The sequence below is a fragment of the Burkholderia sp. APQ4-4ca genome, assembly GCF_057837105.1.
In genome coordinates this window covers 1-55,304 of the sequence record NZ_JBYQCG010000111.1, presented here as the reverse complement: position 1 = coordinate 55,304, position 55,304 = coordinate 1, and the positions used below count along the sequence as shown (strand labels likewise).

The following is a 55,304-nucleotide window of genomic DNA, read 5'->3' as shown; positions in this document are numbered from 1 at the left end:
GCTCGCGCTCAGCACGCCCGCGTAGCGCGGGTTGTTCTTCAGCAGGTTCGCGTAATCGGTCATCGCGTGCTCGTACGAGTCGTACGCACGGAACTTCGCGACCACGCGGCGCGGCGTGCCGTTCACGTATTCGGTGGTCAGCGCCGACACGGTGCGGCCGGTCCAGCCCTTGTTCGCCTTGATGCCGAACACGTTGTAGCTGGTCGAGCCGTCCGTCGCGCGGATCTCGCGCTTGCCCCAGCCCGATTCGAGCGCGGCCTGGCCGACGATGAAACGCGCCGGGATGCCGGTCGTCGCACTGGCCGCCTGCGCGGGGCCCGCGAGCCGGTCGACGAACGCGTCCGCGCCCTGCACGCCGCGCGCGCCCTTGAGCGGCGGCGTCAGCGCGCTGTCGGCCGAGTAGCCGCGCGCGCCGGCAAGGCCGCCGTTGTTCGCCGCGTTCGCATAGGCCTTCGCCATCGCGTTCATCGCGGCGAGGCTGCCTTCGTTGCCGGCCGTGCCGAGGCCGCCGGCGCCCATGCCGCCCGCGCCGACGTCGGCCGCCGTGTCGCTGCCCGCGCCGGCGCCCGCATTGCGCAGCAACTGCTTCATCAGCGCATCGGCGACGCCGATTCCGTGCTTCGACATCTGCTGCGCGAGCTGCTGGTCGAGCATCGACGTGTACATCTTCGACGTATGCGAATCGAACAGCCCGCCGTCGGGCGACGCGTCGCGCATGCTCTTGAGCATCATCTGCGTGAACATCGCGTCGAACTGGCCGGCGACCGCCTTCGCGCCGGCCTGCGGCGATTGCTTCGCCTGCGCGCGCAGCGCGTCGAAACCCTGCACGTCGAGCGCGAAGCGCTGCGTGAGGTCGTTTGCGTTGGGGAGCGTGGCTGCCATTTAGATCACCTCCAGGTCGGCGCGCAGCGCGCCGGCCGCCTTCATCGCCTGCAGGATCGACATCAGGTCCGCGGGCGTCGCGCCGAGCGTGTTCAGCGCCTTCACGACGTCGGCGAGATTCGCGCCGGCCGTCACCATCTTCAGCGCGCCGTTGTCCTGCTTCAGCTGGATCTGCGACTGCTGCGCGACCACCGTCTGCCCGTTCGAGAACGGCCCCGGCTGCGACACCACCGGCTGCGTGTTGACGACCACCGACAGGTTGCCGTGCGCGACCGCGCAGCTTTGCAGCGTGACCATCTGGTTCATCACGATCGAGCCGGTGCGCGCGTTCAGGATCACCTTCGCCGCGGCCTTGTCCGGGCTCACGTCGAGGTTCTCCAGGCGCGCCATGAACGCGACCTGCTGCGCGGAATCGGCCGGCGCGGCGAGCTGGATCGTGCGGCCGTCGAGCGCCGTCGCGGTGCCCGGGCCGAAGCTCGCGTTGACCGCGGACACGATCCGCTGCGCGGTGCCGTAGTCCATGTCGTTCAGTTGCAGCTGCAGGACGCCGTTCATCTGCGCGACCGCGTTCGGCACCGAACGCTCGACGATCGCGCCGCCGACGATCCGGCCGGCCGCGAGCTGGTTCACCTGCACGCGGCTGCCGTTCGCGCTGGCGCCCGCGCCGCCCACCGCCATGTTGCCCTGCGCGAGCGCGTACACCTGGCCGTCCGCGCCCTTCAGCGGCGTGAGCAGCAGCGTGCCGCCGCGCAGGCTCTTCGCGTTGCCGAGCGACGACACGGTCACGTCGAGCGCCTCGCCCGGCCGCGCGAACGGCGGCAGCGTGGCCGTCACCATCACGGCCGCGACGTTCTTCAACTGCATGTTGTTCAGCGACGACGGGCCGCCGTTGGCCGAACCGTTGTTGATCGAGATGCCGAGGTTCGCGAGCATGTTCGCGAGCGTCTGCGTCGTAAACGGCGTCTGCATCGTCTGGTCGCCGGTGCCGTCGAGGCCGACGACGAGGCCATAGCCGATCAGCGGGTTGTCGCGCACGCCCTGGATCTGCGCGAGATCCTTCAGGCGTTCCGCGTGCGCGGGCGCGGCGCCGAGCGCGCACGCGGCCAGCACGCAGGCGAGTGCACGAAACGACAGGCGGAGGAAAAGAGGCAGCTGCATCGTCATCACCACGGCGCGATGTTGAGGAAGAAGCGCTGCAGCCAGCCCATCGTCTCGGCTTCGTTGATGTAGCCCTTCGACGAGTATTCGATCTTCGCGTCGGCGACCTGCGTCGAGTAGACGGAGTTCGCGCCGGAGATCGTGTTCGGGTTGACGACCCCCGAGAAGCGCACGAATTCGTTGCCCTGGTTGATCAGCATCTGCTTCTCGCCGCTGACCACGAGGTTGCCGTTCGGCAGCACGTTGGTGACGGTCACCGTGATCGTGCCGTTGAACGTGTTCGCCGCGCTCGCGCCGCCGGTGGCCGCGAACTTGTTCGCGCCGGTCGCCGACAGGTTCGCCTTCGCGAACAGCCCGCCGAGGAAGCCAGCCGTCGGCACGTTGAAGTCGGTGTTGCCCTGCCGGTTCGTGTTCGCGCCCGACGACTTGGTCGCGTTGATGTTCTCCGCGATCATGATCGTCAGGATGTCGCCGATGTTGCGCGGGCGCTGATCCTCGAACAGCGGCCGCCCCGCGTAGCCGGGGTTGTAGATCGAGCCGGGCGCCTGCATCGACATCGGCATCGGCGGCTGCGCCGTCATCGGCTGCTGGATGATCGGATCGCGCGGAATCTGCGCGCAACCGGCGAGCGCCGCCACCGCGACCGCGCAGGCGGCGCGGACGGTGGCTGACGAGGGGAGGCGAACCTGCTTCATGGCTGCGACGGGACGTTCCGGTTAGCTCTTCATCTGCGTGACGGTCTGCAGCATCTGGTCGGACGTCGTCACGGCCTTGCTGTTGATCTCGTAGGCACGCTGCGTCTGGATCATGTTGACGAGTTCCTGCACGACGTTCACGTTCGACGCCTCGACGTAGCCCTGGTTGAGCACGCCCGCGCCGTTCAGCCCCGGCTGCGACACGTTCGGCGCACCCGACGACGTCGTTTCCGCGAACAGGTTCTCGCCCTTCGCCTCGAGGCCGGTCGGGTTGATGAAGGTCGCGATCTGCAGCGAGCCGATCTGCACCGCGTTGCTCGAGCCCGGCTGCGTGACCGACACGACGCCGTCCTTGCCGATCGTCAGCGACTGCGCGTTCTGCGGCACGGTGATCGCCGGCAGGACCTGGTAGCCGCTCGACGTGACGAGCTGGCCCTGCGCGTTGGTCTGGAACGAGCCGTCGCGCGTGTACGCGTTGGTGCCGTCCGGCATCAGCACCTGGAAGAAGCCCGCGCCGTTGATCGCGACGTCCTTCGAGTTGCCGGTCTGCGTGAGGCCGCCCTGCGTGTACAGGCGCTCGGTCGCGACCTGCTGCACGCCGGTGCCGAGCTGCAGGCCCGACGGCAGCTCGGTCTGCTGCGTCGAGTTCGCGCCGGGCTGGCGGATGGTCTGGTACAGCAGATCCTCGAACACCGCGCGCGACGCCTTGAAGCCGTTCGTGCTGGTGTTCGCGAGGTTGTTCGAAATCACGTCCATCTGCGCCTGCTGCGCATTCATGCCGGTCGCGGCGATGTAGAGCGAACGATTCACTTGTCAGGTCTCCTGCGTGGGCTGGCGCGGGCGCTCAGCTGAAGTTGAGCAGCTGGTTGGCCGTCTGCTCGTTCTGGTCGGCCGTCTGGATCAGCTTCGACTGCAGCTGAAACGCCCGTGCGTTGTCGATCATCGCGACCATCGCGGTCACCGGGTTCACGTTGCTGCCTTCGATCGAATTCGGCGTGACGACCACGTTCGGGTCGGCGTCGGCCGGATTGCCGTCGGCGGTGCGGAACAGCCCGTCGTTGCCGCGCGTGAGCGTGGCCGGATCCGGATTGACGAGCTTCATCTGATCGACGATCGCGACCGCGGTCGGCGGGTCGCCCGGCATCAGCGCGGACACCGTGCCGTCCTTGCCGATCGTCACCTCCGCGTTCGGCGGCACCGAGATCGGGCCGCCGTTGCCGACCACCGGCAGGTTGCTCGCGTTGACGAGCTGGCCGTTCTCGTCGACGTGCAGATTGCCGGCGCGCGTGTACGCCTCGCCGCCGTCGGCCGTCTGCACCGACAGCCAGCCCGCGCCCTGCACCGCGACGTCGAGCGGATTGCCGGTGCGCGTGATCGGACCCGGCGCGTAATCGGCGCCGGGCGTCGACGCGAGCACGTAGGTGCGCGTCGTCGTCGGGTCGATGTTGCTGCCGTCGCCGAAATTCATCGGCACCGCGCGATACGTCGCGAGCTGCGCGCGAAAACCCGTCGTCGACGCGTTCGCGAGGTTGTTCGCGACGATCGCCTGCTGGTCGAGCGACTGCGACGCGCCCGTCATCGCCGTATAGATCAGTCGGTCCATGGCTGCCGGTTGTCCGCGCTTACAGGTTGATGAGCGTCTGGTCGACGGTCTGCTGCGTCTTGATCGTCTGCGCGTTCGCCTGGTAGTTGCGCTGCGCGGTGATCAGGTTGACGAGCTGCGAGGTCAGGTCGACGTTCGAGTTCTCGAGCGCGCTGCCCTGCAGCGTGCCGTGGTTCGTGCTGCCCGGCGCCGACACCTGCGGCACGCCCGACGCCGCCGATTCGGCGTACTGGTTGCCGCCGAGGTTCACCAGCCCGTTCGGGTTGTTGAAGTTCGCGAGCGCGATCAGGCCGAGCACGGCGGTCTGGCCGTTCGAGTAGTTGCCGGTCAGCTTGCCGTCGGAGCCGATCGAGTAGGTGGTGAGCGTGCCGCTCGCGTAGCCGTCCTGCGCGAGATTGTTCACGCCGTCCTTGCCGCCGTACTGCGTCGTGCCGGTCAGGTCGAGCGTGAGCGCCTGCGGCGTCGCCGAGCCGTCGGTGTTCGGCACGGTGAACTGGAACTGGCCGAGCGACGCGGTCGGCGCGGCCGGCGTGCCCGTCGTCGTGCTCTTGATCGCACCCGACGTATCGAACGTGATCGTGCCCAGATCGGTCGTCGTGCCGCCCTGGACGCCCGCGTACGCTTCCCACGTGCCGGCCGCCGACTTCACGAAGTACATGTTGACCGCCTGCGAGCCGCCGAGCGAGTCGTACACCTGGATCGCCGTCGAGTAGTTGTACGTCGTGTTGTCGGTCGCGTTGAACGGCGTCTTGGCCGGCACCGTGTCCTGCGAGTTCAGGTTGAACTGGCCGGTGATCTTGGTCGTCGCGGTCGGCGCGATGTTGTTGGTCGGCGCCTGCAGCGGCACGGTCTGCGCGGTGTTGATCACGCCGCCCGCGTTGGCCGCGTAGCCCATCAGGTTACGGCCCTGCGCGTCCACGATGAAACCGTTCTTGTCGCGCTGGAACGTGCCGTCGCGCGAGTACGTCGTCACGCCGTTGTTCGACATCTGGAAGAAGCCGTTGCCGTTGATCGCGACGTCGAGCGACGAGTTCGTCGTATTGATCGTGCCCTGCCCGAAGCTCTGCTGCACCGAATTCAGCGCCGTGCCGATGCCGATCTGCGTGTTGACCGTCGTCGCGACCGAGTTCGCGTACATGTCGGCGAACTGCGCGGTGCTCGACTTGAAGCCGACCGTGTTCGCGTTGGCGATGTTGTTGCCGATCACGTCCAGCGCGTTCGATGCGCCGGCGAGGCCGCTCAGACCCTGTTGATAACCCATTTCGTTCTCCGTGACGAGAAAGCTCGATCAGTTGGTGGTGGTGTCGCCGGTCGAGGACGACTTCGTGTTCGGGAAGATCGACGCAACCTGGGTGAGCCCCACCGTCGTGCCGTTCGACAGCACGAGCCCCGCGGTGCCGTCCGCCTGCTTGACCACGCTCTGCACCTGCGCGGCCGCGAGCGTCGCGGCCGCCTGCGGCGTGCCGTTGCTGTCGGTATACGACGCGCTGACCGTGTACTTGCCGTCCGGCAGCGCGTTGCCGGCCGCGTCGGTCGGCGTCCAGTTGAACGGCACGGTGCCGGCCGACTGCGCGCCCGCGTTGATCGTGTTGACGACGGCGCCCGCCGAGTTCTTCACGGTGATCGTCAGGTTCGACACCGAGCTCGCGAGCGACACGCCGAACGGCGACGCCGCGCCGCTCTTCACCGCGACGCCGTTGCCCGGCGCGAGCACGTTCGTGCCGATCAGCAGCGCGGCCTGCGTCTGCTGGCCGGCCGCGAGCTGCGACGACAGCGACGTGAGCGACGTGTTCAGTTGCGCGATGCCGCTCACCGTGTTGATCTGCGCGAGCTGCGACGTCATCTGCGAGCTGTCCACCGGGCTGGTCGGATCCTGGTTCTGCAACTGCGTGACGAGCAGCTTCAGGAACGTCGCCTGCAGGTCGCTCGCCGACGTGCCGTTGGTCGACGACACGTTGTTGGTGTTCATCGTGTCGGTCGGCAGCGTCGACACGTTGGTGCCGTTGCCGCCGATCGTCGTGTTGGAGGAAGTCATCCTGGGTGGCCTTCTGTCGGAACTGTCGGTCCGGGTCTCGGTAGGGAAAGGTCGGGCGGCGCGCGGCTTACGAGCCGATCGTCAGCGTCTTGAGCATCAGCGTCTTCGCGGTGTTCAGCGTCTCGACGTTGGCCTGGTACGAGCGCGACGCCGAGATCATGTTCACCATCTCCTGCACCGGATCGACGTTCGGCATCTGCACGTAGCCGTTCGCGTCGGCGGCCGGGTTCGCCGGGTCGTAGGTCGATTTCATCGGCGACGGGTCGTCCATCACCTTGGTCACGCGCACGCCGCCCACGCCCTGGCCGGACGCGGTGCGCGCGCCGCCGATCGGGTCGGTCGCGAACACGACCTGCTTGGCCTTGTACGGCTTGCCGTCGGGGCCGGTCGCACTGTCGGCGTTCGCGAGGTTCGACGCGGTCACGTTCAGGCGCTGCGATTGCGCGGACAGCGCCGAACCGGCGACGCCGAAGATGTTCATCAACGAAGGCATGGAGGCTCCTTGTGCTGGGTTCCGGATTCGGACGCGGCGCTTACGCGTGCGTTACGAGTTCGTCGTGATCGCGGCGATCATCGCCTTGATCTGCTGGGTCATCACGGTCATCCCGGTTTCGTAGTGCAGCGCGTTGTTCGCGAACTGCACGCGCTCGACGTCGAGATCGACCGTGTTGCCGTCGAGCGAAGGCTGCAGCGGCATCCGGTATTGCGCGCGGCCGTAGTCGTCCGACGGGCCGCCGGTCGGGATCAGCTTCACGGTGCCCGCCATGTGGCCCGGCTCCGTCGACACCATCGACATGCCGCTCGTCACGCCGGCCGGCTGCGCCATCGGCAGTTGGCCGGCGTTGCTGGGCGCGAGCCCGCCGCCCGCCTGCTTCAGCGAGCGCGCGAGCGTCGACGCGAAATCGACGTCGCGGGCCTGGTAGCCGGGCGTATCGGCGTTCGCGATGTTCGACGACAGCAGTTCCTGCCGATAGGCGCGCACGTCGAGCGCCTGTCGGCCGAACGCGAATTCCGCATCGAGTTTGTCCAGCATGTGTGCGTCTCTCCGTATGAAGCGCTGCACGCCCCTCGCACCGGATGGCGACCCGAGAGGCTTTTTTCCATGACAGCGATGGTAGGCGCGGGACGCAACCGGCAATCGGGCGAATAACGCGGCAAAGGCCCCCTCTATTCATCGTTTGCGCGACGCCCCGGCTCCCTAGAATGCGAAGCGGATCAACGGATCGGGGGCATGGCGATGACAGGCGGCGCACTTCGCGACAGCAACGGGCGGCTCACGCAGGTGCGGCGTGCGTTCGCGCTCGCCGCGGCGCTGTGGATCGCCGCGCCCGCCGCGCATGCCGCCGACGGGATGATCGTGATTCCCGGGCGCGGCGAGACGGCCGAAACCGCGCTCGCGCACGCCAATGCGGCGAGCGGTGGGCAGTTCGGCAGGAATGCGGGGATGGCTTCGGCTTCGGGCGGACAGCGCGCGGTCGGCACGGCGAGCGCCGCGACCGGCGACGGCTATGCGGCGCAACCGGCCGGCCAGATGGTCGTGACGAGCGTCCCGCCGCCGGCCGCCGCGCCGCTCCCGACCTACGCAGCCGCCCGCGCGAACGCCGGATACGGCGCGACGCCGCGCGCGGCGGACCCCGCCGCCATCGCGACGGTCATCGCCGGCACGGCCGAGCCTGCATCGGCTTTCGCGCGGCCGGCGCCGCAATCAGCGGCCTCGGCCCGCCTCGCGGCGGCCCGTGCCGCGTCGGTCGCGGCGGCCCCGCGCACGGCGGCCGCTTCCGCCAACCCGACGGCGGCCCCGGCCCAGCCGGCGACGCCGCCCGGCCAGCAAGACCCCGAAACCATCCAGCGCGCGGCGCTCACGTTCCTGCAGCAGCAGATCGCCGGCCTGCCCGGCAAGACCACCGCGACGGTCACGACCGCCTTTCCGCGCGGGCTCGCCGCGTGCACGACGCTCGAACCGTTCCTGCCGACCGGCGCGCGCCTGTGGGGCCGCACGACGGTCGGCGTGCGCTGCGCCGGCGCGCGACCGTGGACCGTCTACCTGCAGGCGAAGGTCGCCGTGCAGGCCACCTATTACGTCGCCGCGCGCCAGATCGCGCCCGGCGAGCCGCTCTCCGCGGCCGACCTGGTCGCGCGCGACGGCGACCTGACGGTGCTGCCGCTCGCGGTGATCACCGATCCCGCGCAGGCCGTCGGCGCGACCGCGCTCGCGCGCATCTCGGCCGGGCTGCCGCTGCGGCAGGACATGCTGAAGAGCGCGGCGTCGGTGTCGGCCGGCCAGACGGTGCGGGTCGTCGCGGCCGGCCCCGGTTTCACGATTTCGGCCGAGGGCAGCGTGCTCGCGAACGCGGCGCCCGGCCAGTCGGTACGCGTGCGGATGGCGGCCGGGCAGATCGTCACGGCGATCGTCAAGGACGCCGGCACCGTCGAAATTCCGCTGTAGGGACGGATCGGCCGCAAAAATGTAAAGAATTGTTTATTCGGAGCATTTCGGGTTCGCGATGCTAAAGTTCGGGCCGACCCGGCCGTTATCTGGGTCAAACCGTACAGGAAACCCATCGTGAAAATCGATTCCACTCCGAAACCGAGCCCCCTCGCGCCGTCCGGCAACGGCGCGGCCCGTGCGCCGTCCGGCACGGCCGAGTCGTCCACGCAGGCAGCCGATGCAGGATCGAGCGGCGGCGACACGACCGTGAACCTGTCGGGTCTGTCCGGCCAGCTGCGTTCGGTATCCGCGTCGGGCGGTGCCGATATCGACACGGGCCTCGTCCAGTCGATCAAGGACGCGTTGAACGACGGCACGCTGACGATCGACGCGAACAAGATTGCCGACGGCGTATTGAACACCGCCCGCGAACTGCTGCAGCAGCAGCGCCCGCAGGGCAGCTAAGCCCCGGCCTCGTGGCCGGGTCACCCGGTTTGCCGGCGCGCGCGACACCGCACGCACCGGCGCGACGAGCATGACGCGATGAGAGAAGAGCTGCTGGCCACGGTCAACGACGAACACGCGACGGTCGAGGCGTTCGCGTCCCTGCTCGTCTACGAGGAAAAGGCGCTGACGACGGCCGAGCCGCTCGAGATGCTGCCCGGCATCGTCGAGAAGAAAAGCGAACTGATCGACCGGCTCGCGCAGCTCGAACGCACGCGCGACACGCAGCTTTCCGCACTCGGCTTCCCGGTCGGCAAGAAAGGCATGGATCAGGCGGCCGAGCGCGATGCGCGCCTCGCCAGCCGCTGGCAACTGCTGCAGCAGGCCGCCGAACGCGCGCGCCAAGCCAATGCGAACAACGGGATGCTGATCCGGATCCGGATGGACTACAACGAGCGCGCGCTCGCGGTGCTGCGCTCGGCGCCCGCGCCGGCCGGCGTGTACGGCCCCGACGGACGCGTATCGGCGCTCACGCGCTGACCGGCTGACGTCGCCGCGCGGCCGCCCGGCGGCCGCGCCCCCGCCCTTCCCTTCGTTACAGCAGCGGACACGCGGTGACTTGCGTGCCGCGTTCCACGCACAGCCGCTCGTAGTCGCGCAGATACGCGCGCTCGGCATCGTCCAGCAGATCCAGATCGATCAGGTCCCAGTCGTAGCCGACCGTCACGATGTTCTCGAACGTCACGGTGTCGGGCTGCGCGTCGTCCGGCCGCACGATCACGATGTTCTCGATCCGCACGCCGCCCTTGCCCGGCAGGTAGATGCCGGGCTCGACCGAAATCACCGCATTCGGCACCAGCCCGTACTGCGCGCCCGGCGCGAACCGCACGCCACCCTCGTGCACGTGAATCCCGACGCCGTGCCCGGTGCCGTGGCCGAAATCGTGGCCATGATCGCGGCACACCTGCCGCACCAGCGCATCGACGTCGCCGCCCGTCGCGCTCGCCGGAAAGCGCGTGACGAGCCCCTTGATGCAGGCCTTCAGCGCGACCGTGTAGATTTCGCGCTGCCACGGCTGCGCGACCGTGTCCGGCTGCGTGCGGCGCAGCACGACGCGCGTGCAGTCCGTCGCGAAGCCGGCTTCGTAGTACGCGCCGCTGTCGAGCAGCACGAGCTCGCCTTCGGTCAGCTCGACGTCGGCGCTCGCCGCCGTGTAATGCGCGAACGCGCTGTTCGCGCCGTTCGCCGCGATCGACGGAAACGACAGCGCGACCGCCGAACGGGCGCCGTATGCATCGTTGATGGTGCGCGCGAGGTCGTACTCGGTGTGGTGCACGCCCGGCTCGCCGGTCTTCGCCCAGCGCATCGTCTCGGCGATCGCCGCGGAGCTGCGCACGAACGCGTCGCGGAACTGATCGAGCACCGCCGGCGTCTTGCTCGCCCGCATCGCCTCGACCGGGTTGAAATCGGCATGCCGCGCGTGCGGCCACACGCGGTTCACCGCGTCGACGAGCGCGCAGTTCACCGATTCGAAGCCGTAGCACACGTGCTCGACCGCGAACTGCGCAAGGAAGCGCTCGAGCGCCGCGACGTCGCGCCGGATCACGTGCAGCGCCGGATACGAATCGAGCGCGACCTCGCAGCGGTCGCACCCTTCCGGCAAAAACAGCGCCATCTGCGCGCCGATCGCGAACAGGAAGCCGAGGTGCGACGACGCATTCGGGATGTGATAGCCGCGGCTGTTCAGCAGATACGCGAGATCGTCCGACGCGCAGGTGAAGAACGCGGTCTTGCCGTCCGCCGCGCCGGTATGCGCGGCGAGTTGCCGGTTCAGCGCGTCGAGGTTCTGCGCGACGCTCAGGCCGGTCATCGTGGCGGAAATCTCGAAGATCGGCCGCTCGACGTTCCAGCCCGGCAGCGCGATCGCGTGGTCGATCTCGCGATCGGCGAGGCTCGCCCAGTCGAGCGTCGCGGCCCGCGTCTGCTCGAACAGCCGGTTGCGCTGCGCGACGCTGATCCGCCGCGCGTCGTAGCCGACCCGCGCGAGCCGGTTCGCGTGCGCGACGAGCCAGTCGGCCATCGCCTGCCAGATCGTCGTGTCGATGCCGAGCTTCTCGACGCGCACGCGCGCCGGATCGCACTGCTCGTCGGCCTGGAAGTGATAGCGGCCGTCGACAAACAGCACGAACGGCGGCACGCCGAGCGCCTGCGCGGTCGCCGCGCTCAGGAAGATCCCGCAGCCGGCCGAACCGTCGAAGCCGGACACCGCGTAGCGCGGGTTGTTGCCGCGCGGCAGGTACTCGGTCACGTAGTCGTCCTGCGACGTGATCACCACCGCGTCGAGTCGCGCGGCATCGAGCAGGCGCGACAGGCCGGCCTGGGTCTCGGCGACGGACGCGTCGTACGGGGGAAGGCCGGAGAAGCTGTATTTCAGTCGATCGATCATCGGATGCCCGTTATTCATTGTTGTCGGCGGCCGGCGGCGTGTCGCGGCATCGCGCCTGCCCGCCCCCCGCACGTCGGTGCGACGCGCGGCCCGGCCGCACCGCCGTTCCAGCGGCCGCCCTCGGGAAATTTTCGTCTCACTTAACTTTGTTTGATGCGCGACAGAATCTAGAGCAGGCCGAAATCGAGGTCAAGCCAAAATTTTCGTAGGACTAAAATCGGCGCGCAGCCTGCGGATCCCGGCACAGCGCCGCTTCGCCCGGCGGTGCCGCGCGGTACAATGCGCCGGCCTCCGCTCCGGCGACCGCATCGCCGCCGCGCCCGCGCCCCGACTCGTTGCCACGAAAGAGATTCATGGATTCAGACCTCATGCGTATCGGCCAGCGCATTCGCCGCCTGCGCCGGGAAGCAAAGAAGACGCTGCTGGAAGTGGCGACCGAAGCGAAACTGTCGGTCGGGTTCCTGTCGCAGGTCGAGCGTCATCTGACGGGCATCTCGCTGTCGTCGCTCGTCAACGTCGCGAAAGCGCTGGGCGTGCCCCTCGGCACGCTGATCGAGCAGCCGCGCCAGCCGCAGCCCGATTCGCACGAGGGCAGCCGCAAGCCGTATGCGCTCGACGCCGCGTCGCAGTGGTACGAGCGGCTGTCCACCACGTTCGACGGCAGCCAGATCAATGCGCTGAAGGTGCAGATGATGAAGGGCTACCGGTCGGAATGGGTCGCGCACGGCGGCGACGAATTCGTGTACGTGCTGGCCGGCCGCGTCTGCTACACGGTCGGCAAGAAGAATTACCCGCTGGCGCCCGGCGACTCGCTGCATTTCGACGCGCGCAAGCGGCATCGCGTGGCCAATGTCGGCGACGGGCCGGCCGAGCTGATCAGCGTCAGCACGCTGCCGCTGTTCGACGACAGTTCGGCGGAATTCGCGGCCGCGACGACGGAAAGCACGCAGTCGACGCCCGGCGAGCCGCGCGTGAGCCGCCGCGCGCCGGCGCCCGGAAGGAATGATCGCGACGGCGCCGCGGCACGGCCGTCCAAGGTCGACGCAGCCCCAAAGAAAGGTGCGGCGAAGCCGCGCGCGGCCGCCGGCAAACGTCCGGCGGCGGCGACTCCGGCGCGCAGGAAGAAACCGTAACGGCCGACGGGCGCCCCTGCCGCGCGCCCGGTTCCGCGCCGACGACTCGCCGACTATTCGCCGATCGCGAGCGCCTGCGCGACGGCCTGGATCCGCGCGCGATGCACGGCTTCCTTGATCTTCTCCGTGTCGCTGCCGATGCCGCGCGCGATCGCGCCGGCATCGACGCTGCGCGCGGCCGCGAGCGCGACACGGAGCCGCTCGGCCTGCGGATACGGCTGCGCATCGAGCCCGAGCCGGCCGCGTGCGTCCGATTCGCACGCCTGCAGCAACTCGGCGAAGCGCGCCGGCTTGCGCAGCGCGTCGCTGCGCTCGAAGAGCCGCACCAGCGCGGCCGCGCCCATCTCCATCACGCGATGCAGGTTGCCGTGCTCGCGCGCGACCACCAGCGCGAGATCGCGGCACTCGTTCGGCACGCGCAACCGCTCGCACAACGGCTTGAGCAGCTCGACGCTGCGGCTTTCGTGGCCGACGTGGCGCGGCAGCACGTCCTCGGGCGTGGTTCCCTTGCCGAGATCGTGCGTGAGCGCCGCGAAGCGCACCGCCAGCGAATAGCCCTGCTTCGCCGCGTAGTCGACGACCATCATCACGTGCACGCCGGTATCGACTTCCGGGTGGTAATCGGCGCGCTGCGGCACGCCCCACAGCGCGTCGACCTCGGGCAGGATGCGCGCGAGCGCGCCGCAGTCGCGCAGCACCGCGAACATCCGCGACGGCTTCGCCTCCATCAGCCCGCGCGCGATTTCCTGCCACACGCGCTCGGGCACGAGCGCATCGACCTCGCCCGCGTCGACCATCCGCCGCATCAGCGCGAGGGTTTCGTCCGCGACCGTGAAATCCGCGAAGCGCGCGGCGAAACGCGCGACGCGCAGGATCCGCACCGGATCCTCGACGAACGCGTCGCTCACGTGCCGGAACACGCGTGCGCGCAAATCGGCCTGCCCGTCGAACGGATCGATCACGGGGCCGACCAGCGTGCCTTCCGGGCTCACCTCGCGCGCCATCGCGTTGATCGTCAGGTCGCGCCGCGCGAGATCCTCGTCGAGCGTCACGTCCGGCGCGAAATGAAACTGGAAGCCGTGATAGCCGGCCGCCGTCTTGCGCTCGGTGCGCGCGAGCGCGTATTCCTCCTGCGTCTGCGGATGCAGGAACACCGGGAAATCCTTGCCGACCGGCCGGAAGCCCTGCGCGGCCATCTGCTCGGGCGTCGCGCCGACCACCACGTAGTCGCGGTCCTGCACCGGCACGCCGAGCAATGCGTCGCGGATCGCTCCGCCTACTGCGTAGATGTTCATGGGTTGGGTTCGTATTCGGCAATGACGTTGGTTTCGCGGCGCGCGGCATCGATCCACCGCTGCACGGCCGGCAGCGCCGTCACGCGCGCCGCATAGCCGGCCGCCTCCGGCGACAGCGCCGGCGCATACGTGTTGAAGCGCATCACGACCGGCGCATACATCGCATCGGCGATCCCGAATTCGCCGAACAGGAACGGCCCGCCCGACGCCTCGGTGCATTCGCTCCACAGCGCGTCGATGCGCGCGACGTCGGCGAGCGCCTCGGGCGTCGCGCCGCGCCCCGGCATCGACGCGCGGATGTTCATGCCCATCTGCGTGCGCAGCGCCATGAAGCCCGAATGCATCTCGGCGGACACGCAGCGCGCCTGCGCACGCGCGAGCGGGTCGGCCGGCCACATCGGAAACTGCGGATAGCGCTCGGCGAGCGTCTCGGCGATCGCGAGCGAATCCCAGATCGCCGCGCCGTGATCGTCGACGAGGCACGGCACCTTGCCGGTCGGCGAGTATTCGCGGATGCGCGCGGCCGAGTCGTCGCGGCGCAGTTCGACCACGATCTCGTCGAACGGGATGCCGAAATGCGCGAGCAGCAGCCACGGCCGCATCGACCACGACGAATAGTTCTTGTCTCCAATCACGAGCTTCATGGCGAAATTCCGGAAAACGCGAAAAAAAAGAGCCGACCGACGGCGGGGCGCTAGCGACGCGAGCGGAACCAGTCGAATCGCGAGCGCTGCGTCGCGTCGCCGAGATACGCGGGCGCAATGCTTTCGAGACTCGCGGGCGAGAGCCCGAGTTCCGGCGCGAGCGGCCCCGACAGCACGTTCGGCACCGACATCGTCGCGAGATTGTCGCGCGTGAGCACGGGCTCGCCCGGCAGGCATTCGAACACGCTCGCCTGCAGCCGCGCAAGCGCGTCGGGCAGCCGCACGATGCGTGCCTGCCGGCCGACCAGCGTGCCACAATAGCGCACCAGTTGCTCCAGTGTGTAGACGGTCGGGCCGCCGAGTTCGTAGGTCTTGCCGTGCGCGCCCGCGAGATCGAGCGTGTTGACGAACGCGCGCACGACGTCGCCGACGAACACCGGCTGAAAGCGCGCGTCGGGCATCGCGAGCGGCAGCACGGGCACCGTGCGCTGCAGGTTCGCGAACGTATTGAGGAAGGCGTCGCCGGGGCCGAACACGACCGACGGCCGGAAGATCGTCAGCGCGAGCGAATCGGTGGCCGCGATCGCATGCAGCGCGGCTTCGCCGTCGCCCTTCGAGCGCTGGTACATGCTCGCGCCGTGCGAATCGGCGCCGAGCGCGCTCATGTGCAGCAGGCGCCGCACGCCGACCTCGGTGCAGGCGGTCGCGAGCGCGGCCGGCAGCGCGACGTGCGCGCGCTCGAAGCCGGGTCCGTACGGCGTGCCGCGGCCGCCGTGCAGCACGCCGACCAGGTTGATCGCCGCGTGCGCGCCGGCGACGAAGCGCGCGAGCGTGCGCGTATCGAGCGCATCGAGTTCGACGATGTCGATCGGCAGCATCTGCAGGTGGCGCGCGTGGTCGCGCCGCCGCGTGCCGATCCGCACGTGCTTGCCGGCGTCGATCAGCGCATTGACGAGCCGGCTGCCGATGAAGCCGGTGCCGCCCAGCAGCGCGACGGTCTGGCGATCCATGTTCCGAACCTCAAAAGAACACTGCCGCGTCTCGCGCGGCAGTTCGGTGTATCAGGGCGAGATCATGCCTAGACGTTTCTTCAACGACTGCGGTTTGCCCTCGAAGAGCGCCGCGTAGTAGACGGTGTTCGACAGCACGTTCTTCACGTAGTCGCGCGTCTCGTTGAACGGAATCGTCTCCGCGAAGATCGCGCCTTCGACCGGTCGCGTCAACACCTGGCGCCACTGGCGCGGCCGGCCCGGGCCCGCGTTGTAGCCGGCGGTGGCGAGCACCGGCGAGCTGTCGAAGTTGTTGTAGATGTCCGCGAGATACCAGGTGCCGAGCTGGATGTTGGTGTCGATGTCGTGCATCTGCGCACGCGAGATCGTGCCCATGCCGAGCTTCTTCGCGACCATCTGGGCCGTCGCCGGCATCAGCTGCATCAGGCCGCCCGCACCCACCGACGAACGCGCGCTGATGATGAAACGCGATTCCTGGCGGATCAGCCCGTACGCCCATTCGACGTCGAGGCCGGTCGATTGCGCGTAGCGCTCGACGGTCGTGCGGTACGGCGACGGATAGCGCAGCGTGAAATCGTGCTCGGCCTTCGTGCGGTCGGCCGTGTTGACCGTGCGGTCGAGCAGCTCGACGCGCTTGCCGTATTCGGCGGCCGCGAGCAGTTGGCGATCGGTCATCCCGCGCAGCGGCCAGTTCCATTCGCGATTGCCTTCGAGGCGCAGGTTCAGCGCGTAGAAGCGTTGCGCGAGCGCGAAGCCCGGAATCTTGCCCATCGCGTCGATCTCGGCGTCGCTCACCTTCGTGCGCGGCGGAATCGTCGTGCGCTGGCCGAGCTCTTCGCCGGCCAACTGCCCGTAGAAGTTGAACTGGCCGGCGACCTGCTCGAATTCCTGGTTCGCCTGCAGCGTGTCGCCGCTCTGCTTGAGCGCGCGCGCATGCCAGTAGATCCACGCCGGATCGTTGCGCAGCGACGGCGGCATCTGCTCGATCGACCAGCGCACCATCGGCCAGTTGCCGGCGAGCAGCGCGGCGCGCGTGCGCCATTCGTAGCTCGGGTTCGACAGCGGCGCGTTCGCCGATTTCGCATACCAGACCGACGCCATCGGCGAGCGCTTGATCGCGCCCTGGTAGCCGATCGCGCCCCACGCGATCGCCTGTTCCTGCTTGGTCAGCGAAGGCGCGAGCGTCGTCAGCATCCCGGCGGCGGCGTCCGGATCGTTGCGCGCCATGCGGCCGAGCGCGATCAGCGCGAGCTGATGCGATGCGGCGTCAGCCCCGACGCCGCGCGCGAGATACAGCGGCGGCGCGCTCGTCGCCTGGTCGAAGCCCGCGGGGCGCGGGCCGAGCGCGTCGACGATCTTGCCGCCGAGCGTCGTGTAGTTCTGCTCGTACGCGAGGCGCGCCTGCTGCCACACGTCGTCGCTCGTGAACTGCTGGTTGACGGCGAGCGCGGTGATCAGGTCGACGCACGCATCGCCGTAGTTCTTCGGCTCGACGAGCAGCGCGCGCGCCGCGTCGGCGACGTTCTCGTTGCGCGCCGCGCGCGATTCGAGCGCATAGCACTTGACCTGCGTGTCGTCGTCGAGCACGAAGCGCTTGTACTGGTCGTCGAAATTTCGCCAGTCGTGGCGCGCGCCGAGCACGAGCAGGTAGTCGTTGCGCAGGCGATCGGCGATCGCCTGGCCGTCGTAGCGCTGCAGGAACGACTGCACGAGCGCGTCCGGCGCATCGACGCGCGCGCGGCCCGTCGAATCGAACAACTGCGGCTTGATCTGGAAATACTCGACGTAGGACGGCACCGGATAGTTCGGGATCATCGACGCGAGCTGCGCGGCCTTCGCGGCGTCGTTGCGGCGTGCGGCTTCGCGAAGCTGCACGAAGATCTGGTCATCGCCGGGGAGCGTGTCGTCGTTCGGTGCGGCGCATGCGGTCGTGCCGGCGACGAGCGCGGCGGCCGAAAGCGCGAGCGCGACCGCGCGATATACTCGGAAAAGGCTGTTAGACATCGTTTTGAATGGAGCACGAAGTGAGCGAAAGCATAGCATGCAACCCTGTGCCGAACCCGAAGGTTGCGCTGCGCAAAACGCTGTCCGGCGCCCGTCGCGACGCCGCGTCGCAGCCCGCCGCGAACGCCGCGCTCGATGCGCGGCTGCGCACGCTGCTCGATCGCCTGGCGCCGTGCACGGTCGGGTTCTACTGGCCGCTGCCGGGTGAATTCGATGCGCGCGAGGCCGTGCTCGCATGGTGCGCGACGGGCGCCGGCCGGTGCGCCGCGTTGCCGGTGATCGGCGAGCGTCACACGCCGCTCGCGTTTCATGCGTGGGACGCGCACACGCCGATGCGCGAAGGCCATCACCGGATTCCCGAACCGGCGTCGGGCATCGTCGTCGTGCCCGATCTTTTGCTGATTCCGTGCGTGGGATTCGATGCGCAGCGCTACCGGCTCGGCTACGGCGGCGGCTACTACGACCGCACGCTCGCCGCATGGCCGGGCGACACGCCGCCCGTGACGGTCGGCATCGCGTACGAAGCGTGCCGCGTCGATGCGCTGCCGGCCGAGGCGCACGATCTCGCGCTGCGCTGGATCGTCACCGACGGTGCGCTTTACCCGGCCGCCGAATGATGGCGCGCGCGGCGCGGCTTGCCGCGAGCGCGTCGCGGCGACCGACCGTTTCCGCGATCGTTTACAGCGACGCCGCCGCGCGCGCGGCCGTGTCGTAGAGGCCCGATGCGTTGCGCAGCAACTGCGCCGCGTCGCCGATCTGCTCGTTGGTGAGCCCGCTTTCCTTCAGCGTCTCGATCAGGCAATGCTCGCGCACCTCGCGGTACTTCAGGCACAGCTCGCGGCCCGCGTCGGTCGCGAAGAAGAACGCTTCCTTGCCGCTCTTCTCGCTTTTCACATAGCCGCGGGCGATCAGTTTTTTCAGCGCATAGGTCGCGACGTGCGTATCCTCGATATTGAGCACGAAGCAGATGTCGGCGAGCTTCTTCTTGCGTTCGCGATGGCTGACGTGATGCAGCAGCGAGACCTCGACCGCCGTCATGTCCTTCGCACCCGCCGCCGACATGCAGCGCACCATCCAGCGGTTGAACGCGTTGCCGGCCATGATGAGCCCGTATTCGAGCTCCGACAGCTCCGCGCTCGAATCGGAAACGAGGTGTTCGGATGACACGATCTTGGTCGCAGGACGCTTCATGGAAAGGCGGCGCAAGCCGGATGACAGGATGTGCCCGAGTGTACGCCAGAAGCCCCGGCCGACGAGCTAGGCGAAAACGCTTATTGAGAAGTTGTCGATATTTTATTGACAATGTGCGCTAACATTGCCGTCCGAACCGTGCCAGTCCGATGACGCCACCCCGCATTTATCCGCTCGGCGATGCCGCCCTCGTCTGCGAGGTCCCGCCGCCCGCCACGCTCGATTGCCAGCGCCGCGTCTGGGCCGTGGCCGCGGCCGCGCGCGCATGGCCCGACGTGATCGACGTCGTCCCCGGCATGAATAACCTGACCATCGTGTTCGACCCGCTCGCCGCGACGGCCGACTCGCTCACGCCCGCGCTGCGCGACGCGTGGGAGACGGCCGACGTCGAGCACGCGGACGGCCGCGAGGTCGAAATCCCGGTCGAGTACGGCGGGGCCGCCGGCCCCGATCTCGCCGCCGTCGCCGCGCACACGGGCCTGTCGGCCGACGAGGTCGTCGCGCGCCACGCGGCCGGCGCCTACGTCGTGTTCTTCGTCGGATTCCAGCCGGGCTTCGCGTATCTGGGCGGCCTCGACGCGTCGCTGCATACGCCGCGCCGCGCGGCGCCGCGGCTCGAGGTGCCAGCGGGCTCGGTCGGCATCGGCGGCGCGCAGACGGGCATCTACCCGGCCACGTCGCCCGGCGGCTGGCAACTGATCGGCCGCACGTCGCACCGGCTGTTCGATCCGGCGCGGCCGCAGCCGACGCTGCTGCTGCCCGGCGACCGCGTACGCTTCACCATTGCGGGAGTCGACGCACGATGACCCAGAGCAACGCACCGGGCACCGTCGAGGTCGTGCGGGCCGGCCCGCTGTCGACCGTGCAGGATCTCGGGCGCCGCGGCATGCGCCATCTCGGCGTCGCGCAAGGCGGCGCGCTCGACGGCCTCGCGCTCGAAGTCGGCAACCGGCTCGTCGGCAACCGCCCCGACGCGGCGGCCGTCGAAATCACGATCGGCCCCGCCACGTTCCGCTTCACGCGCGCCACGCGCATCGCGATCACCGGCACCGAATTCGGCGCGACGCTCGACGGCAAGCCCGTGTATTCGTGGTGGAGCCTGCCGGTCGACGCCGGCCAGACGCTCGTGCTGCCGGCCGCGAAGCGCGGCATGCGCGGCTATCTTTGTATTGCGGGCGGCATCGACGTGCTGCCGATGCTCGGCTCGCGCAGCACCGATCTCGCGTCGCGCTTCGGCGGCCTCGGCGGCCGCACGCTGCGCGACGGCGACCGGCTGCCGGTCGGCGTGCCGCCGGCCGGCGCGGGCTGCCTCGCGGCCGACGCGCCCGAATTCGGCGTGAAGGCGCCGGCGTGGTGCGCGTTCGTGCGCGTCGACGAGCCGCCGCGCCGTCACCGCCCCGCCCATGCGCCGTGGGCGATGCCGGTGCGCGTGCTGCCGGGCCCCGACTACGCGTCGTTCGCGGCCGATTCGCAGCAGGCGTTCTGGGACGAGGAATGGCTCGTCACCGCGAACAGCAACCGGATGGGCTATCGCCTCGCCGGCGCCGAGCTCGTGCGCGAGCGGCCGGTCGAGCTGCTGTCGCACGCGGTGCTGCCGGGCACGATCCAGGTGCCGCCGAACGGCCAGCCGATCGTGCTGATGCACGACGCGCAGACCACCGGCGGCTACCCGAAGATCGGCACGGTGATCCGCGCCGACCTGTGGAAGCTCGCGCAGGCGCGCCTCAACCTGCCGATCCGCTTCGTGCGCACGACGGCCGACGCCGCGCGCGCCGCCCTCGTCGCGGAACGGGCGTACCTGCGGCAGATCGACGTCGCGATCGAGATGCGCGAGGAAGCGCGCCGCCGCGCCCAATCGCGCGCGGCGTGACAATGGCGGAAGCCGGAGAAGGACGGGCCACGCAACCAGTGGACGAGGAACATATGGAAATCGATCTGAATGCCGATCTCGGCGAAGGATGCGGATCGGACGAGGCGCTGCTCGACCTCGTCACGTCGGCGAACATCGCATGCGGCTGGCATGCAGGCGGCGCGAATGCGATGCGCGACTGCGTGCGCTGGGCCGTGCAGAAAGGCGTGTCGATCGGCGCGCACCCGAGCTTTCACGATCCGGAGAATTTCGGCCGCAAGGAAATGCAGCTGCCGGCCGGCGACATCTATGCGGGCGTGCTGTACCAGCTCGGCGCGCTGTCGGCGATCGCGCAGGCCGAGGGCGGGCGCATCGCGCACGTGAAACCGCACGGCGCGCTGTACAACCAGGCCGCGCGCGACCCGCTGATCGCCGACGCGGTGGTGTCCGCGATCCACGACTTCGATCCGTCGCTCGCGGTGTTCGGGCTCGCGAACAGCGTGTTCGTCGCGGCCGCGCGGCAGGCGGGGCTCGCCGCGGTGGAGGAAGTGTTCGCCGATCGCGGCTACCGCGCGGACGGCTCGCTGGTGCCGCGCAGCCAGCCGGGCGCGTTGATCGACGACGAAGACGCGGTGCTCGCGCGCACGCTCGACATGGTGCGCAACCGGCAGGTGCGCGCGCTGAGCGGCGAATGGGTGCCGCTCAATGCGCAGACCGTCTGCCTGCACGGCGACGGGCCGCATGCGCTGGCGTTCGCGAAGCGGATCCGCGCGGCGCTCGAGGCCGCCGGCGTCGACGTGGTTGCGCCCGGGGCGGTGCAGGCCGACGAAGGCGCGTAGCGAAGCAGTCGGCACCTGCCTGCGCGCCGCCCGTTTTCGTCGCACCAAAGAAAAAAGCGCCCTCGTGGCGCTTTTACGTTGATGCAATCGCCGCGGCTTCGCCGTCTGTCGATTCATCCCCCGAAACCGTCTTTCGACGGTGACCGGAAAAATATTCCGGATTAAAAAACGTCCGCCGCCGCCCGATCACTGCCTTCCCCGGTCAGACGACGGAACGTCGCTTATGTGCAAGTCGACCTGCATGCATGTGTTGTTCGACGACGATTGGCCCCGCCGTGCATGCAGACTCTCCGCGGCCGGCACGTGCTTCACGTGCCGGCGACGCTCACCCCGCGCTTTATTTCTGCTACCCCGTAGAACTTATCTATTCTTTTCATTTTTTCAACTTGTGGGATGAAGAATAGATATCGGCCGAACGGGATGTCAATCGTTTTAAACGCTATTTTCCGAAGTTTCGAGGGTTTTCCTTATCGACCGCTGCCCGCGCGCAAGCGCTTCGCGCGTGGCGCGCGACGTCGATCAAACAGGGGACGATCGGTGCGGGCGGACGGACGCGATCAGTTCGCGTCGACCCGGTATCCTTGCTGGCGCAACAATTCGAGCACGCCGCGCGAGCCACCCAGATGCAGCGCGCCGATCGCGACGAACAGCGGCCGGTTCGGCGCGGCGATTGCCGTCATCCGTGCAACGAAGCGCCGGTTGCGCTCGTACACGATCTTGTTGTCGAGCGACGCCGACAACGCCTTCGAACGCGCGAGCCGTTCGCTCTTCGCGACGGCCCACGCGGCGATCGCATCGGCGTCGCCAATTCGCCACAGTCGATGCAGCGCCTTGATGTCGTCGGCGTTCTGCGCGGGCGTTTGCACCATGTCCTGCGCGAGCATCTCGCGCTGCTCGGCGAGCGTCAGCCCGGTGAACGCGCGCATCTGTTCCGCGAGCGTCTCGAGCCCGATCACGCGGCCGCCCTTGCGCTTCAGGAACACGTTCTGCAGTTGCGCCTCGGTGCCGTATTCGGTCTGCAGCCCGGCCGACAGCGAATCGTAGGTCTCGACGACGAGCGCCGCGAGCCACGGCCTCATCTTGCGGATCTCGGCGAGCGCGGCCGGGTTGCCGCGCAGGCGCGCCGCGAGCTGCTGCCACAGCGGCTCGGAAAGCAGGCGCTGCAGGCACGGGTAGCGGCACACGCCGTACTTCGACACGTCGTCCTGCGATTCGAGCAGATCGTCGGGCGACAGTTCGAGCGCGAGCGTCGGCGATGCGGCGAGCGCCGCGAGGATACGCGGCCGGAACGGTTGCGCGCTGGGGTAATCGGACGGATCGCCCGTATGCAGCGTGCCGAGCACGTAGAGCGTGACCTTGCCCTTGGTCGCGACGTAGAACGGCATGCGCGCCGGCTGCACGCGCACGGTGCCGCGCGACACCGTGCCGTCGGACACGGCCGGCGCATGGAAGCCCGGCAGGCTCATGCCGGGCGGCGGCACCTGCGACGGATGAATCGGCGAAGTGGCCGGCGCACGCCCGTCGGCGCGCGCCGGTTCGACGGGAACCACGACGCTGGCCGCCACGCACGCGCCGGCCAGCGCCGCGCCCGTGACGGTACGCACGCTCCAGCGCCGCGCGTAGCGATACGCGCGCATCGCGCGCGCGCCGCCGGCTCCCGCACGGCGCACGCCGGACACGCGCGCCGCCAACGCTTCAGGCATTCTCCTCCCCGACCTCCTCGGCGCGATGGCAGGCCACGCGCCGGCCGTCGACTTCGCGCAATGGCGGCTCCTCGACGCGGCACCGCTCGACCGCGTACGGGCAGCGCTGGTGGAACGCGCAGCCCGACGGCGGATTGAGCGGCGACGGCAACTCGCCCTGCAGCTTGATCTGCACGCGGCGATCTTCCTCGAAGATCGCCGGCGTTGCCGACATCAGCGCCCGCGTGTACGGATGGCGCGGCCGCGCGTAGATCGTCGCCTTGTCGCCGAGCTCGGCGACGCTGCCGAAGTACATCACCATCACGTCGTCCGCGACGTGCTCGACCACCGACAGGTTGTGCGAGATGAACACGTAGCTCGTCTTGAACTGCTCCTGCAGATCCATGAACAGGTTCAGGATCTGCGCCTGGATCGACACGTCGAGCGCGGACACCGGCTCGTCGGCGACGACGATGCGCGGATCGAGGATCATCGCGCGCGCGATCGCGACCCGCTGGCGCTGGCCGCCCGAGAACATGTGCGGATAGCGCTTCGCGTGCTCGGGGCGCAGACCGACCGTGCGCATGATCTGCGCGATGCGCGCGGCGCGCTCGGCGGCCGTCAGGTTCACGTTGATCTCGAGCGGCTCGGCGAGCGTCTGCTCGACGGTCTTGCGCGGGTTCAGCGACGCGAACGGGTTCTGGAACACCATCTGCACGCGGCGGCGCAGATCGGCGACCGTCTCGCGGTTCGCGCCGGCGACGTTCTTGCCGTCGATCACGAGGCTGCCCGCGGTGGGCGTCTCGATCATCGTCAACTGGCGCGCGAGCGTCGACTTCCCGCAGCCCGACTCGCCGACGACGGCGAGCGTCTTGCCGCGCTTCAGCGAGAACGACACGCCGTTCAGCGCCTTCACCGTGCCCTGCCCGAACATCCCGCGCTTCACCGTGTAGTGCTTCGCGAGGCCGTCGGCCACCAGTACCGCTTCCTCGTCGTGCGATGCGCGAGGCGTTTCGTTGACAATATTCATCGTGCGCCTCCCGTCAGGTCGAGGTTGGAAAGATTGAGCGGCTTGATGCAGCGCGCGCGCATCGCGTCGTTGCCCGACACCAGCGCGTCGAGCGCCGGCCGCGCCTTGCGGCAATCGTCGACGACGTACTTGCAGCGCGGCGCGAACAGACACCCGGACGGGCGATCATCGCGGCCCGGCACCATGCCCGGCAATGCGGCAAGGCGACGCGCCCCCTGATTGTGCTCGGGAATCGCCGCGAGCAGCGCTTCGGTGTACGGATGATGCGGCGCGCGGAAGATGTCGGGCACGCGATTGGTCTCGATGACTTCGCCCGCGTACATCACCGCGACGCGATGCGCGACCTCCGACACCACGGCCAGATCGTGCGAGATCAGCACGAGCGCCATCCCGCGTTCCTTCTGCAGCTTCACGAGCAGATCCATGATCTGCGCCTGGATCGTCACGTCGAGCGCGGTGGTCGGCTCGTCGGCGATCAGGAGCTTCGGGTTGCACGCGACGGCCATCGCGATCATCACGCGCTGGTTCATCCCGCCCGACATCTGGTGCGGGAACGACGCGATGCGGTTCTTCGCATCGGGAATGCCGACCTGGTCGAGCAGTTCGAGCGCGCGCCGGTGCAGCGCGTCGCCGCGCAGCCCTTCGTGCAGCTTCAGCACTTCCTTGATCTGGTAGCCGACCGTGTAGCTCGGGTTCAGGCTCGTCAGCGCGTCCTGGAACACCATCGCGATGTCCTTGCCGACGATCTTGCGGCGCGCCTTCGGCGATGCCTTCAGGAGATCGACGCCGTCGAACGTGACCTCGTCGGCCGTCACCTTGCCGGGCGCGTCGATCAGGCCCATCAGCGCCATCATCGTCACGCTCTTGCCCGAGCCCGATTCGCCGACGACGCCCACCACCTCGCCCGGCGCGACCGACAGGTTGATCCGGTCGACCGCGGGCAGGCCGTTGAAGTTCACCGCGAGATTGCGGATGGTCAGTAGATTCTGGGTCATGTCGTCCTCCGCCGGGCCGCCCCAAGGAGGATGACCGCCCCCTTGGGGGGCAACGAACGAAGAGAGTGTGGGGGTCGTTTCATATCACGCCATCCGCTTCAGTTTGGGATCGAGCGCGTCGCGCAGCCCGTCGCCGAGCAGGTTGATCGCGAGCACCGAAATCAGGATCGACAGGCCGGGCATCGTCACGATCCACCACGCGTTGTCGATGTAGTCGCGCGCGGACGCGAGCATCGCGCCCCACTCGGCGGTCGGCGGCTGCACGCCGAGGCCGAGGAAGCCGAGCGCGGCCGCGTCGAGAATCGCCGACGAGAAGCCGAGCGTCGCCTGCACGATCAGCGGCGCCGTGCAGTTCGGCAGCACCTGCGAGAACATCAGGCGCAGCGTGCCGGCGCCGGCCACGCGCGACGCGGTCACGTATTCCTTCTGCAGCTCGCCGAGCGCCGATGCGCGCGTGAGACGCACGTAGGCCGGCAGCGCGACGATCGCGATCGCGAACATCGTGTTGGTGAGGCCCGGGCCGATGATCGCGACGACCGCGACCGCGAGCAGCAGCGACGGCAGCGCGAGCAGCACGTCCATGATGCGCATCACCGGCGTGTCGGCCCACTTCTGGAAGAACGCGGCGACGAGCCCGAGCACGATGCCGGGGATCAGCGCGAGCACGACCGACACGAAGCCGATCCAGAACGACATCCGCGCGCCGAACATCAGCCGCGAAAGGATGTCGCGGCCCGCTTCGTCGGTGCCGAGGATGAATTGCCAGTTGCCGCCGGCGAGCCACGCGGGCGGAATCTTCACGTAGTCGCGATATTGCTCGACCGGGCTGTGCGGTGCGATCAGCGGCGCGAGCAAGGCGACCGCGATCAGCACGATCACGACGATGCCCGCGCCGACGGCGCCGCGATTGCGCGAGAAGTTGGCCCAGAACTCGCGCAGCGCGAGCGCACGGCCGCCGGCCGGCGCGGATTCGGTCGGCAGGGTGTTTTGCAGATTGCTCATGGGATTACCTCGTGTGGCGGATGCGCGGATTCAGCACGCCGTACAGCAGGTCGACGACCAGGTTCACGACGATCACGAGCGTCGCGATCAGCAGGATGCCGCCCTGGACGACCGGATAGTCGCGGCGGCCGATCGCATCGATCAGCCACTTGCCGACGCCGGGCCACGAAAAGAGCGTCTCGGTCAGCACGGCGCCAGCAAGCAGCGTGCCGATCTGCAGGCCGATCACGGTGACGACCGGGATCAGCGCATTGCGCAGCGCATGCACGACGACCACGCGCACGGGCGACAGCCCTTTCGCGCGGGCGGTGCGGATGTAGTCCTCGCGCAGCACTTCGAGCATCGACGAGCGCGTCATCCGCGCGATCACCGCGAGCGGGATCGTGCCGAGCACGATCGCGGGCAGGATCAGGTGGCTCACCGCCGACTTGAACGAGCCTTCGTCCGGCGCGAGCAGCGCGTCGATCAGCATGAAGCCGGTCGGGTGCGGGAAATCGTATTCGACCGCGATGCGCCCGGACACGGGCGTCCAGCCGAGATATGACGAGAACACCATGATGAGGATCAGCCCCCACCAGAAGATCGGCATCGAATAGCCGGTGAGCGCGGTGCCCATCACGCCGTGATCGACGACCGAGCCGCGCCGCAGCGCGGCGATCACGCCGGCCGGCAGCCCGACCGCGAGCGCGAACACGAGCGCGCACAGCGACAGCTCGACCGTCGCCGGGAAGCGCGCGAAGAACTCGCCCGCGACACTCGTGTTGGTGATGATCGACATGCCGAGGTCGCCATGCAGCGCCCGGCCGATGTAGTGGAGATACTGCAGGGGCAGCGGCTGGTCGAGCCCGAGGCGTTTCATCGCCTCCGCGTGCATCGCGGGATCGACGCCGCGCTCGCCCATCATCACTTCGATGGGGTCGCCCGGTATCAGGTGAATCAGCGCAAACGCCAGGATGGTGATGCCGATGAAAGTCGGGATCACCATCCCCACGCGGCGCAACACGAATCTGAACATGATGCGTCTCGTATTTTCTTGTGGGAAATGTGCGACCGGCGACGAAGGGCTTCTGGCCCCTCGCCGCCGGATGATTTCAAGCCGGTTTTCTCAATGACGACAGCTTACGCCAGCCCGGTTACTTCACGCTGACACCGTCGAAACGCGCATAGCCGAGCGGTTCGATACGCATGTCGACCACGTTCTTGCGCACCGGCTGGTAGACGGTCGAGTTCGCGATCGGCGAGAACGGCAGCTGTTGCGCGAAGATCTGCTGCGCCTGCGTGTAGAGCTTCGTGCGCGCGTCCTGGCCCGTCGTCGTGCGGCCCTTCTGGACCAGTTCGTCGAACGGCTTGTAGCACCAGTGCGAGAAGTTGTTGCCCTTGATCGCTTCGCAGCCGAGCAGCGTGCCGAGCCAGTTGTCGGGGTCGCCGTTGTCGCCCGTCCAGCCGATCAGCATCGTGTCCTGCTCGCCCGAGTGCGCGCGCTTGATGTACTCGCCCCATTCATACGTGACGATCTTCGCCTTCACGCCGATCTTCGCCCAGTCGGCCTGGATCATCTCGGCCATCAGGCGGGCGTTCGGGTTGTACGCGCGCTGCACGGGCATCGCCCACAGCGTGATCTCGAAACCGTTCGGGAAGCCTGCCTTCGCGAGCAGCGCCTTCGCCTTCGCGGTGTCGTAGGGCGGCAGCTTCAGGTTCTTGTCGTACGACCATTGGGTCGGCGGCATCGGCGCGTTCGCGGCCTGGCCGGCGCCCTGGTAGACGGACTCGAGGATCGCCTTCTTGTTGATCGCCATGTCGAGCGCCTGACGCACTTCGAGCTTGTCGACCGGCTTGTGCTCGACGTTGTACGCGAGGTAGCCGAGGTTGAAGCCGGCCTGCGACGGCATGTCGACGTTCGAATCGGCCTTCAGCGTCGCGATGTCGGCCGGGCGCGGATAGCTCATCACCTGGCATTCGTTGCGCTTGATCTTCTGCACGCGCACGCCCGGATCCGGCGTGATCGAGAAGATCAGCTTCGAGAGCTTCACTTCGCCCTTCTTCCAGTAATCGGGATTGCCGTCGAAGCGGATCGTCGCATCCTTCGTGTAGCTGCGGAAGATGAACGGGCCCGTGCCGATCGGCTTCTGGTTGATGTCGGCGGCCTTGCCGGCCTTCATCAGCTGCTCGCCGTATTCGGCCGACAGGATCGACGCGAATTCCATCGCCATGTTCTGGATGAACGGCGCGTTCGGCTCGGCCAGCGTGAACTTCACGGTGTACGGGTCGACCTTCTCGACCTTCGTGATCAGCTTGTCGAGGCCCATGTCGGTGAAGTACGGGAACGACACCGGGTACGCCTTGCGGAACGCATTGTTCGGGTCGAGCATGCGCTGGAACGTGAACAGCACGTCGTCCGCGTTGAATTCACGCGTCGGCTTGAAGAAGTCGGTCGTGTGGAACTTCACGCCGTGGCGCAGGTGGAACGTGTACACCTTGCCGTCGGACGACACGTCCCACTTCTCGGCGAGGCCGGGCTCGACCTTCGTGCCGCCGCGCTCGAATTCGACGAGGCGGTTGTAGACGGTGAACGTGGCGGCGGTGAAATCGACGCCGGTCGTAAATTGCGCGGAATCGAAACCCGCCGGGCTGCCTTCTGAGCAGTAGACGAGCGTTTTGTTCGGGATCTGTGCGAATGCAGAGCCCGCGACGCCGAGCGATGCCGCTGCCACGCCTGCCATGGCGGTAACACGCAGGGTGTGCAACAGACGGTTGTATTCCATGTTTCCTCCAGGTCTCCAGATCGGAACCGGTCCCGCCAGGGTCCGGCGTACGCGGATATTACTTGAGCTAACGATGCGGCAACAAGCTGGAGAAAAAACTCTTCCATATGCGCGCCGGGTTTTTGCCGATTTTTAGTGGGGGTAAAAAATGCGACAACGCGCGCGAGCGCCGATTCCGTGCATTTCGCGCCTGTTTCGTTCGACGACTAAACAATTCGGGTGCGAACACGATGGGGCGACGCACGATGTCCCCGCGTTCTGCAGTACATCATTGCGTTTCGCGAAACGATGGGATGAGCGTCTTCAAATCGTCATGTCGTCACGCCGGCGCGTCGAGGTCGGCGCTGCGGGCGGGCACGAACGCGACCGCGACGATCGACAGCGCGATTCCCGCCATCACGTAGTAGGTCGGCGCGAGCGGCGTGCCGGTCGCCTTGATCAGCCACGTGACGATGAACTGGCCGAAGCCGCCGAACAGCATCACCGCGACGTTGTACGCGATCGACAGCCCGGTCGAGCGCACGTTGGCCGGGAACAGCTCGGCGATCATCGCGCCGAACGGCCCGTAGTAGCCCGCGAGCGTCACCGACAGCACGGCCTGCACCGCGATCAGCCGCCCGATGCTCGGCGCCGCGTCGAGCCACGCGAACAGCGGATACATCAGCGCGAACGTCAGCACCAGCGACCACAGCGACAGCCCCTTGCGGCCGATGCGATCCGACCACGCGCCCGCGATCGGCGACAGCACCATCAGCAGCAGGTTGCCGACGATCACCGCGTAGAACGATTCCGCATAGGGCAGCTTCAGCTGCTTCACCGCGAAGGTCGGCAGATAGCTGATCAGCACGTAGATCGTCACGGTGAGCGCGATCACCGAGCCGAGCCCGCACAGCACCTCGCGCGGGTGGCGCGTGAACACTTCGCCGAGCGTCGCGCGGCGCGCGCTCTGCTGCGCATGCAGGAATGCTTCGGAATCGGCGAGATGGCGGCGGATGTAGAAGCCGATCGGGCCGATCACGAGCCCGAGGATGAACGGCACGCGCCAGCCCCAGCTGCGCAGCGCGTCGTGCGACAGCCCGCGCGTGACGGCCGCGCCGACGAGCGCGCCGATCAGCAGCGCGCCCGCCTGGCTCGCCATCTGCCAGCTGCCGTAGAAACCGCGTTTCGAGAACGGCGCCGCCTCGATCAGCAGCGCCGTCGCGCTGCCGAATTCGCCGCCCGCGGAGAAGCCCTGCAGCAGGCGGCCGAGCACGATCAGGATCGGGCCGCCGATGCCGATCGCCGCATAGGGCGGTGCGATCGCAAGCAGGAAGATGCCGGCCGTCATCAGCAGGATCACGAGCGACAGCGCGGCCTTGCGGCCCGCGCGATCCGCGTACAGCCCGAACACGATGCCGCCGATCGGGCGCATGAAGAACGCGACGCCGAACGTCGCGGTGGTGAGCAGCAGCGACGAGTATTCGCTGGAAGTGGGGAAGAACAGCTCGGCGATCACGACGGTCATGAAGCCGAACACCGTGAAGTCGTACCACTCGAGCGCATTGCCGATCACGGCGGCCACGACGGCGCGCCGGTTCAGCGCGCGCTCGGGCCGGGCCGTTTTCGTTGAATTCGCAATCGTCGCCATGCGTGCCTCGTCCTCGTGAATTCGCCGTGTCGGGCGGTTCGGCGCGCGGGATGCCGCGGCGCGCTGGTGTGCAGCGAGTGTAGAAAGCGACGGAACCGTTTTCAAGCAATAAAAAACGCCCGCCATCGAACGACGGCGAGCGTGTTGCGGTTTTCGCCGCATTGCGGCATCGCACGATGCCGCACGGGCCTCAACCCATCTTCGAGAAGGCGCTGCACCAGCCCTTCGCCGACACCTGCTTGCCGGGGAACGCGCCGCACGGGCCCGACGCCGAGCCCTTCTTGCCCTGGTACAGCATGCAGGCCGCGCAATCCTGGCCCGCTGCGAATTTCGGGTACTTCGTCTTGTCGACCTTCGTGGCATCGGCCTTGTAGCCGAGCGCCACCGCGGTCGGATCGGTTTCCGACAGCATCGGCGCATCGGCCAGCGCTTCGCGCGACAGCGCCAGCGCGGACACCGCACCGATGCTCGTGATCAGGAAACTCCGACGGGATGTTTTCATGGGGACTCGCTCCAACGTTATCGGTTTGAAAGCCGTTCTGGCGACGGCGTTCAACAGAATAACCGCCAAGCGAATAAATGTGCGCGCCGAAATGCCGGAGATAAGGGATTCCACACGGGCGTCACGCGGCCCGCACGCACGGCGGCGGGCCGTGCGTCACGCGCGCGACACCATGTCGCCGACGCGCTGCGCGAGCGCGAGCGACGCGGTGAGCCCCGGCGACTCGATGCCGAACAGGTTCACGAGCCCGCGCACGCCGTGTTGAGCCGCCCCCTGCACGATGAAGTCGGCCGGCGGCTCGCCGGGCCCCGCGACCTTCGGCCGGATGCCCGCGTACGCCGGCTGCAGCGCGTCGTCGGGCAGGCCCGGCCAGAATGCGCGGATCGATGCGTAAAACGTGCCCGCGCGCGCCGGATCGACTTCATAGCGCAGCGAATCGCACCACTCGACGTCCGGGCCGAAGCGCGCCTGCCCGCCGAGATCGAACGTCAGGTGCACGCCGAGCCCCGCGCGATCGGGCATCGGGTAGATCAGGTGCGAGAACGGCGCACGGCCCGACAGGCTGAAATAGTTGCCGCGCGCGAGATAGAGCGGCGGCACCCAGCGCGGATCGAGGCCGCGCGTGCGGTGCGCGAGCGCCTGCGCGCCGAGCCCCGCGCTGTTGATCACGCATGCAGCCTCGATCTCGGTCGGCGCGGCGCCGCCGGTACGCACGATGAAGCGCCCGCCGCGCAGCACGTCGATCGCTTCGACCGGAGATTGCAGCGCGCACATCGCGCCGTCGCGTTGCGCGTCGCCGAGCAGCGCGAGCATCAACTGATGGCTGTCGACGATGCCGGTCGACGGCGAGAACAGCGCCTCCACGCATTCGAGCGCGGGCTCGAGCGTCTGCGCCTCGGCGCGCGTGAGCGGCAACAGGTCGAGCACGCCGTTTTCGGCCGCGCGCGCGCCGATCGCCTTCAACTGCTTCGCTTGCGCGGCGCTCGTCGCGACCAGCAGCTTGCCGGTGCGCCGGTGCGGCACGTGATGCGTGTCGCAGAATTCGTACAGCATGTCGCGCCCATGCACGCACGACGTCGCCTTCAGCGACCCGCGCGGATAGTAGAGCCCCGCATGAATCACCTCGCTGTTGCGCGAGCTCGTGCCCGTGCCGATCGCGTCGGCCGCCTCGAGCACGATCGTTTCACGCCCGCGCGCGGCCAGCTCGCGCGCAATCGCCAGACCGACGACACCCGCGCCGATCACGACACAATCCGTCTGCTCCATGGCTTTTCGCGCTGCTCGCGCGTCGAAGGGAGAGAAAAGAATTGTACGTCCCGGTTCGCCCGCTTGCCGAACGCGTGCGCATCGTGTCGCGACGATACGGACGGGGGTGCGGACAACGAAGTGGCCGGGCGTGCGATCCACACGCCGCGCACACCCCGCGCGCGCGCCGCAGCGGTGCGCGCGGGGCGGCGTCAGAAGCCGATCGGGCGGCGCTTCGCCGCGCCTTCGTCGGCGCGGATGTCGGCCGGCCCGATCGCGTCGCGGCCGTCGAGCCGCGCGGCGCCGAATGCGTGCAGCAGCGCGCGGCGCATCGTGCGCGGCGGCGTCGCGGCCAGCACGTCGAGCGCATCGTCGCCGAGCGTCTCGGGGAAGCGCCGCCCCCACGCATGCGACGTGCGGATCTCGTCGTAGATCGTCTGCGCGATCCGGCGCGCGCCGGCCGCATCGGGCGCCGCGATCTCGTACACGTTCATCCGGTTGAGCAGCGGCTCCGGAATCGCGTGCGCGTCGTTCGCGGTCGCGATCCAGATCACGTTGCCCGCGTTGATCGGCACTTCCGCGAATTCGTCGACGAACGCGCGCGCGGTGTCGTGCTCGAGCAACGCATACAGCGCGCCGAGCGGATCGTATTGCGCATCGCTGCCGGCCTTGTCGATCTCGTCGACCGCGATCACCGGGTTCGCGTAGCTGCCGTTCACGAGCGCGTCGAACACCTTGCCGGGCTTCGCGTTCTTCCATTGCGACGACGCGCCCGACAGGATCCAGCCGGCCGTCAGCGAACTCATCGGTACGTAGTGGTACGCGGTGCCGAGCAACTGCGCGAGCGCCTTCGCGAAATGCGTCTTGCCGATCCCGGGCGGCCCGAGCAGCAGGATCGGCATCAGTTCGAGCCGGTCGTCCGTCTCGAGACACAGGGCGATCTGCTTGCGCACGTCGTCGAGCGGCTCGCCGAAATTCGGTAACGCCTCGCCGAGCGCGTCGAACGACGGCATCCGGTTCGGCTTCACGCAGAAGCGCAGATTCCCCGTCTTGAGCATCCGCTCGTAGGTCGAGCGCAGCGCGTCGCTCGCGCTCTCGTTCAGGTCGCCCAGCGCCGTCTCGACCTGCTCGAGGTCGTACACCGTGCTGAAGGACGCCACCGCCAGTTCCTGTTTCACCATCGCCGTCGTCATACCCACCTCGCTGCACTTGCCGTCACACAGTCATCAGACCCTTACGATTTCAGTGTAACGATCCCGCATCGCCGTGCAAGCAAGCAGCCGGAGCACTCTGCTGCTAACAGCGCGCGCCGGCTGCACGGCCGCGCGCCGCGGCGTATGATCGAACGTTCACGACGCACGCGCCGGGCTCGCCGATCGGGCCCGCGCATCGCCCGCACACTGCCCCGCACCTCGCCTGACGCCTCGCCGCCCGAAGGTATGCCGATGCCCGTCCACGCTGCTTCCCCGCGCGTCGATTCCGACGCGATCCGTTCCGTCGAGGCCGTCGACGCCGCGCTCAAGTCGCGCCGCGCGGTCCGCGCGTTCCTGCCGACGCCCGTGCCGCGCGACACGATCGAGGCGATCCTCGAAGCCGCGAGCCGCGCGCCGTCGGGCACCAACATCCAGCCGTGGCGCGTGTACGTCGCGACGGGCGCCACGCGCGACGCGCTCGCCGCCGCGCTCACCGCGGCCTACGACGACCCCGCGCGCGACGAGAAATACGTCGCCGAATACGACTACTACCCGCGCGAATGGGTGTCGCCGTATATCGACCGGCGCCGCAAGGTCGGCTGGGACCTGTACGGCCTGTTGAACATCGGCCGCGACGAGAAGGCGCGCATGCATGCGCAGCACGCGCGCAATTTCCGCTTCTTCGATGCGCCGGTCGCGCTGTTCTTCACGCTGGACCGGGTCATGACACATGGCGCGTGGCTCGATTGCGGGATGTTCCTGCAAGGCGTGATGACGGCCGCGCGCGCCCGCGGCCTCGATACCTGCCCGCAAGCCGCGTTCGTGCCGTTTCACCGGATCGTCGCCGAACATCTCGACATTCCCGCCAACGAGCTGCTCGTCTGCGGGATGTCGCTCGGCCAGGCGGACCCCGACGCGATCGAGAACCGCCTCGTCACCGAGCGCGCGAGCGTCGCGGAGTTCGCGCGCTTTTTCGCTTGAAAACGCATGACGCGGCCCTACCTGTCGAGCAGGACCGGATCGTGCTGCGAACCTGTCGCGGCACGCCCCGTCACATCGCGACCGAAATCGATCGGGCGTAAGATGTGCGTCCGTTCCCCGCTATCCCGCGTTTCCGGAGACGTTTCATGCTGAAACACGGCCTGGCCGTCCTGCTTGCGAGCGTCGTGCTCGCCGCCCATGCGCAGAGCCCCGCGCCGGCCGTCGTCGCATGGGAAATCCAGGTGGTGCGCGACGGTCAGACGATCGACACGTTCCAGCAAAACACCACCGTGGGCCAGTCCCGCACCGATACCCATCGCTACCCGGCCGCCGTGCCGGTGGGCTGCGGCAATGCCGCGCGCGTCGTGCCGACCGAGCGCTCGCGCTCGGTGACGGTCGCCCCGCTCGCCGTCGACGCCAGCGCGAACACCGTGTCGCTCGGGCTCGACGTGCAGGAAACGCTCGACGACGAAAACGCGACGCGCAGCGATCCGTGCGTGCCGGCGTCGCCGCGGCAAATCGTCGCGAGCCACCCCGGCCTGGCGGTCGGCGGCGACGCCTGGACCGACTGGACGCTCGTCGAGCAGCATCCGCATCTCGTGTACCGCGTGCGGGCGCACGTCGCGAAGGACTGAACGTCATGTCCGCCGATGCCCTCTCCTTGCCGTTCGCCGAGCCGCACGCCGCGCCCGACGAAATCACCGCCGTCAGCTGGAACCTGCACAAAGGGCGCTCGCCGCTCGGCTTCACCGCGTGGAACGCGATGCGCGACTGGATGCAGTCGACTCACGCCGACGTGTATTTCCTGCAGGAAGCGATGGCGCGCCGCATGCCGCGCCCGATGCTCGCAGCGGGCTTCGGCGCGCCGATGGACGACACGGTCGACGACGTGTGGCATTGCCAGGCCACCGAGATCGCGCAGGCGCTCGACTGGCAGATCGCGCTCGGGCCGAACGTGTTCAAGCCGTCGTGGCGGCACGGCAACGCGATCCTGTCGCCGCATCCGCTCGACCTCGGCGGCCGCTGGGACATCTCCGCGCACCGCTTCGAGCGGCGCGGGCTGCTGGTCGCGCGCGCGACGCTCGCGGGAGCCCGACCGGTCACGCTGCTGTGCGCGCACCTCGCGCTCACGCGCGCCGCGCGGCTGCGCCAGATGCACTGGATCGCGCACTGGATCGTGCGCAACGCGGGCGACGGCCCGCTGATGCTCGCCGGCGACTTCAACGACTGGCGCAACGATTCGGTCGCGCTGTTCGGCGAGATCGGGCTGTCCGAGGTCGCGACGCTGCTCGGCGAATCGGGCCGCACGTTCCCCGCGTTCTCGCCGGCGCTCGCGCTCGACAAGATGTTCGTGCGCGGCCTGACGCCGCTCGAATGGCGTGCGCCGTCCGGCGAAGCCGCGTGGCTGTCGGATCACCTGCCGTACATCGCGCGCCTGCGCCTCGATCCGCAATAACGCCCGCGGCCGGCCGCGCGGCCGCCCGTCACGGCGCCGCCGGCGCCCGCCGCATTCGCCGCACCACGCGCGGCCGGCCACCGAAGGCCTATTGAAAGGATGTGTTGCGCCAAATCCGCGCAGCCGCGGGGGTCAAGCCCGCGATCCGCGTCAACAGGGTAAAATAACGAGTTCCTCAAACGTCTGTCATCGAGAAGGCGCGCGTCGGACGCGCGCCGGCCGGCCGATTCGCGATCGGGCCGTCGCACTCGGTTTTTGCCCATTTTTTGGGCCCGTTACACGCGTTCGCCACGCGCGTCCGTTTTCAAAGCCATGAGCAAATACGACACCGCCACCGTCCAATCCGTCCATCACTGGACCGACACGCTTTTCAGCTTCACCTGCACCCGTGAGGCGAGCCTGCGCTTCAACAACGGCGAATTCACGATGGTCGGCCTGGAGGTCGACGGCAAGCCGCTCGCGCGCGCCTACTCGATCGTCAGCCCGAACTACGAAGAGCATCTCGAATTCTTCAGCATCAAGGTGCAGGACGGCCCGCTGACGTCGCGCCTGCAACACCTGAAGGTGGGCGACACGGTGCTGATCGGCAAGAAGCCGACGGGCACGCTGGTCGCCGACAACCTCCTGCCGGGCAAGACGCTGTGGATGCTGTCGACGGGCACGGGCCTCGCGCCGTTCATGTCGATCATCCGCGATCCGGACATCTACGACCGCTTCGACAAGGTGATCCTGACCCACACGTGCCGCCTGAAGGGCGAACTCGCGTACATGGACTACATCAAGCACGACCTGCCGGGCCACGAGTACCTGGGCGACATCATCAAGGAAAAGCTCGTCTACTACCCGACGGTCACGCGCGAAGCGTTCGACAATGAGGGCCGGATCACCGACCTGATCGCGACGGGCAAGCTGTTCACGGATCTCGGCGTGCCGGCGTTCTCGCCGGAAAACGACCGCGTGATGCTGTGCGGCAGCACCGCGATGCTGAAGGACACGACCGAGCTGCTGAAGCAAGCCGGCCTCGTCGAAGGCAAGAACAGCGCGCCGGGCCACTACGTGATCGAACGTGCGTTCGTGGACTGATCGATCCCCGAATTTGTGCCGCATCAAGAACCGGAGCGAAAGCTCCGGTTTTTTTTCGTCCGGACTTGGCGAATTCGTAACAAACTGGGACCATTCCATCTCAAATAGTTACATTTGGATACGCCGTCCCCGGGCGGTCGGGTGTCAGTGTTTTTCCTACAACACCTTCATTCCGATTATTCACATTTACCCTTAAATGTCCGCCTGACATGACCTTTTCGGAAATTTTGAGATATTATTCGGCGCGCGTGGTTGCCGTTCGGATGAGCGTGAAAGGGTCGGATGCAAGTGTTACAAGACGTAACTTTTGTTACTTCGGCATGGAGCGATTTTCCGGCGGCGACCGTCATCTAAACGGCAGCCAGCCCACGCAGCCAGCCGGTGTCTGAACCGCTTTCTGACAGCAGGGAGAGTCATGGATACGTCGCTTAACGCGCCCTCGGGCGCCCACGCCCCGTTCCCGTCGCGGCAGCGCATGCCTGGCCGCGCTGCTACTCCGCCGATGGCCGACGCCGCGTCGAAACGCGACGCGTCCGCCGCACGGATCGCGGCACTTTCCGCCCAGCTTCTCGCCGCCGACGAAGCGGCTCGCCGCCATCTGGCCGGCGAACTGCATGACGGGCTCGGCGCCGAATTGACCGCCGCCCGCTTCGCACTCGCAAACGTTCAAACGTGGCTGCCGGCCGATGCGCCGGAAGGCTGCCTGCGCGCGCTGGCGCTGGCGCAGCAGGCGCTCGACGCCGCGACCGACGCGAATCGCCGCCTCATCGACGAGCGCGACACGCCGGCGCTGGACGCCGGCATGGTCGGCACGCTGGCGTCGTGGATCGACACCCATGCGGCCCGCACGGGCCTGCGCACGAGCTTCGTGTGCGCGGCCGACGCCCGCCTGACGCAGCTTGCCGGCGCGAGCGCGCTCGCGGTGTTCCGCGTCGCGCAGGAAGCGTTGTCGAACGTCGCGAAACACGCCCGCGCGACGTCGGTCGACGTCCGGATCGCCACCGACGGCACGCACCTGTCGCTCAGTGTCGCCGACGATGGGACCGGTTTCGCCCGGCACCGCCGCAACGGCTACGGCCTGGCCGGCATGCGGGCCCGCTGCGAGGCGTTCGGCGGCAGCTTCGAGGCGGCCACGCCGGCCACCGGCCGCGGCACGCGCGTCACCGCACGCTTCGCGTGGGATTCGCTGCTCGCGGTGCCGGTCGCGGCACGCCGCGCGTCGCATTCGTGAGGTCGCGATGAGCCTGAACATCCTGCTCGTGGACGATCACGCGATCGTCCGGCAAGGGATCCGACAGTTGCTGATCGACCGCGGCATCGCGCGCGACGTGACCGAGGCCGAGAACGGCGGCGACGCGATGGCCGCCGTCGACAAGCAGGAATTCGACGTGATCCTGCTCGACATCTCGCTGCCCGACACGAACGGCATCGAGGTGCTCAAGCGCCTCAAGCGCAAGCTGACGCGCACGCCGGTACTGATGTTCTCGATGTACCGCGAGGACCAGTACGCGGTGCGCGCGCTGAAGGCCGGCGCGGCCGGCTACCTGTCGAAGACGGTCAACGCCGCGCAGATGATCAACGCGATCCAGCAGGTCGCGGCCGGCCGCAAGTACGTGAGCCCCGCGATGGCCGAGGCGCTCGCCGAATACGTGTCGTTCGAGAACGAACCGCTGCCGCACGAGAAGCTGTCCGATCGCGAATACCAGACGCTCTGCATGCTCGCGTCGGGCAAGCGGCTCACCGATATCGCGAACACGCTGTCGCTGTCGGTGAAGACGGTCAGCGTGTACCGGTCGCGGCTGCTCGAGAAGATGCGGCTGTCGAACAACGCGGAACTCACGTTCTACGTGATGAGCAACCGGCTCGTCGACATGGCGCCCACGGCCGGCGCCTGATCCTCCGGCCAGCCCCGCATTCGTCCGATCGCGCGACGCGACGCGGCGCCCGCCGCGCCGCGCTTGGCCGCGCCCGCTTCGCCCCTCCCTTCGCACCCGTTTCGCGCGCAAACGCTTGTTTTTCCGGACGATTTCACGCCGCGCCGCTGCACCGCAGCGGGGCGCGCACGCCAAATCGGCTAAAATTATCGGTTTTCACTCAGTCGGCGCGCCGTGCCTGCGCGTGCCGGCGATTCATCCGCAATGTCTCTCTTCCGCAAGAAAAACGTCGATCGCATGATCGCCGGCGCGCAAGCCGCCGGGCTCAAGAAAGCGCTCGGCGCGATCGACCTCACGTTCCTCGGCATCGGCGCGATCATCGGCACCGGCATTTTCGTGCTGACCGGCACCGGCGCCGTGCAGGCCGGCCCCGCACTGATGCTGTCGTTCGTGATCGCCGCGATCGCGTGCGGCCTGGCCGCCTTGTCGTACGCGGAGTTCGCGTCGTCGATCCCCGTCGCCGGCTCGATCTACACGTATTCGTACGCGACGCTCGGCGAGCTCGTCGCGTGGATCATCGGCTGGGACCTGATGCTCGAGTACGGCCTCGCGTCGTCTGCCGTGTCGGTCGGCTGGTCGGGCTACCTGCAATCGCTGCTGCAGGGCTTCGGGCTGTCGCTGCCGACCGTGCTGACGGCCGCGCCCGGCGCGATGCCGGGCGTCACCACGTGGTTCAACCTGCCCGCCTTCCTCGTGATGATCGTGATCACGACGCTGCTGTCGATCGGCATCCGCGAATCGACCCGCATCAACAACATCATGGTGTTCATCAAGGTGTCGGTCGTGCTGCTCGTGATCGCGGTCGGCCTGTTCCACGTGACGCCCGCGAACTGGAAGCCGTTCATGCCGCACGGCTGGAACGGCGTGTTCGGCGCGGCCGCCGTGATGTTCTTCGCGTTCATCGGCTTCGACGCGGTGTCGTCGGCGGCCGAGGAAGTGAAGAACCCGAAGCGCGATCTGCCGATCGGCATCATCGCGTCGCTCGCGGTGTGCGCGGTGCTGTACGTGACGGTCGCCGCGGTCGCGACCGGCATCGTGCCGTCGGCCCAGTACGCGAACATCTCGCACCCGATCTCGTACGCGCTGCAGGTCGCCGGCGAGAAATGGGTCGCGGGCTTCATCGATCTGGGCGCGGTGCTCGGCATGCTGACCGTGATCCTCGTGATGAGCTACGGCCAGACGCGTGTGATCTTCGCGATGTCGCGCGACGGGCTGCTGCCGGCCGCGCTGTCGCGCGTGCATCCGCGTTTTGCGACGCCGTTCCTGACGACCTGGCTGGTCGGCCTGTTCTTCGGGCTGATCGCCGCGCTCGTGCCGCTCAACGTGCTCGCCGAGCTGATCAACATCGGCACGCTCGCGGCGTTCTCGATGGTGTCGATCGCCGTGCTCGTGCTGCGCCGCACGCACCCGGAGCTGCCGCGCGCGTTCCGCTGCCCGGGCGTGCCCGTGGTGCCGATCCTCGCGGTCGCGTCGTGCCTGTTCCTGATGCTGAACCTGCAGCCCGTCACGTGGGCCGCGTTCGGCATCTGGCTCGTGATCGGCCTCGTGATCTACTTCCTGTACTCGCGGCACCACTCGAAGCTCGCGCACGGCCACCCCGACGCGCACTGATCGCCGCCGTGCCGCACGCGGCACGGTGCGCACCCGCGGGCCGGTTACCGGCCCCGCTCGCCCTCCCTTCTTCTGTTTCACGCATCACGCCACGTTGCCTTTCCTGCAACGGTCCGCGCGTCAATTCCGATTTCCATTTGCCGTTTTTCGAATGCCGGTATATTCGATTTCGATCGAAAAATCGATCGATCTAAAATGTCATTGAATTGAATATAAATAGAAGAAAATAATATCGTGCCCAGCATTGAACTCTTGCATCGGCCAAACTAGTATTCAGTCGGCTGGCCGCGTTCCTCGCCCAGCCCCGATCAGACGGGGTTCTGCGCCGCAGCGGGCGCAACGCGATGCAATCGATTCAATCGAAGCGTCTTTTCATCAAACGGAAATTCATTGCACGTTCACAAGCGAGTTTTTCAGAACCTTTTTAATTAAAAAATAAAACCGGATAAATCCGGTCGCTGGTATTGAATTGCCTCCATCCGGAGGCATGTCGCTGCACCTGTCCGAAGTTCAACAAAAACCTGAGAGGTCTTTCATGAGCAATACATTGGTCAACGTCACGGCGAAGGTCGAAATCAGCGCGACCAACCAGACGATTACGGGGCTCAAGGATTATCAGAGCAAGAACTGGGCGATCGGGCTGAACGGGGATACGCTGGCACCGGACGGTTTCCTGACGTTCTTCACCGAGCGCAACCTGCCGTTCAGCTACTACGTCCGCGCGCGTGGCGTCTCGGTCGGCGAGCCGAGCGCGTACCAGGCGAATATCGAAACGCTGACGCAGCACATCAACGCGATTCGCGCGTCGGAGACGAACCTCGTCCAGGCGACGATCCGCGAGCTCGAGCTGTACAAGTCGAGGAACTGGGCGATCGGCCTGAACGGCACGACACTGCAGCCGGACAACTTCCTGCCGTTCTTCGGCACGCGCTCCGTGCCGTTCGAGTACTACGTGCGCAGCGGCGGCGTCGAGCTTGGCTCGCCGAGCGCGTATGACACCAACATCCGCAACCTGACGCAGTACCTGGGCTCGCTCTGACGCATCGCCCCGCCGGGCGGATGCATCCGCCCGGCGCCTGCCGACCGCCCCGTCACGGGCCGCGCTGCCCGCCTTCCTTGCCGCCGCGCCTCGCCCTTCCCCGTCTTGCCTCTTCCCCGTCGCCTGCACGCTTGCCCCGGCCGGTTCATAATCGCGCCATCGAACGGCGGCCCGCATCGGCGGTGTCGCCCGGCAACAGGAAGAAGATGATGGAAAGCGTCGATCTCGATGTATTGAAATCCAGTGCGCGCTGGCTCGAAGAAGGGCGTCGCGTGCTGCTCGTGACGGTCGTGAAGACGTGGGGCTCGTCGCCGCGCCCCGAAGGCGCGATGCTCGCGGTGCGCGAGGACGGCCTGGTGGTCGGCTCGGTGTCCGGCGGATGCATCGAGGACGACCTGATCGCCCGCGTGCACGCGAGCGGCATCGCGGCCGATGCGCGCCCGGAAGCGCTCAAGTACGGCGTGACGGCCGAGGAAGCGCACCGCTTCGGCTTGCCGTGCGGCGGCACGATCCAGCTCGTGCTCGAACCGCTCACGCGCGACAGCGGCGTCGCCGCGCTGTGCGCGGAAGTCGAGGCCGGCCGCCTCGTCACGCGCACGATGACGCTCGCGACCGGCCGCGCATCGCTGTCGCCCGCGCAGGCGACCGACGGGCTCGCGTTCGACGGCGAACGGCTCGTGACGATCCACGGGCCGCGCTACCGGATGCTCGTGATCGGCGCCGGCCAGTTGTCGCGCTACCTGTGCCAGATCGCGGTCGGGCTCGACTACCAGGTGACGGTATGCGATCCGCGCGACGAATACACGGATGCGTGGGACGTGCCGGGCACGCGCGTCGTGCATACGATGCCCGACGATACGGTGCTCGACATGAAGCTCGATGCGCGTTCGGCCGTGATCGCGCTCACGCACGACCCGAAGCTGGACGATCTCGCGCTGATGGAGGCGCTGAAGACGCCCGCGTTCTACGTGGGCGCGCTCGGCTCGCGGCGCAACAACGCGGCGCGGCGCGAGCGGCTGCGCGAATTCGATCTGAGCGAAGTGGAACTGGCGCGGCTGCACGGGCCGGCCGGCATCTACATCGGCAGCCGGACGCCGCCGGAAATCGCGATCTCGATCCTTGCCGAGATCACCGCCGCGAAGAACAACGTGTCGCTGCCGACGATCCTGCAGGTCGAAGGCGCGAAGGCCGCGCGCGAAATCGCGGCGAACAGCGGCGCGGCCTGCGGCCTCTGACCCGCGGCGGCGGGCGGCCGCGCGCTCGCCGTCGGGCGCAGGCCCCGGCCGGCGCGAACGTCGATCAGGTCAGGCCGGCAGCCAGCGCGGCGGCGACCGAACCGACCACCAGCACGACGCCGACCGTGCGGCGCTTGTTCAGCTCGGTCCACAGCAGCACGCCCGTCAGCGACAGCAGGATCAGCGAGCCGGCGATCGTATCCATCAGCAGCACCCAGCCGAGATTCATCCCGACGCCGCGATGCAGGTTGTTCAGCGTCGTCAGGAACGTGTTGCCCGTGCGCTTCACCGACACGTAGCCGTTGCCGACCCAGTATTCGCCCTGCAGGTTCTGGTGCGGCCCGAACACGCCGAATTGCCAGTGCTCGGGCTGCATCACGCGCTTGTCGCCCCACGCGACGGCCTGCGCGGGCTCCTTGCGCATGCGGCCCGGCTTGCCGTCGAAATGCAGCTCCTGCTGCAGCCACTTCGTCATCGCGGCGGGCGTCTTCGGCACCGGATCCGGCAGCGCGATCTGCATCTCCTCGACCTGCGGCTCGCCGGTCGAGATCTTCAGCGGCGGCGCGCGGTGGTTCAGCACCACGCCGGTCACGCCGAACAGCAACCCGAGCACCGCGCCCCACAGCCCGACCCAGCCGTGCACCTTGCGCAGCCACTTGATGAAGGTCGCGCGGCGCGAGCGCCGGCGGCGCGCGGCCAGCTCGTCGTCGTTCAGCGGGCGGCCCGCCGGGTGCAGCACGGTGACGCCGCCGCGCGGCATGCCCGTCTTGGGCGGGTCGATCGTTTCGGGCGCGTTCACGCGAAGGTATCCATTCGTTCAAAACGACGGGCGGCGCGCAGGAAATGCGCGCCGCCCGGGCAACATGAAAATGAGAATGGATATCATTACATAAATCGGAAGGCGGCTCAATCCGTGCGCGTACGGACCGGCAGGACGCACGCCGCGCACGAACGCGGAAAAAAGGATGCATTGCGACCCGATGGCGACCGATAGACGCAACATGTCGACCGAATGATCCCGCCGACCACGGACGGCCGTCCGTCGGAAGCCACCCGGCGGCAGGCCGTTCAGCGCAACGGCGGCAACGGGAAACGCGGCGCGGCGGCGTCCGGCGCGGGCTCGGTGCGATCGAGCGCGTACAGCCACGCGAGCAGGTCGGCAACCGCCTGATAGAGCTGCGGCGGAATCCGGTCGTCGAGATCGACCTGCATCAGCAGCGACACCATCTCCGGCGCCGTGTGCACGTACAGCCCCGCATCGTGCGCACGCGCGACGATCATCTCGGCGAGCACGCCATAGCCCTTCGCGACCACGCGGGGCGCCGCATCGCCGCCTTTCGGGTCGTAGACGAGCGCGGCCGCGCGCTTGCGGGACGTCATGCTCATCGCAGCGCCTCGTCATCGTCGCCCGGCGCCCGCACGTCGGGGCCGCCGGCCGCGCCGCGCGCATACGCGGCGGCGGCCGTCTGCGCGGCGAACAGGTCGAAGCCGTCCGGCCCGTCGTCGACCGCGCGGATCGACAGCCCGCCCACCGTGAGCCCCGAGCCTTCGAGCCGCTGCCGCAGCGCGGCTTCGTGGCGCGTGAGGCGATCGGCGCCCGTCTGGTTCGCCCGCAGCCGGGCGAGGAGCTGCGCGCCGTTCAGCACCAGTTCCGCATCGACCGTGCCGAGCGACGGCAGCGTCAACGTGAGGCGCGTGCGCCACGCGATGCCGTCGCCCGTGTCGTCGCCGCCGCCGCGCGGTGCGCGGTGGCCCGGGTCGTCCGGTTCGATCGTCCAGTCGAGCCGCGCGCCGGGCCACGCCTCGCCGGTCCAGCGAAACTGGTCGGTCGCGAGCGCATCGAGCTGCTGTCGAACGAGCGGCACGGCGGCCGGATGCACCGTCGCGAGTGGCTGCGCCTGCAGATCGGACGATGCGGCGGCCAGCTCGGCGCGCGCGGGCGTCCAGCGCGTATCGGCGTGCGCGGCCAGCGGATCGGCGGTATCGGGCGGCAACGACGCGCCCGGCCGGGTCGCGGCCGGTGGGGCCTGCCCCGGGTCGCGCGCAGGAGCGCCGCCCTGGGCCGGCGGTGGCGCGCTGGCCCGCGCGGCGGCCGGCAGCGGCGGCGGGCGCTGCGCGAGCAGTTCGTCGAGCACGTCGGTCGGTTCGTGCGGGACGGCTGCCGGGTCGGCCGGCGCGAGCGCGGTGGCGAGGCGTGCCTGCGGCTCGCGCATGAGCGCCGCGAGCGGACGTTGGCCGGCCAGCCACTGCGCGAGATGGGATTCGTAGAAGAGGCCGCTTTCGCTCACGGTCTGCGCCAACGCCGCGCGCAACGCCGCGACCGGCGGCGGCACGGCCGCTTCGCGCACCGCCGTGGCGGACGATGCCGGATCGGCAGCCGGCGTGGACGACGCTGCGGGACCGGGCGCAGCCGGCGCGCGCGCCGGCACCGGCGTATCGGTGAGCAGCACGGCGGGATCGGCGAGCAGCGGGAGCCGGCCGACGATCGCCGGCGTCGCGTCGCCGCCCGAGCGCGAGATCGCGTCGAGCACGCGTCCGACATCGGACAGCGCGGTCTGCGTGGAAGCCAGGGGTGCGGCGGGCGGGCTGCCGGCCGGCGGCGGGGACGACGCGCCGGTGCCCGGCGTGCCGACCTGCGCGGTCGCGCCGCCGCCGGCGGGCGCCGCCACGGTGCCGGTCAGCAGGCTGTCGAGGCGGCTCGCCAGCAGCGCGGCCGCAACGGAGTCGATACCGGTCATGATCGGGGCCTGCTCAGCTCAGCCAACGGGTTGCGAATTCGTGCGCGGCACGCCGGTGCCGCGCACGGGAACAGCGCGCGCCGCGTGCGGCGCCGGGTGCCTCGCGCCGGTTTCCCGGCGAACGGCCCTACCCGCGCGCGCGATAGAGATCGGTCAATACCTGGGTCGAGCGCCGCGCCTCGAACAGCGCGGACAGCCGCGCGACGTCCGGGCTCGCGAGATCGCGGATCGCGGCGTCGTCGGCCAGGATGCGGCGGATCAGGTCGAGCTTGCGGCCGAGATCCGATTCGTCGAGCACGACGCCCGGATCGGCCTGCTTCAACCCGTCGACGAGTTGCATGAATTCGGCCTGCAACTCCGGCAACGCGTTCCAGTCGGCGCCGCGCGCGGCGCACAGCATCCGGCCCGACACGGCGGCGAGCGCCTCGTAACGCTCGAAGTATTCGGCCTTGTGATTCATCGTGTTGCTTCCGCTACCTGTTGCGCGGCCATCCGCGCGACTTCCGGGGCGATGCCCGTCCATGCTTCCTCGAGCGTCGCGAGCAAGCCGTCGACCTCGACCAGCATCGCGTCGCTCGCCTGCGCGTTCGCTTCCAGCAGCCGCCGGCCGATATACGCATACAACGCATTGAGCCGTTCGGCGATCTCGCCACCCGCGTCGCGGTTCAGCGACGCCTGCAGGCCGCTCTCGACGATCCGGATCGCCTTGCCGATCGCTTCGCCGCGCCCGGCGACGTTGTCCTGCTGCAAATGCATGCGCGCCAGCGCGATCGCCTGCCGCGCGCCCTGGTACAGCATCGCGATCAGCCGGTGCGGGGAGGCGCCCATCACCCCGGTCTCGACGCCGACACGCGCATACGCATTGGCTCCAGCGTGTCCTGGGGAAAACATGCGCTTCTCCTTGTTATTTGCCTTGGCTAGTCGGGAGCCGCCGCCGTGCGTCGCACGGTGCGGCTTTCACCGGAGTTATCGGAAGGGATTTGGAAAGCTTTAGGTGCGCGGGCGCCGCGCCGGCGTCCGATGCCGGTTCGCCGGCCCCGTCGTGCAAGCCTGGAACCGTCTCTGGATGCCCGTCGCCGTTAGCCGCCCCCGGATGCCCGTCGCCGGATGGCCGCTCAAACCGACATCTGCATGATGTCGTTGTAAGCGCTCACTAGCTTGTTGCGGACCTGGAGCCCGAACTGGAAGCCGATGTTGGCTTTCTGCATGTCGACCATCACGTCGTTCAGCGAGATGTTCGGCGCGCCGACCTCGAACGCCTTCGCCTCGCCCAGCGCGTGCTGCTGGTCGCCGCTGATCTTGTCGAGCGACGCCTTCATCGCGCTCGCGAACGTGCCGGCCGTCGCCGCGCCCGAGCCGGCCAGCGCCGCCGTCGGGCTCGCGACGCCGCCGGACGCCTGCGCGGCCATCGACTGCATCTGTTGCAACACCGAACCGATTCCGCTGACGTTCGCAGTCATGCTGTCCCCAGACATAGAGAAGAGACCCGGACGCACCGGGCGACCCGCCGGCGCCGCACCACGCGCACCATGCCGGATCGCGAAAAAGGATAGCAGCGCGGCGCGCGTCAAAGCCGCGAAAGTACGGGGGAAACCCCGCTCTTTTCGGTCGATCGGAGTGCGCCGCGGGTCACGATAATCGCATCGTGTCATTGTCCGCCCGCTCGTCCGAGCGAGCTCAGTCGTCCCGCTCCGGAGAAACTCGACGCATGGATTCGCAGGCCAACTCGCTGATCAACCCAGACGCCCGCGCGGGCCTCAGCCCGGCGCCAGGCGCCGCCGCGGCCGCCGCGTTGCCGGGCGCGGGCGGCGCAGGCGCGGACTTCGGGCTGGGCGGCTTCGCCGAACGCATTCCCGGCATCTCGCGGATGAAGGGCAACCCCAAGCTGCCGTTCGTGATCGCCGTCGCGTTCGCGATCGCCGCGATCACCGCGCTCGTGCTGTGGAGCCGGGCGCCCGACTACCGCGTGCTGTACAGCAACCTGTCGGACCGCGACGGCGGCGCGATCATCGCCGCGCTCCAGCAGGCAAACGTTCCCTACAAGTTCGCCGATGCCGGCGGCGCGATCCTCGTGCCGTCGAACCAGGTGCACGAAACGCGCCTGAAGCTCGCCGCGATGGGGCTGCCGAAGGGCGGCTCGGTCGGCTTCGAGCTGATGGACAACCAGAAATTCGGCATCAGCCAGTTCGCCGAGCAGATCAACTACCAGCGCGCGCTCGAAGGCGAACTGCAGCGCACCATCGAATCGATCAACGCCGTGCGCAGCGCGCGCGTGCATCTCGCGATCCCGAAGCCGTCGGTGTTCGTGCGCGACAAGGAAGCGCCGAGCGCGTCGGTGTTCGTCGACCTCTACCCGGGCCGCGTGCTCGACGAGGGCCAGGTGCAGGCGATCACGCGGATGGTGTCGTCCGGCGTGCCCGACATGCCGGCCAAGAACGTGACGATCGTCGACCAGGACGGCAACCTGCTGACCCAGACCGCATCCGCGTCCGGCCTCGACGCGAGCCAGCTCAAGTACGTGCAGCAGGTCGAGCACAACACGCAGAAGCGCATCGACGCGATCCTCGCGCCGATCTTCGGCGCCGGCAACGCACGCTCGCAGGTCAGCGCGGATCTCGATTTCTCGAAGATCGAGCAGACGTCGGAAAGCTACGGCCCGAACGGCAATCCGCAGCAATCCGCGATCCGCAGCCAGCAGACCAGCAGCTCGACCGAACTCGCGCAGGGCGGCGCGTCGGGCGTGCCGGGCGCGCTGTCGAACACGCCGCCGCAGCCCGCTTCCGCGCCGATCGTCGCCGGCAACGGCCAGAACGCGCCGCAGACCACGCCGGTCAGCGACCGCAAGGACCAGACGACCAACTACGAGCTCGACAAGACGATCCGCCATACCGAACAGCCGATGGGCAGCGTGAAGCGGCTGTCGGTCGCGGTCGTCGTCAACTACCAGCCGGTCGCCGACGCGAAGGGCCACGTGACGATGCAGCCGCTGCCGCCCGCGAAGCTCGCGCAGGTCGAACAGCTCGTGAAGGATGCGATGGGCTACGACGCGAAGCGCGGCGACTCGGTCAACGTCGTGAACAGCGCGTTCTCGACCGTGAGCGACCCGTACGCCGACCTGCCGTGGTGGCGCCAGCCAGACATGATCGCGATGGCGAAGGAAGCCGCGAAGTGGCTCGGCATCGCGGCGGCCGCGGCGGCGCTCTACTTCATGTTCGTGCGCCCGGCGATGCGCCGCGCGTTCCCGCCGCCCGAGCCGGCCGCGCCGGCGCTCGCGGCGCCGGAAGACACGGTGGCGCTCGACGGCCTGCCCGCGCTGGAGAAGGCCGCCGACGAACCCGATCCGCTGCTGCTCGGCTTCGAAAACGAGAAGAACCGCTACGAACGCAACCTTGACTACGCGCGCACGATCGCCCGCCAGGATCCGAAGATCGTCGCCACCGTCGTGAAGAACTGGGTGTCCGATGAACGCTGAAGGCTTGACCAAGAGCGCGCTGCTGCTGATGTCGATCGGCGAGGAAGAAGCCGCGCAGGTATTCAAGTTCCTCGCGCCGCGCGAGGTCCAGAAGATCGGCGTGGCGATGGCCGCGCTGAAGAACGTCACGCGCGAGCAGGTCGAGGACGTGCTGCAGGAGTTCGTGAAGGAAGCCGAGCAGCACACCGCGCTGTCGCTCGATTCGAACGAGTACATCCGCTCGGTGCTGACGAAGGCGCTCGGCGAGGACAAGGCCGGCGTGCTGATCGACCGCATCCTGCAGGGCAGCGACACGAGCGGCATCGAGGGCCTCAAGTGGATGGATTCGGCCGCGGTGGCCGAACTGATCAAGAACGAGCATCCGCAGATCATCGCGACGATCCTCGTGCACCTCGACCGCGACCAGGCGTCCGAAATCGCGTCGTGCTTCACCGAACGGCTGCGTAACGACGTGCTGCTGCGGATCGCGACGCTCGACGGCATCCAGCCGGCCGCGCTGCGCGAGCTCGACGACGTGCTGACGGGCCTGCTGTCCGGCAGCGACAACCTGAAGCGCAGCCCGATGGGCGGCATCCGCACCGCGGCCGAGATCCTGAACTTCATGACGAGCGTGCACGAGGAAGGCGTGCTCGAAAGCGTGCGCCAGTACGACGCCGATCTCGCGCAGAAGATCATCGACCAGATGTTCGTGTTCGAGAACCTGCTCGACCTCGAGGATCGCGCGATCCAGATGATCCTCAAGGAAGTCGAGTCGGAAACGCTGATCATCGCGCTGAAGGGCGCGCCGCCCGCGCTGCGCCAGAAGTTCCTCGCGAACATGTCGCAACGCGCGGCCGAACTGCTCGCCGAGGATCTCGACGCGCGCGGCCCGGTACGCGTGTCCGACGTCGAGACGCAGCAGCGCCGCATCCTGCAGATCGTGCGCAACCTGGCCGAGAGCGGCGCGATCGCGATCGGCGGCAAGGCGGAAGACGCGTATGTCTGATTCGGCGAGCGATCGCGTGGGCACCCTCACCGCTTACCAGCGGTGGGAGATGGCGTCGTTCGACCCGCCGCCGCCCCCGCCGCCGCCCGACGACGCGGCCGCCGCCGCCGCCGCGCTCGCCGAGGAACTGCAGCGCGTGCGCGACGCCGCGCACGCCGAAGGCCATGCGGCCGGCCACGTCGAAGGCCAGGCGCTCGGCTACCAGGCCGGTTTCGAGCAGGGCCGCGCCCAGGGTTTCGAGGCCGGCCAGGCCGACGCACGCGAACAGGCCGCGCAGCTCGCGACGCTCGCCGCGTCGTTCCGCGAAGCCGTGTCGGCGGTCGAACACGATGTCGCGTCCGACCTCGCGCAGCTCGCGCTCGACATCGCGCAACAGGTCGTGCGCCAGCACGTGAAGCACGACCCGGCTGCGCTGGTCGCCGCCGTGCGCGACGTGCTCGCGGCCGAACCCGCGCTGTCCGGCGCGCCGCATCTCGCGGTGAATCCGGCCGATCTGCCCGTCGTCGAAGCGTATCTGCAGGACGACCTCGACACGCTCGGCTGGAACGTGCGTACCGACGCGTCGATCGAGCGCGGCGGCTGCCGCGCGCACGCCGCGACCGGCGAGGTCGACGCGACGCTGCCCACGCGCTGGCAGCGCGTCGCCGCCGCGATCGGCAAGGTGAGCACGTGGTGACGCGCTCGCCCGACGCGCTCGCGCACGACGGCATGACGCCGCTCGAACGCGAGCTCGCGCTCGCGTCGTTCGGGCCGGCGGCCGCGTCCGATGCCGCGGATGGCGCCACGCCGCGTGGGGCAGCCTCGGCCGCCGCCGCCCCGCGTGCGCCGCACAACCCGCATCTCGCCCACTGGCGCACGCACCTGAACGGGCTCGCCGCGCGCAGCCACCACGCACTGCCGCTGCGGCCGTGCGGGCGCCTCACGCGCGCGGCCGGCCTCGTGCTCGAGGCGATCGGGCTGCGCCTGTCGGTCGGCGCCGAATGCACGATCGAACTGCCGCCCGGCAGCACGCTGACGCACGCGGAAGCCGAAGTCGTCGGCTTCGCCGGCGACCGCCTGTTCCTGATGCCGACCACCGACGTCGCCGGCGTGCTGCCCGGCGCACGCGTGTGGCCGCGCGAAAGCGCGCCGGTCACCGATCCGCTCGCGGGCGCGAAGCGGCTGCCGGTCGGCTGGGAAATGCTCGGGCGCGTCGTCGACGCGTCGGGGCGCCCGCTCGACGGCCTCGGCCCGCTCGCGTCGAAAGTCGATGCGCCGCTGTCGGCGCCGTCGATCAACCCGCTCGACCGCGAACCGATCCACCACGTGCTCGACGTCGGCGTGCGCGCGATCAACGCGCTGCTCACCGTCGGCCGCGGCCAGCGGATGGGCCTGTTCGCGGGCTCCGGCGTCGGCAAGTCGGTGCTGCTCGGCACGATGGCGCGCTACACGAGCGCGGAAGTGATCGTGATCGGCCTGATCGGCGAACGCGGCCGCGAAGTGAAGGAATTCATCGAACAGATCCTCGGCGAGGACGGGCTCGCGCGCTCGGTCGTCGTCGCGGCGCCGGCCGACGTGTCGCCGCTGTTGCGGATGCAGGGCGCCGCGTACGCGACGTCGCTCGCCGAGTATTTCCGCGACCAGGGCAAGCACGTGCTGCTGCTGATGGATTCGCTGACGCGCTACGCGATGGCGCAGCGCGAGATCGCGCTGGCGATCGGCGAGCCGCCCGCGACGAAGGGTTATCCGCCGTCGGTGTTCGCGAAGCTGCCCGCGCTCGTCGAGCGCACCGGCAACGGGCCCGAAGGCGGCGGCTCGATCACCGCGTTCTACACGGTGCTGACCGAAGGCGACGACCAGCAGGACCCGATCGCCGATTCGGCGCGCGCGATCCTCGACGGCCACATCGTGCTGTCGCGTGCGCTCGCCGAGGCCGGCCACTATCCCGCGATCGACATCGAGGCGTCGATCAGCCGCGCGATGACCGCGCTGATCGACGAAACGCATCTCGACCACGTGCGGCAGTTCAAGCAGATGCTGTCGCGCTACCAGCGCAACCGCGACCTGATCGCGGTCGGCGCGTACGCACCTGGCCGCGACGCGCAGCTCGATCGCGCGATCGCGCTCTACCCGCGCATCGAGGCGTTCCTGCAGCAGGGCTTTCGCGAATGCGCGCCGTTCGCATCGAGCCTCACCGCACTCGATGCGCTGTTCGACGCTTACGGAGGCTGATCCCGATGGCCCACGGCTTTCCCCTTCAGTTGCTGCTCGACCGTGCGCAGGACGACCTCGACTCGGCCGCGAAGCAGCTCGGCACCGCGCAGCGCGACCGCACCGCGGCGGCCGAACAGCTCGACGCGCTGCTGCGCTATCGCGACGAGTATCACGCGCGCTTCGCGCAATCCGCGCAGAGCGGGATGCCGGCCGGCAACTGGCGCAATTTCCAGGCGTTCATCGACACGCTCGATGCCGCGATCGCGCAGCAGCGCACCGTGCTCGCGGCGGCCGAAGTCCGCATCGACGAGGCGCGCCCGAACTGGCAGCAGAAGAAACGGACCGTCGGCTCGTATGAAATCCTGCAGGCGCGCGGCGTCGCGCAGGAAGCGCAGCGCGACGCCCGGCGCGAACAGCGCGACGCCGACGAACATGCCGCGAAGATCCTGCGCATGCGGGCCGACGCGGCCCGTTCGTCGTAACCGACCACCGCATTCGAACGAGAGAATCGTCATGCCTCCCCTGCCCCTGCTCGGCGCGCTGCTCGACACCGCCGGCGCCGCACTCAAGGCCGCCCGCGGCTCGGGTGCGTCCGCCACCAACGATACGTCGGCCGCCACGAGCGCCGTGCCGTTCGCGCAGACGCTCAAGCAAAGCGTCGCCACGCGCGACGATACGGCCCACGCCGGCACGCCGGACGCGTCGACCAATCAGGCTGCGTCGAAGCCGGCCGCCGGCGCGAAACCGTCCGGCACGGACGACGACAAGGCGACCGACGACACGGCCGCGAACGCCGCCACCGTCAACCCCGACGCCGCCGCACTCGCGGCCGCCGCGGCCGTGCAGGCGCAATTGCAGGCGCGCCCGGACACCGCGACGCCGGCCGACGCGGCGACCACCGCGGCCATTGCCGCCGCGGCCACCACGCAAAAGACGGCCGTGTCCGGCCAGCCGGACGCCACGGCGACGCTCGCCAATCATGCAACCGCGGATGCGGCCGCCCAGCCGACCGACCCGGCATCGAGCCGCGACGCGCTGCAAGCGGCGCTCGCCAAGCTGGCGGGTGGTGCGGGCGCGATTGCGATGCCGGCGACCGGCGCGAGCGCCGCCACGCCGACGGCACCGGCAGCGACCGCGTCGAACGCCGCCGCGCCGCTGACGCCGAAAGTCCCGACGTTCGACCGCACGCTCGCCGACGCGAAAGGCGCGCTCGCCACGCAACAGACGCCGACACAGATCACCGCGCAGGCCCTGCAGGCCGACGCGAACGCGCAATCGGGCGCCCAGCATGCGCTCGCGGCGGCCGCCAACGCGACGGCCCCGGCCGCCAGCGCGACGCTTGCGGCCGGCGCAACGGCTGCCGCCGCCGCGCAGGCGAACCTGCAACTGTCGCCGGCCGCCGGCGCGATCGCCGCGGCCAACGCGCACGTGCTCGCGCCGCACGTCGGCACGGCCGACTGGACGGACGCACTGAGCCAGAAAGTGGTGTTCCTGTCGAATGCGCACCAGCAGAGCGCCGAGCTGACGCTCAACCCGCCCGATCTCGGGCCGCTGCAGGTCGTGCTGCGCGTCGCGGACAACCATGCGCACGCGCTGTTCGTGTCGCAGCACGCGCAGGTGCGCGACGCGGTCGAAGCCGCGCTGCCGAAGCTGCGCGAGGCGATGGAAGCGGGCGGGCTCGGGCTCGGCAGCGCGACCGTCAGCGACGGCGGCCTCGCGTCGCAGCAACAGCAGCAAAACCCGCAGCAGACCTTCGCCCACGGCCAGTCGCCGCGACGCGGAAACGGCGGATCGTCAGCCGTCGATGCACCCGTCGACGCCGCGCAATCCGCACCGGTCGCCGCGCGCGCGAGCCGCGCCGGCCTCGTCGATACGTTTGCCTGAGCATGGCCGTGGCCGCACGCGCCGCGTTCAGCGGCCGTGCACCGCGGCAGCCGCCTCGCCGCGCGGCACCCCGCCCTTGCGCGCGGCGACGATGAAGTCCGCCGCGCGCTCGCCGATCATCACCGACGGCGCATTCGTGTTCCCGCCGACCAGCGTCGGCATCACCGACGCATCCACCACCCGCAGCCCGTCGACGCCGCGCACGCGCAGTTGCGGATCGACGACCGCGCGCACGTCCGAGCCCATCCGGCAGGTGCCGACCGGGTGATAGATCGTGTCCGCATGCGCGACGATCGTCGCGCGCAGCTCCGCTTCGCTCTGGTCCGGCCGCGTGTACAGCTCGCGCCCGCCCTGCGACGCGAGCGGCGCCTGCGACAGGATGCGGCGCATCGCGTGCGTGCCGCGCACCAGCAGGTCGAGGTCGCGTGAATCGCTGAAGAAGCGCGGATCGATCAACGGCGCGTCGCGCGCATCGCCGCTCGCGAGCGCGACCGTGCCGCGGCTGAACGGCCGCAGCGCGCACACGTGCAGCGAATAGCCGAAACCCCAGTGCATCTTGCGGTTGTGATCGTCGACGAGCGCCGTGCAGAAATGCAGTTGCAGGTCGGGCCGCGCGAGCGACGGATCGCTCTTGATGAAGCCGCCGGCCTCCGCGACGTTGCTCGTCATCATCCCCGTGCGGCGCGAGAAATAGCGCACGAGCGCCGGCGTCATCTTCGCGATCCCGCGCAGGCACACGCCGACCAGTTCCGACGAATTCACGCGCGTGTTGATGATGAAGTCGATGTGGTCGATCAGGTTCGCGCCGACGTCCGGCGCATCCTGCACGACCGCGATCCCGTGCCGGCGCAACTGATCGGCCGGGCCGATCCCCGAACACATCAGCAATTGCGGCGAATTGAACGCGCCGGCCGACAGGATCACTTCCGCGCGCGCGCCGAGCGTCTCGACGCGCCCGTTGCGCGACACGACGACGCCGACCGCGCGCTTGCCGTCGAA

55 protein-coding genes (1 of these 55 running past the window's edge) are annotated in these 55,304 nt (G+C 68.8%); 23 read left to right on the top strand and 32 right to left on the bottom strand.

The genetic code is table 11. From position 1 onward, the window contains the following. The 9 genes from flgJ to flgB all read right to left on the bottom strand — a co-directional run. A protein-coding gene (gene flgJ, locus AC3IFE_RS14105; RefSeq protein WP_089468667.1) for a flagellar assembly peptidoglycan hydrolase FlgJ crosses the window boundary here: on the bottom strand, window positions 1–882 show its 5' portion. The gene continues 102 nt to the left of window position 1, outside the view; 882 of the gene's 984 nt are visible here — the first part of the coding sequence; the start codon lies at window positions 880–882; its stop codon lies beyond the left edge, outside the window. Further along, window positions 883–2,040 carry a flagellar basal body P-ring protein FlgI gene (locus tag AC3IFE_RS14100; RefSeq protein WP_089468803.1) on the bottom strand — a complete coding sequence of 386 codons (1,158 nt, stop codon included), beginning with the start codon at window positions 2,038–2,040 and terminating at the stop codon, window positions 883–885. A gap of 5 nt (window positions 2,041–2,045) precedes the next feature. Then, entirely contained in the window at window positions 2,046–2,735 is a 690-nt protein-coding gene (flgH, locus tag AC3IFE_RS14095; protein WP_011546413.1) for a flagellar basal body L-ring protein FlgH, read from the bottom strand. Window positions 2,736–2,756: 21 nt separating this feature from the next. Next, complete coding sequence (gene flgG, locus AC3IFE_RS14090; protein WP_006477564.1) at window positions 2,757–3,545, bottom strand: flagellar basal-body rod protein FlgG; 789 nt, start codon at window positions 3,543–3,545, stop codon at window positions 2,757–2,759. A gap of 34 nt (window positions 3,546–3,579) precedes the next feature. Then, window positions 3,580–4,338, bottom strand: coding sequence for a flagellar basal-body rod protein FlgF (gene flgF / locus AC3IFE_RS14085; RefSeq protein ID WP_050014265.1), 759 nt, complete (start codon window positions 4,336–4,338; stop codon window positions 3,580–3,582). A 19-nt stretch (window positions 4,339–4,357) separates the two neighbouring features. After that, on the bottom strand, window positions 4,358–5,599 hold the full coding sequence (gene flgE, locus AC3IFE_RS14080) for a flagellar hook protein FlgE (protein WP_489190878.1): 1,242 nt from the start codon (window positions 5,597–5,599) through the stop codon (window positions 4,358–4,360). Window positions 5,600–5,626: 27 nt separating this feature from the next. After that, window positions 5,627–6,373 carry a flagellar hook assembly protein FlgD gene (locus AC3IFE_RS14075; RefSeq protein ID WP_089468669.1) on the bottom strand — a complete coding sequence of 249 codons (747 nt, stop codon included), beginning with the start codon at window positions 6,371–6,373 and terminating at the stop codon, window positions 5,627–5,629. Window positions 6,374–6,440: 67 nt separating this feature from the next. Beyond that, window positions 6,441–6,866 (bottom strand): flagellar basal body rod protein FlgC, encoded by a 426-nt coding sequence (flgC, locus tag AC3IFE_RS14070; protein ID WP_034190310.1) that lies wholly within the window; start codon window positions 6,864–6,866, stop codon window positions 6,441–6,443. Window positions 6,867–6,917: 51 nt separating this feature from the next. Continuing rightward, window positions 6,918–7,406 (bottom strand): flagellar basal body rod protein FlgB, encoded by a 489-nt coding sequence (flgB, locus tag AC3IFE_RS14065; RefSeq protein WP_089468671.1) that lies wholly within the window; start codon window positions 7,404–7,406, stop codon window positions 6,918–6,920. 204 nt (window positions 7,407–7,610) lie between these two features. On the opposite strand from flgB, the gene flgA reads away from it, so the two are divergent. From flgA to AC3IFE_RS14050, 3 genes are all read left to right on the top strand, one after another. Next, window positions 7,611–8,819: a flagellar basal body P-ring formation chaperone FlgA gene (gene flgA, locus AC3IFE_RS14060; protein WP_489190886.1), complete on the top strand. Its 1,209-nt coding sequence runs from the start codon at window positions 7,611–7,613 to the stop codon at window positions 8,817–8,819. Window positions 8,820–8,936: 117 nt separating this feature from the next. After that, window positions 8,937–9,266, top strand: coding sequence for a flagellar biosynthesis anti-sigma factor FlgM (gene flgM / locus AC3IFE_RS14055; protein WP_301739845.1), 330 nt, complete (start codon window positions 8,937–8,939; stop codon window positions 9,264–9,266). Window positions 9,267–9,344: 78 nt separating this feature from the next. Then, a complete protein-coding gene (locus tag AC3IFE_RS14050) occupies window positions 9,345–9,785 on the top strand; it encodes a flagella synthesis protein FlgN (protein ID WP_089468673.1) in 441 nt (146 codons plus the stop codon). Window positions 9,786–9,840: 55 nt separating this feature from the next. On the opposite strand, the gene AC3IFE_RS14045 is transcribed toward AC3IFE_RS14050, so the two are convergent. Next, window positions 9,841–11,691, bottom strand: a complete 1,851-nt coding sequence (locus AC3IFE_RS14045; protein ID WP_489190877.1) for a M24 family metallopeptidase — start codon at window positions 11,689–11,691, stop codon at window positions 9,841–9,843. Between the two features lie 353 nt (window positions 11,692–12,044). Here AC3IFE_RS14045 and AC3IFE_RS14040 point away from each other — a divergent pair, with 353 nt between their 5' ends. Then, complete coding sequence (locus AC3IFE_RS14040; RefSeq protein WP_089468675.1) at window positions 12,045–12,824, top strand: helix-turn-helix domain-containing protein; 780 nt, start codon at window positions 12,045–12,047, stop codon at window positions 12,822–12,824. A gap of 53 nt (window positions 12,825–12,877) precedes the next feature. Here the strand turns inward: AC3IFE_RS14040 and AC3IFE_RS14035 are convergent, their stop codons facing one another. Genes AC3IFE_RS14035 through AC3IFE_RS14020 form a run of 4 tightly spaced genes read right to left on the bottom strand, consistent with a single transcriptional unit; the run spans window position 12,878 to window position 17,777 of the window. Continuing rightward, the gene (locus AC3IFE_RS14035) at window positions 12,878–14,119 is read right to left on the bottom strand and encodes a multifunctional CCA addition/repair protein (RefSeq protein ID WP_089468676.1); all 1,242 of its coding nucleotides are present in this window, start codon (window positions 14,117–14,119) and stop codon (window positions 12,878–12,880) included. After that, window positions 14,116–14,763: a glutathione S-transferase family protein gene (locus AC3IFE_RS14030; RefSeq protein WP_089468677.1), complete on the bottom strand. Its 648-nt coding sequence runs from the start codon at window positions 14,761–14,763 to the stop codon at window positions 14,116–14,118. Before AC3IFE_RS14030 ends, AC3IFE_RS14035 begins: the two co-directional genes overlap by 4 nt. A gap of 50 nt (window positions 14,764–14,813) precedes the next feature. Then, the gene (locus AC3IFE_RS14025) at window positions 14,814–15,773 is read right to left on the bottom strand and encodes a complex I NDUFA9 subunit family protein (RefSeq protein WP_089468678.1); all 960 of its coding nucleotides are present in this window, start codon (window positions 15,771–15,773) and stop codon (window positions 14,814–14,816) included. A 51-nt stretch (window positions 15,774–15,824) separates the two neighbouring features. Next, window positions 15,825–17,777, bottom strand: coding sequence for a lytic transglycosylase domain-containing protein (locus tag AC3IFE_RS14020; protein WP_489190876.1), 1,953 nt, complete (start codon window positions 17,775–17,777; stop codon window positions 15,825–15,827). An 8-nt stretch (window positions 17,778–17,785) separates the two neighbouring features. Here AC3IFE_RS14020 and AC3IFE_RS14015 point away from each other — a divergent pair, with 8 nt between their 5' ends. Next, the gene (locus AC3IFE_RS14015) at window positions 17,786–18,394 is read left to right on the top strand and encodes a 5-formyltetrahydrofolate cyclo-ligase (protein WP_301739840.1); all 609 of its coding nucleotides are present in this window, start codon (window positions 17,786–17,788) and stop codon (window positions 18,392–18,394) included. A 61-nt stretch (window positions 18,395–18,455) separates the two neighbouring features. On the opposite strand, the gene AC3IFE_RS14010 is transcribed toward AC3IFE_RS14015, so the two are convergent. Then, window positions 18,456–18,968, bottom strand: coding sequence for a winged helix DNA-binding protein (locus AC3IFE_RS14010; protein ID WP_301739839.1), 513 nt, complete (start codon window positions 18,966–18,968; stop codon window positions 18,456–18,458). A gap of 149 nt (window positions 18,969–19,117) precedes the next feature. Between AC3IFE_RS14010 and pxpB the strand changes: the two genes are divergently transcribed. Genes pxpB through pxpA form a run of 3 tightly spaced genes read left to right on the top strand, consistent with a single transcriptional unit; the run spans window position 19,118 to window position 21,656 of the window. Next, window positions 19,118–19,774 (top strand): 5-oxoprolinase subunit PxpB, encoded by a 657-nt coding sequence (gene pxpB / locus AC3IFE_RS14005; RefSeq protein ID WP_301739838.1) that lies wholly within the window; start codon window positions 19,118–19,120, stop codon window positions 19,772–19,774. Beyond that, window positions 19,771–20,838: a 5-oxoprolinase subunit C family protein gene (locus AC3IFE_RS14000; RefSeq protein WP_089468683.1), complete on the top strand. Its 1,068-nt coding sequence runs from the start codon at window positions 19,771–19,773 to the stop codon at window positions 20,836–20,838. The genes pxpB and AC3IFE_RS14000 overlap by 4 nt, the downstream gene beginning before the upstream one ends. 53 nt (window positions 20,839–20,891) lie before the next feature. After that, window positions 20,892–21,656, top strand: a complete 765-nt coding sequence (gene pxpA, locus AC3IFE_RS13995) for a 5-oxoprolinase subunit PxpA (RefSeq protein WP_089468684.1) — start codon at window positions 20,892–20,894, stop codon at window positions 21,654–21,656. Between the two features lie 557 nt (window positions 21,657–22,213). Here pxpA and AC3IFE_RS13990 read toward each other — a convergent pair. From AC3IFE_RS13990 to AC3IFE_RS13945, 10 genes are all read right to left on the bottom strand, one after another. Beyond that, window positions 22,214–23,359: a TraB/GumN family protein gene (locus tag AC3IFE_RS13990; protein WP_489190875.1), complete on the bottom strand. Its 1,146-nt coding sequence runs from the start codon at window positions 23,357–23,359 to the stop codon at window positions 22,214–22,216. Beyond that, window positions 23,352–24,368, bottom strand: a complete 1,017-nt coding sequence (locus AC3IFE_RS13985) for a peptide ABC transporter ATP-binding protein (protein WP_489190874.1) — start codon at window positions 24,366–24,368, stop codon at window positions 23,352–23,354. The genes AC3IFE_RS13990 and AC3IFE_RS13985 overlap by 8 nt, the downstream gene beginning before the upstream one ends. Next, window positions 24,365–25,363 carry an ABC transporter ATP-binding protein gene (locus AC3IFE_RS13980; protein WP_089468687.1) on the bottom strand — a complete coding sequence of 333 codons (999 nt, stop codon included), beginning with the start codon at window positions 25,361–25,363 and terminating at the stop codon, window positions 24,365–24,367. Before AC3IFE_RS13980 ends, AC3IFE_RS13985 begins: the two co-directional genes overlap by 4 nt. A gap of 84 nt (window positions 25,364–25,447) precedes the next feature. Then, a complete protein-coding gene (locus tag AC3IFE_RS13975; protein WP_006489141.1) occupies window positions 25,448–26,365 on the bottom strand; it encodes an ABC transporter permease subunit in 918 nt (305 codons plus the stop codon). Between the two features lie 4 nt (window positions 26,366–26,369). Then, window positions 26,370–27,380, bottom strand: coding sequence for an ABC transporter permease subunit (locus AC3IFE_RS13970; RefSeq protein ID WP_089468688.1), 1,011 nt, complete (start codon window positions 27,378–27,380; stop codon window positions 26,370–26,372). A 118-nt stretch (window positions 27,381–27,498) separates the two neighbouring features. Then, the gene (locus AC3IFE_RS13965; protein ID WP_489190873.1) at window positions 27,499–29,127 is read right to left on the bottom strand and encodes an ABC transporter substrate-binding protein; all 1,629 of its coding nucleotides are present in this window, start codon (window positions 29,125–29,127) and stop codon (window positions 27,499–27,501) included. 319 nt (window positions 29,128–29,446) lie between these two features. Beyond that, window positions 29,447–30,754, bottom strand: coding sequence for an MFS transporter (locus AC3IFE_RS13960; protein WP_089468690.1), 1,308 nt, complete (start codon window positions 30,752–30,754; stop codon window positions 29,447–29,449). Window positions 30,755–30,944: 190 nt separating this feature from the next. Continuing rightward, entirely contained in the window at window positions 30,945–31,256 is a 312-nt protein-coding gene (locus AC3IFE_RS13955; RefSeq protein ID WP_489190872.1) for a high-potential iron-sulfur protein, read from the bottom strand. A 156-nt stretch (window positions 31,257–31,412) separates the two neighbouring features. Beyond that, window positions 31,413–32,522 carry an NAD(P)/FAD-dependent oxidoreductase gene (locus AC3IFE_RS13950; protein ID WP_489190871.1) on the bottom strand — a complete coding sequence of 370 codons (1,110 nt, stop codon included), beginning with the start codon at window positions 32,520–32,522 and terminating at the stop codon, window positions 31,413–31,415. A gap of 191 nt (window positions 32,523–32,713) precedes the next feature. Then, the gene (locus tag AC3IFE_RS13945; protein WP_089468692.1) at window positions 32,714–33,694 is read right to left on the bottom strand and encodes an AAA family ATPase; all 981 of its coding nucleotides are present in this window, start codon (window positions 33,692–33,694) and stop codon (window positions 32,714–32,716) included. A gap of 252 nt (window positions 33,695–33,946) precedes the next feature. Here AC3IFE_RS13945 and AC3IFE_RS13940 point away from each other — a divergent pair, with 252 nt between their 5' ends. The 9 genes from AC3IFE_RS13940 (at window position 33,947) to AC3IFE_RS13900 (ending at window position 43,033) form a co-directional block, all read left to right on the top strand. Beyond that, on the top strand, window positions 33,947–34,675 hold the full coding sequence (locus AC3IFE_RS13940; RefSeq protein ID WP_089468805.1) for a nitroreductase: 729 nt from the start codon (window positions 33,947–33,949) through the stop codon (window positions 34,673–34,675). Window positions 34,676–34,821: 146 nt separating this feature from the next. Continuing rightward, complete coding sequence (locus AC3IFE_RS13935) at window positions 34,822–35,310, top strand: hypothetical protein (protein ID WP_089468693.1); 489 nt, start codon at window positions 34,822–34,824, stop codon at window positions 35,308–35,310. A 5-nt stretch (window positions 35,311–35,315) separates the two neighbouring features. Further along, entirely contained in the window at window positions 35,316–36,131 is an 816-nt protein-coding gene (locus AC3IFE_RS13930; RefSeq protein ID WP_175885837.1) for an endonuclease/exonuclease/phosphatase family protein, read from the top strand. A 312-nt stretch (window positions 36,132–36,443) separates the two neighbouring features. Continuing rightward, entirely contained in the window at window positions 36,444–37,214 is a 771-nt protein-coding gene (locus AC3IFE_RS13925; protein ID WP_050014236.1) for a ferredoxin--NADP reductase, read from the top strand. Between the two features lie 415 nt (window positions 37,215–37,629). Continuing rightward, the gene (rqpS, locus tag AC3IFE_RS13920; RefSeq protein WP_489190870.1) at window positions 37,630–38,445 is read left to right on the top strand and encodes a quorum system sensor histidine kinase RqpS; all 816 of its coding nucleotides are present in this window, start codon (window positions 37,630–37,632) and stop codon (window positions 38,443–38,445) included. A gap of 7 nt (window positions 38,446–38,452) precedes the next feature. Next, window positions 38,453–39,109 carry a response regulator transcription factor RqpR gene (gene rqpR, locus AC3IFE_RS13915; RefSeq protein WP_089468696.1) on the top strand — a complete coding sequence of 219 codons (657 nt, stop codon included), beginning with the start codon at window positions 38,453–38,455 and terminating at the stop codon, window positions 39,107–39,109. Between the two features lie 243 nt (window positions 39,110–39,352). Then, a complete protein-coding gene (gene bcaP, locus AC3IFE_RS13910) occupies window positions 39,353–40,759 on the top strand; it encodes a branched-chain amino acid transporter BcaP (protein WP_089468697.1) in 1,407 nt (468 codons plus the stop codon). A 535-nt stretch (window positions 40,760–41,294) separates the two neighbouring features. Beyond that, window positions 41,295–41,798, top strand: a complete 504-nt coding sequence (locus AC3IFE_RS13905; protein WP_089468698.1) for a hypothetical protein — start codon at window positions 41,295–41,297, stop codon at window positions 41,796–41,798. Window positions 41,799–42,007: 209 nt separating this feature from the next. Next, window positions 42,008–43,033: an XdhC family protein gene (locus AC3IFE_RS13900; protein WP_089468806.1), complete on the top strand. Its 1,026-nt coding sequence runs from the start codon at window positions 42,008–42,010 to the stop codon at window positions 43,031–43,033. Between the two features lie 64 nt (window positions 43,034–43,097). Here the strand turns inward: AC3IFE_RS13900 and AC3IFE_RS13895 are convergent, their stop codons facing one another. The 6 genes from AC3IFE_RS13895 to fliE form a co-directional block, all read right to left on the bottom strand. Next, complete coding sequence (locus AC3IFE_RS13895; protein WP_301739833.1) at window positions 43,098–43,832, bottom strand: PepSY-associated TM helix domain-containing protein; 735 nt, start codon at window positions 43,830–43,832, stop codon at window positions 43,098–43,100. 269 nt (window positions 43,833–44,101) lie between these two features. Continuing rightward, complete coding sequence (locus tag AC3IFE_RS13890; RefSeq protein ID WP_059583955.1) at window positions 44,102–44,419, bottom strand: EscU/YscU/HrcU family type III secretion system export apparatus switch protein; 318 nt, start codon at window positions 44,417–44,419, stop codon at window positions 44,102–44,104. After that, the gene (gene fliK / locus AC3IFE_RS13885) at window positions 44,416–45,771 is read right to left on the bottom strand and encodes a flagellar hook-length control protein FliK (protein ID WP_489190869.1); all 1,356 of its coding nucleotides are present in this window, start codon (window positions 45,769–45,771) and stop codon (window positions 44,416–44,418) included. The genes AC3IFE_RS13890 and fliK overlap by 4 nt, the downstream gene beginning before the upstream one ends. Window positions 45,772–45,898: 127 nt before the next feature. Continuing rightward, the gene (locus AC3IFE_RS13880; RefSeq protein WP_089468701.1) at window positions 45,899–46,231 is read right to left on the bottom strand and encodes a flagellar protein FliT; all 333 of its coding nucleotides are present in this window, start codon (window positions 46,229–46,231) and stop codon (window positions 45,899–45,901) included. Continuing rightward, window positions 46,228–46,662, bottom strand: a complete 435-nt coding sequence (gene fliS, locus AC3IFE_RS13875; protein ID WP_089468702.1) for a flagellar export chaperone FliS — start codon at window positions 46,660–46,662, stop codon at window positions 46,228–46,230. Before fliS ends, AC3IFE_RS13880 begins: the two co-directional genes overlap by 4 nt. A gap of 224 nt (window positions 46,663–46,886) precedes the next feature. Then, complete coding sequence (fliE, locus tag AC3IFE_RS13870; RefSeq protein ID WP_006486991.1) at window positions 46,887–47,231, bottom strand: flagellar hook-basal body complex protein FliE; 345 nt, start codon at window positions 47,229–47,231, stop codon at window positions 46,887–46,889. Window positions 47,232–47,479: 248 nt separating this feature from the next. On the opposite strand from fliE, the gene fliF reads away from it, so the two are divergent. The 6 genes from fliF to AC3IFE_RS13840 are packed head-to-tail and all read left to right on the top strand — an operon-like array spanning window position 47,480 to window position 54,305. Next, window positions 47,480–49,243 carry a flagellar basal-body MS-ring/collar protein FliF gene (fliF, locus tag AC3IFE_RS13865; RefSeq protein WP_089468703.1) on the top strand — a complete coding sequence of 588 codons (1,764 nt, stop codon included), beginning with the start codon at window positions 47,480–47,482 and terminating at the stop codon, window positions 49,241–49,243. Next, entirely contained in the window at window positions 49,233–50,228 is a 996-nt protein-coding gene (gene fliG / locus AC3IFE_RS13860) for a flagellar motor switch protein FliG (protein ID WP_050014223.1), read from the top strand. Before fliF ends, fliG begins: the two co-directional genes overlap by 11 nt. Then, on the top strand, window positions 50,221–50,904 hold the full coding sequence (gene fliH, locus AC3IFE_RS13855; RefSeq protein WP_489190868.1) for a flagellar assembly protein FliH: 684 nt from the start codon (window positions 50,221–50,223) through the stop codon (window positions 50,902–50,904). Before fliG ends, fliH begins: the two co-directional genes overlap by 8 nt. A 32-nt stretch (window positions 50,905–50,936) precedes the next feature. Further along, window positions 50,937–52,439, top strand: coding sequence for a flagellar protein export ATPase FliI (fliI, locus tag AC3IFE_RS13850; protein ID WP_489190885.1), 1,503 nt, complete (start codon window positions 50,937–50,939; stop codon window positions 52,437–52,439). A 5-nt stretch (window positions 52,440–52,444) separates the two neighbouring features. Further along, window positions 52,445–52,903 carry a flagellar export protein FliJ gene (fliJ, locus tag AC3IFE_RS13845; RefSeq protein WP_089468707.1) on the top strand — a complete coding sequence of 153 codons (459 nt, stop codon included), beginning with the start codon at window positions 52,445–52,447 and terminating at the stop codon, window positions 52,901–52,903. 31 nt (window positions 52,904–52,934) lie between these two features. Beyond that, window positions 52,935–54,305 carry a flagellar hook-length control protein FliK gene (locus AC3IFE_RS13840; protein WP_489190867.1) on the top strand — a complete coding sequence of 457 codons (1,371 nt, stop codon included), beginning with the start codon at window positions 52,935–52,937 and terminating at the stop codon, window positions 54,303–54,305. Window positions 54,306–54,332: 27 nt separating this feature from the next. On the opposite strand, the gene AC3IFE_RS13835 is transcribed toward AC3IFE_RS13840, so the two are convergent. After that, a partial coding sequence (locus tag AC3IFE_RS13835) for a GMC family oxidoreductase (RefSeq protein WP_489190866.1) occupies window positions 54,333–55,304 on the bottom strand: 972 nt, incomplete at its 5' end.

Excerpts from the sequence above, each read along its gene's own strand:
- AC3IFE_RS14100 (WP_089468803.1), bottom strand. The coding sequence starts at position 2,040 with ATGCAGCTGCCTCTTTTCCTCCGCCTGTCGTTTCGTGCACTCGCCTGC.
- flgH (WP_011546413.1), bottom strand. The coding sequence starts at position 2,735 with ATGAAGCAGGTTCGCCTCCCCTCGTCAGCCACCGTCCGCGCCGCCTGC.
- flgF (WP_050014265.1), bottom strand. The coding sequence starts at position 4,338 with ATGGACCGACTGATCTATACGGCGATGACGGGCGCGTCGCAGTCGCTC.
- flgE (WP_489190878.1), bottom strand. The coding sequence starts at position 5,599 with ATGGGTTATCAACAGGGTCTGAGCGGCCTCGCCGGCGCATCGAACGCG.
- AC3IFE_RS14075 (WP_089468669.1), bottom strand. The coding sequence starts at position 6,373 with ATGACTTCCTCCAACACGACGATCGGCGGCAACGGCACCAACGTGTCG.
- flgC (WP_034190310.1), bottom strand. The coding sequence starts at position 6,866 with ATGCCTTCGTTGATGAACATCTTCGGCGTCGCCGGTTCGGCGCTGTCC.
- flgB (WP_089468671.1), bottom strand. The coding sequence starts at position 7,406 with ATGCTGGACAAACTCGATGCGGAATTCGCGTTCGGCCGACAGGCGCTC.
- flgA (WP_489190886.1), top strand. The coding sequence starts at position 7,611 with ATGACAGGCGGCGCACTTCGCGACAGCAACGGGCGGCTCACGCAGGTG.
- AC3IFE_RS14050 (WP_089468673.1), top strand. The coding sequence starts at position 9,345 with ATGAGAGAAGAGCTGCTGGCCACGGTCAACGACGAACACGCGACGGTC.
- AC3IFE_RS14045 (WP_489190877.1), bottom strand. The coding sequence starts at position 11,691 with ATGATCGATCGACTGAAATACAGCTTCTCCGGCCTTCCCCCGTACGAC.
- AC3IFE_RS14040 (WP_089468675.1), top strand. The coding sequence starts at position 12,045 with ATGGATTCAGACCTCATGCGTATCGGCCAGCGCATTCGCCGCCTGCGC.
- AC3IFE_RS14035 (WP_089468676.1), bottom strand. The coding sequence starts at position 14,119 with ATGAACATCTACGCAGTAGGCGGAGCGATCCGCGACGCATTGCTCGGC.
- AC3IFE_RS14030 (WP_089468677.1), bottom strand. The coding sequence starts at position 14,763 with ATGAAGCTCGTGATTGGAGACAAGAACTATTCGTCGTGGTCGATGCGG.
- AC3IFE_RS14025 (WP_089468678.1), bottom strand. The coding sequence starts at position 15,773 with ATGGATCGCCAGACCGTCGCGCTGCTGGGCGGCACCGGCTTCATCGGC.
- AC3IFE_RS14020 (WP_489190876.1), bottom strand. The coding sequence starts at position 17,777 with ATGTCTAACAGCCTTTTCCGAGTATATCGCGCGGTCGCGCTCGCGCTT.
- AC3IFE_RS14015 (WP_301739840.1), top strand. The coding sequence starts at position 17,786 with ATGGAGCACGAAGTGAGCGAAAGCATAGCATGCAACCCTGTGCCGAAC.
- AC3IFE_RS14010 (WP_301739839.1), bottom strand. The coding sequence starts at position 18,968 with ATGAAGCGTCCTGCGACCAAGATCGTGTCATCCGAACACCTCGTTTCC.
- pxpB (WP_301739838.1), top strand. The coding sequence starts at position 19,118 with ATGACGCCACCCCGCATTTATCCGCTCGGCGATGCCGCCCTCGTCTGC.
- AC3IFE_RS14000 (WP_089468683.1), top strand. The coding sequence starts at position 19,771 with ATGACCCAGAGCAACGCACCGGGCACCGTCGAGGTCGTGCGGGCCGGC.
- pxpA (WP_089468684.1), top strand. The coding sequence starts at position 20,892 with ATGGAAATCGATCTGAATGCCGATCTCGGCGAAGGATGCGGATCGGAC.
- AC3IFE_RS13990 (WP_489190875.1), bottom strand. The coding sequence starts at position 23,359 with ATGCCTGAAGCGTTGGCGGCGCGCGTGTCCGGCGTGCGCCGTGCGGGA.
- AC3IFE_RS13985 (WP_489190874.1), bottom strand. The coding sequence starts at position 24,368 with ATGAATATTGTCAACGAAACGCCTCGCGCATCGCACGACGAGGAAGCG.
- AC3IFE_RS13980 (WP_089468687.1), bottom strand. The coding sequence starts at position 25,363 with ATGACCCAGAATCTACTGACCATCCGCAATCTCGCGGTGAACTTCAAC.
- AC3IFE_RS13975 (WP_006489141.1), bottom strand. The coding sequence starts at position 26,365 with ATGAGCAATCTGCAAAACACCCTGCCGACCGAATCCGCGCCGGCCGGC.
- AC3IFE_RS13970 (WP_089468688.1), bottom strand. The coding sequence starts at position 27,380 with ATGTTCAGATTCGTGTTGCGCCGCGTGGGGATGGTGATCCCGACTTTC.
- AC3IFE_RS13965 (WP_489190873.1), bottom strand. The coding sequence starts at position 29,127 with ATGGAATACAACCGTCTGTTGCACACCCTGCGTGTTACCGCCATGGCA.
- AC3IFE_RS13960 (WP_089468690.1), bottom strand. The coding sequence starts at position 30,754 with ATGGCGACGATTGCGAATTCAACGAAAACGGCCCGGCCCGAGCGCGCG.
- AC3IFE_RS13955 (WP_489190872.1), bottom strand. The coding sequence starts at position 31,256 with ATGAAAACATCCCGTCGGAGTTTCCTGATCACGAGCATCGGTGCGGTG.
- AC3IFE_RS13950 (WP_489190871.1), bottom strand. The coding sequence starts at position 32,522 with ATGGAGCAGACGGATTGTGTCGTGATCGGCGCGGGTGTCGTCGGTCTG.
- AC3IFE_RS13945 (WP_089468692.1), bottom strand. The coding sequence starts at position 33,694 with ATGACGACGGCGATGGTGAAACAGGAACTGGCGGTGGCGTCCTTCAGC.
- AC3IFE_RS13940 (WP_089468805.1), top strand. The coding sequence starts at position 33,947 with ATGCCCGTCCACGCTGCTTCCCCGCGCGTCGATTCCGACGCGATCCGT.
- AC3IFE_RS13935 (WP_089468693.1), top strand. The coding sequence starts at position 34,822 with ATGCTGAAACACGGCCTGGCCGTCCTGCTTGCGAGCGTCGTGCTCGCC.
- AC3IFE_RS13930 (WP_175885837.1), top strand. The coding sequence starts at position 35,316 with ATGTCCGCCGATGCCCTCTCCTTGCCGTTCGCCGAGCCGCACGCCGCG.
- AC3IFE_RS13925 (WP_050014236.1), top strand. The coding sequence starts at position 36,444 with ATGAGCAAATACGACACCGCCACCGTCCAATCCGTCCATCACTGGACC.
- rqpS (WP_489190870.1), top strand. The coding sequence starts at position 37,630 with ATGGATACGTCGCTTAACGCGCCCTCGGGCGCCCACGCCCCGTTCCCG.
- rqpR (WP_089468696.1), top strand. The coding sequence starts at position 38,453 with ATGAGCCTGAACATCCTGCTCGTGGACGATCACGCGATCGTCCGGCAA.
- bcaP (WP_089468697.1), top strand. The coding sequence starts at position 39,353 with ATGTCTCTCTTCCGCAAGAAAAACGTCGATCGCATGATCGCCGGCGCG.
- AC3IFE_RS13905 (WP_089468698.1), top strand. The coding sequence starts at position 41,295 with ATGAGCAATACATTGGTCAACGTCACGGCGAAGGTCGAAATCAGCGCG.
- AC3IFE_RS13900 (WP_089468806.1), top strand. The coding sequence starts at position 42,008 with ATGGAAAGCGTCGATCTCGATGTATTGAAATCCAGTGCGCGCTGGCTC.
- AC3IFE_RS13890 (WP_059583955.1), bottom strand. The coding sequence starts at position 44,419 with ATGAGCATGACGTCCCGCAAGCGCGCGGCCGCGCTCGTCTACGACCCG.
- fliK (WP_489190869.1), bottom strand. The coding sequence starts at position 45,771 with ATGACCGGTATCGACTCCGTTGCGGCCGCGCTGCTGGCGAGCCGCCTC.
- AC3IFE_RS13880 (WP_089468701.1), bottom strand. The coding sequence starts at position 46,231 with ATGAATCACAAGGCCGAATACTTCGAGCGTTACGAGGCGCTCGCCGCC.
- fliS (WP_089468702.1), bottom strand. The coding sequence starts at position 46,662 with ATGTTTTCCCCAGGACACGCTGGAGCCAATGCGTATGCGCGTGTCGGC.
- fliE (WP_006486991.1), bottom strand. The coding sequence starts at position 47,231 with ATGACTGCGAACGTCAGCGGAATCGGTTCGGTGTTGCAACAGATGCAG.
- fliF (WP_089468703.1), top strand. The coding sequence starts at position 47,480 with ATGGATTCGCAGGCCAACTCGCTGATCAACCCAGACGCCCGCGCGGGC.
- fliG (WP_050014223.1), top strand. The coding sequence starts at position 49,233 with ATGAACGCTGAAGGCTTGACCAAGAGCGCGCTGCTGCTGATGTCGATC.
- fliH (WP_489190868.1), top strand. The coding sequence starts at position 50,221 with ATGTCTGATTCGGCGAGCGATCGCGTGGGCACCCTCACCGCTTACCAG.
- fliI (WP_489190885.1), top strand. The coding sequence starts at position 50,937 with ATGACGCCGCTCGAACGCGAGCTCGCGCTCGCGTCGTTCGGGCCGGCG.
- fliJ (WP_089468707.1), top strand. The coding sequence starts at position 52,445 with ATGGCCCACGGCTTTCCCCTTCAGTTGCTGCTCGACCGTGCGCAGGAC.
- AC3IFE_RS13840 (WP_489190867.1), top strand. The coding sequence starts at position 52,935 with ATGCCTCCCCTGCCCCTGCTCGGCGCGCTGCTCGACACCGCCGGCGCC.